The following is a 55,591-nucleotide window of genomic DNA, read 5'->3' as shown; positions in this document are numbered from 1 at the left end:
CAGCATGTTGTAGATGCGACCGCGATTCATGTCGCCGACGCTTTCCAGCATCGGCATCAGCGCTTCGACACCACGCAGGATGACCGCATAGTCATGCTGCGGGAATTCGGTCAGGATCAGTTCCTGCAGATTGATGGTTTGCTCGACGAGCGGATCACACATGCCACGCATATTCGTTTTCATTTCTCTCAGGGCGTTCAGCGCCTGTTGCACATCACCGGCAAAAAACAGACTCCAGACATAACTGACACTCAGGGCGGTATTGCCGTGCAGGTAGGCCGGCGGCAAGGTGCGGCACCAGTCGCTCACCTGCCGGAACTGCGCGCGGAACAGCAGGTTCTGCGTCAGTACGGGCAGCCACTGCATGGCCGCCTCCCAGGCACCGGCCGCAAGCAGATGCTCGACGGCAGTTTCGGTCTGTCCGTGCTCGATGAACCAGTCGGCGGCCTGCAGGCGCAGTTGCGCCAACGCCTGTGGCGACGGTGCTTCGGCAAGGCTGGCGGCATGCGCGGCCAGCACCGGATGGACCCGATAACCCCCTTCCCCGATCGCCTCGACCGGTAGCCCCTGCCGTACCAGCGCCGTCAGCCGCCGGGCGCAATCGCTTCGCTCGAACAGCCGATCGCACAGCACCGCCGGGACTTCGCCAAGTGGCGCGATGCCGGCGAGCAAAGCACGGTCGTCCGCACTGGCGGTCGCAAGTACCTCGTCGTCCAGATAGCGCGCAACGCGCTCGCGGTAGGCGACCGACTTCAGCACCGAATCCGGCTCGGCGTCCGGCTCGTTCAGGCTCAAACGCAGCAGGCCGACAATCGCCGGCCAGCCCGCCGTCGCCCGCTCCCAGATTGCGGCATCGGCATGGCGGGCAGCCGCCGCGCCCCGGCACAAGGCAGCAAGTTCGTCACCACGCATCCGCAAAGCCGGCGTTCCGAACTCGACGAGTCCGCCGCTGATGCGAAGCGGCTCGAGTCCGTGCGGTGCAAAGCGACGGGTCGCGATCACCAGTGTCAGCGCGGGCGGCAGCACATCGAGTACGGTCTGCAACCAGCGTCCTTCGCAGGCCGCCGGCACGCGTTCCAGCGCATCGATGAACACCGTGGTCGTGCGCTCGCCCGCCTGCACCAGCAACGATTGCGCCGCCTGCTGCGGAAGATGGTCCGTCGGCTCGAGCGCCAGCCAAAGGGCCGAGCCCGGCGCAAGCGAACTGAACAATTGCAGCAGTGCGCCGGTCTTGCCGAAACCGGCGGGCGCATGCAGCACAAGAACGCGGCACGATTGCAGCTGCGCAAGCAGACTCGCCTGCAGCACAGGCCGCGGCACAAGGACGGTTCGCGCCGGCGGCGGGTTGACGGCCAGCATGTCGGTGATCTCCAGTCATACCCCGGCCAAAAGGCCGGGTCGGGGGGTCAGACCTTGTAACGCGCCACGACGCCAAGCAGTTCCTGGCTGTAGTCGTGTAGCTGGCCACCGACTTCGGCGGTGCCCTGCGCGTTGGCGCTGGTCTGTTCGGTCATCTGTGCGACCTTTTCGATTTCCTGCGCCATGCTGTTGCTGGCCATGCTCTGCTCGCGCATCGCATCCGAGATGTCGTTGACGCTGGCCAGCACCGCTTGGGCGCTGCCCTTGATCTGCGCCACGACTTCGCCTGCCGAAGTCACGTGGCTCACACCGGCGGCAACCTCTTCCACGGTAAGCCGGATTGCCGTCACCGTGTGCTGCGCCTCGCCCTGCATCTGCTCGATGGTCCGGGCGATTTCCTGGGTCGACGTGCCGGTGCGTTCGGCCAGCTTGCGCACCTCGTCTGCGACCACGGCAAAGCCGCGCCCGACCTCGCCTGCCCGTGCTGCCTCGATTGCGGCGTTCAGTGCCAGCAGATTGGTCTGTTCGGCGATTTCCTTGATGGCCGTCACCACCGTACTGATGTTTTCGGCCTTCTGCGACAGCGCCTCGACCTGCTGCGCGGTCATGTTGGCGCGTTCGGCAATCCGGTCGACCTTGTCGATCGCCTCGGTGATCGCCATGCCGCCGGTTGCGGCCAGATCACCGGCCTGCTGCGCGAGCACACGTGTTTCCTGCGAGCGCTCGGCGACGTGCGCAATGCTGACCGTCACCTCTTCGACCGCCGCGGCCATCGCCGACGACGAGCTGCTGACCATATTGTTGGCGGCCGACAGCTCCTGCGTATTGGTCGCCAGTTCCGAGGCACGCATGCCGACGTTGCGACTGACATCGGCGATGGTGCCCAGGCTTTGCTGGACGATCGTCAACAGCTTGTTGAGCGCAACGGCGGTCGCACCGATCTCGTCGCGCGATCCGGCGGCAAAGCGCCGCGAGAAGTCGAGCGTGCTGCCGATGTCGGCCGTTTCGCGCTGCAGGCGGTTCAGCGATTGCGAAATGCTGCGGGAAATCACGAAACCGATCACCAGCAAGGCGATACAGCCGACGGCCCCGATCGTGGTCACGGCAACATACAGGGTGCGCAGGTCGGCGCCGACTTCGACACTGCGCCGCTTGCCCAGATCGACGTTGAACTTGACCAGATCACTCACGGCCACGAACACCTTGTCGGCCGCCGGCGAGGTGACCTTGCGCACGAACTCGACCTGCGCCTCATTGCCCTCGATGGTCATCAATCGATCACCGAGCGCGCTCCACTGCTTGGTGGTCTCCATCACGACGTTGAACAACTGCCGGTCCTGATCCTTGATCTCCGGCGAATCGAGTTCGATGGCCTTGTCATAGGCTTGCAGCGACTTGTCCAGCTTGGTCCGCGCGGCGAGGAAAGACTCCTTGACCGCATTTTCATCGGCCGGCCCTACCGACGCCCACAACAAGGCCTGACGGCGTGCCTCGGCAAAGTTCTGGTTGATGTCCGGCACGGTGGCGAGGGTCGGCACGATGTTTTCGGTGATGTCGTAGGCGTCCGCCTTCACCGCCGCCACATTCACGAAGATGGTGCCCAGCAGCAATGCGAACGTCGCGATACCGACGGTATTCAGCAACACCAGTTTGGTTGTGATTTTCATGACGGCACTCCCGTTCGGGCCGGCCATCGCAATGCCCGCTTGGCTCCAGATTCCATGCTTGTCTCCACACCCTGTATTTGTAAGGAAAAATGACATTCGATAAAAATGACGATTGCTTTTTTTGTATTAATTACATCGCCATGTCATTGGCCGGAGGATAGTGAAGGCGACATCACCCAACAACGCCGATCTGGGAAAACATTGACTTAAATCAAGGCGTGACAACGTCATTTGCGCTCTCCACCCGAACGGGTGGTGCCAGTACGGTTTTTTTGTGCAATTCGGCCTGATAACGACACGCTTCGCCTGGATTTCAGGCTGGAAATTATGATTTTTTATTCATAAAAATCAATTAGTTATTTTAAAATTCATGCGCATTATTTCATCGAACCGGATACACGAAAAACAAGCAGCCAATTGCTGAAAACCGGGTCGTTCCGGCAATTAGGCCGGGATTTCCCCGGGGCAGGCCTGTTGAGCAGCCATGCAATTGGCATGACAACCTGCGGACCGAATCGGGATTCGGGTCAAAATGAAAAAGCCGGCGCATTGCTGCGCCGGCTTTTATCCGGGTCATTCCACCCAACAAATATCGGTAAAAACTTTCAGCGAGTGAAACCGTAAACGTCCATCGCCAGAATGCGTTCGGTCACGCCGTCGTAATGGCGCAGCGCCTGCGTCTGCCCGCCGGCAGCGCCCAGCGCCACGTACAGCGGCAACAAATGTTCCTCGCTCGGATGAGCGCGCTCCGCGGCGGGTGCCTGATGCCGGTAATCGAGCAGCGCATCCAGATCGGCGGCCTGCAGCCTGTCGTGCATCCAGTCCTGGAATGCAGTGACATACGGCAGCGCTGGCGCACCGTCGAAGCCCGGTTCAAACTCGTACAGGTTGTGCGTCAGGCTGCCCGAGGCGATCAGCAGCACGTCGTCCGGCAACAGCGCTGCCAGCAGCTGCCCCAGCCGGTAGTGCCAGGCCGGGCTTTGCCGGGCGTTGATCGACAGCGGCACGACAGGAATATCGGCAGCCGGGTAGAACGATTTCAGCGGCACCCAGCCACCGTGGTCGAGTCCGCGCTGCGGGTCGAGTTGGACCGGCCAGCCGGCCGCTTCCAGTCCTTGCGCCAGTTGCTGTGCCAGCGCCGGGTCACCCTGCGTGTCGTAACGTTGCTGGTACAGCGCGGCCGGGAAGCCGTAGAAATCGTGGATCGTATCGTGCGCAGCTGCCGAACCGATCGTGGTGATCGTCGCGTTGTGGTGCGCCGAGACCATGACGATGGCACGCGGGCGCAGCAAGCCAGCTGCGATCCGGGTCCAGGCCTCACCGGTGTGGCCGGGGTCGAGCGCCAGCATCGGCGAACCGTGGGAAACATAGAAGGTAGGCAGTCGGGTCATCATCATTCTCCTGGCGCGACGCCGGACGGCCATCGGCCATCCGGGTTCGGGATTGTGGATTTACTTGGCAGCCGGGCTCTTCACGAGGGCCAGCTTGCCGTCGCCGAGCAGTGCCAGCACCGCCGCAGCCACGGTCAGGAACACCGGGTATTCCCAGCCGCCGTTCGGATTGCTGAACGACCAGCCGTTGCCGAAGTGGACCGTCGACGCGCCGGCCAGCAGCAGGGTCAGCGGCACGGCAACGAGGCGCGGCATCACGCCGAGGATCAGCAGTGCGCCGCCGCCGATTTCGGCAAACGTCGTCGGATACGCCAGCCAGCCGGGAAAGCCGACCGAGGCAAAGAACTGCGCGGTGCCCGGCAGGGTGAACACCAGCAGCTTGGTAAAGCCGTGGGCAAGGAACATCACGCCGAGTGCGAGGCGCAGCAGCAATGCGGCATAGGGGGCGGTACGTTGGTCGATCATCATGGGTCTCCGTTCGGGATAGTGGCTTGAGTGGCGGCCTGTCTGTTGCAGGCGGTTCGGCATGTGCCGTTGCAGTGGTGCCACTTTAGGCCGGCGCCGGATCAGGATAAATATGCGATCATGTGATTGATCATCCCGAAATTCGCAACAATCATTCTTCCCTAGTCAATCGGAGCGCCATCATCGACCGCTTTGCCGCCATGCAGGTGTTCACCGCCGTCGTCGACGCCGGCAGCTTCGTGCGCGCCGCCGAGCGGCTCGAACAGTCGACCACCGCCGTATCGCGCCAGCTGGCCGAACTGGAAGCGCATCTTGGCGTGCGGCTCCTGCAGCGCACGACGCGGACGATGTCGCTGACCGAGGTTGGCCGGGTCTATTACGCGCAGTGCGTCTCGCTGCTGGCCGAGCTGGCCGAGACCGAAGCGGCGGTCAGCTCCGTCAGCCAGATCGCCAGCGGCGTACTGCGCGTCAACGCCCCGGTGTCTTTCGCCATCCGCCACCTTGCGCCGCTGTTGCCCCGGTTCCGCACGCTGCAGCCGCAGGTCGGCATCGAGCTGGCGGTCAACGACCGCGTCGTCGATCTGGTTGACGAAGGCTACGATCTGGCGCTGCGCATCAGCCGCCAGCCGCTGGCGTCGACATTGATCGCCCGGCGGCTGGCGCCGATCCGCGTCGTCGTCTGCGCCTCGCCGGACTATCTGGCCCGCCACGGCACGCCGGCGGCGCCTCATGAGTTGGGCCGGCACCAGTGCCTCGGCTACAGCTACACCGATCGCGGCACCAGTTGGGAGTTCGCCGGCCCGCCGCCGCACAGCGTCGAGGTCAACGGCTTCCTGCGCGCAAACAACGGCGACGTGCTGGTCGAGGCGGCGATCGCCGGCGCCGGGCTGATCGCCCAGCCGACCTTCCTCGTCGGCGATGCGCTGCGCGACGGCCGACTGGTGCGCGTGCTGGCCGACCATGCCCTGCCCGACTACACCGCGTGGGCGGTCTACCCGAGCCGGCGCTTCCTGTCCGCCAAGGTGCGCAGCTTCGTCGATTTCCTCGCCGCCGCCTGGGGCGACACGCCGCCATGGGATGCCGGGCTTTGACCGTTCGTCGTTTCACGGCAAACAACACTAGACCGACCGGTCTACTCGAATTAAAGTGCACAGCATGAAACACGAACAACCCGACACCAAGCAGCACATTCTCGATACCGGCGAAGCCATCATCCTCGGCAAAGGCTTTGCCGCGGTCGGGCTGACCGAGATCCTGACCGCCGCCGGCGTACCCAAGGGCTCGTTCTACCACTACTTCAAATCCAAGGAGCAGTTCGGCAACGAGCTGTTCGAGCACTACTTCAGCAACTATCTGAAGGAGCTCGACGTGCTGTTTGCCGACGATGGCCGCAGCGCGCAAACGCGGCTGATGGCGTACTGGCACGGCTGGCTGTCGACGCAGGGCACCTGCCGCTGCGAGGAGCAGTGCCTCGTGGTCAAGCTCTCGGCCGAAGTCTCGGACCTGTCCGAACCGATCCGCGACACGATCAGAAGCGGTACCGACCGCGTCGTCGCCCGGCTGGCGAAGCTGGTCGAAGCCGGCCTCGCCGACGGTTCGCTGCCGGCGGCACTTGATCCTGAACATACCGCCGCAACTTTGTATCAACTCTGGCTCGGCGCCAGCCTGTTGACCAAAATCCGCCGCGACGACAGCGCATTGCAGACCGCGCTGGCCGCCACCCGCACCATGCTGAACGTGAACGATTGAGTTCACGAAACAAAACCACCCAACGACGGCACCACAAGTGCCGTTTCTTTGACCCGACAACTAGACGACCGGTCTAATCCAACGGAGCACACCATGCAATCGTTCGACTTCTACAATCCCGTCCACATCGTTTTCGGTCAGGGCCGCATTGCCGACCTGGCCACGCTGGTCCCCGCCAACGCCCGCGTGCTGGTGCTCTACGGCGGCGGCAGTATCAAGAAGAACGGCACCTATGACGAAGTGCTCGCCGCACTCAAGGGCCACACGGTGTTCGAGTTCGCCGGCATCGAGCCGAACCCGCGCTACGAGACGCTGCTGAAGGCCGTGGCGCAGGTCAAGGCCGAGAAGATCGACTTCCTGCTCGCCGTCGGCGGTGGCTCGGTCGTCGACGGCACCAAGTTCGTCGCCGCTGCCGCACAGTACGACGGCGACGCGTGGGACATCCTCACCAGCGGCGGCGCGGTTGTGAACAGCGCCCTGCCGCTCGGCGCGGTGCTGACACTGCCGGCCACCGGTTCGGAAATGAATCAGGGCGCCGTTGTCACCCGTGAAGCGACCAAGACCAAGCTGCCCTTCCACACTGCCAAGGTGTTCCCGAAGTTCGCCGTGCTCGACCCGACCAAGACCTACAGCCTGCCGCCGCGCCAGGTCGCCAATGGCGCCGTCGACGCCTTCGTCCACGTCGTCGAGCAGTACCTGACCTACCCGACCGACGCGCCGGTGCAGGACCGCTTTGCTGAAAGCCTGCTGCAGACGCTGATCGAGGTCGGCCCGAAGGCACTGGCGACACCTCATGATTACCAGGTACGCGCCAACCTGATGTGGGCGGCGACGATGGCGCTGAACGGCCTGATCGGCGCCGGCGTGCCGCAGGACTGGGCAACGCATCTGGTCGGCCACGAACTGACCGCGCTGTACGAACTCGACCACGCGCAAACGCTGGCGATCGTGCTGCCGGCCATGCTGCAAATCCGCCGTGCCGACAAACGCGCCAAGCTCGTCCAGTACGCCGAACGTGTCTGGGGGATTCGTGACGGCTCTGAGGACGAGCGCATCGACGCCGCCATTGCGAAAACCCGCGAGTTCTTCGAAGCCATGGGCGTCAAGACCACGCTGTCGGACTATGGTCTCGGCACCGAGGCAGTCGATGCGGTGGTCAGCCAGCTCGAAGCGCACGGCATGACCACCCTCGGCGAAAAGCAGGACGTCACGCCGGCCGTGAGCCGCCGCGTGCTCGAAGCCGCCCTCTGATCCTCCACGGAGCCCCCCCATGACGACCAACCACCGCATCGTACTGGCGTCCCGCCCCAAGGGCGCGCCGACGCCGGACAACTTCCGCCTTGAAACCGAAACGCTGCCGGCACCGGGCGCAGGCGAAGTCCTGCTGAAGACGCTCTACCTGTCGCTCGATCCGTACATGCGCGGCCGGATGAACGACGGGCCGTCATACGCGCCACCGGTCGCGATTGGCGAAACCATGGTCGGCGGCACCGTCAGCCGCGTCGAGCAATCGAACCACCCGGACTTCGCACCGGGCGATCTGGTGCTGTCGTTCAGCGGCTGGCAGGCATACGCGCTGTCGAACGGCGAAGGCCTGACCAGGCTCGATCCGGCGCTGACCCGGCCATCGCTGGCGCTGGGCGTGCTCGGCATGCCCGGCTTCACCGCCTATATGGGCCTGCTCGACATCGGCAACCCCAAGCCCGGTGAAACCGTCGTCGTCGCCGCCGCCAGCGGCGCGGTCGGCTCGGTCGTCGGCCAGGTCGCCAGACTCAAGGGTGCCCGTGTCGTCGGTATCGCCGGCGGTGCCGACAAGGTCCGCTATGTCGTCGACGAACTCGGTTTCGACGCCTGCATCGACCACCGCAGCCCGAGCTTCGAAGCCGACCTCGCGGCCGCGACACCCGACGGCATCGACGTGTATTACGAGAACGTCGGCGGCAAGGTGTTCGACGCGGTGCTGCCGCGCCTGAATGTCGGCGCCCGCGTGCCGGTATGCGGACTGATCTCGCACTACAACGCCGAATCGCTGCCGCCGGGACCGGACCGCATGTCGCTGCTGCTGGGCACGCTGCTGACCAAGAGCATCCGGATGCAGGGCTTCATCATCTGGCACGACTACGGCCACCGCTATCAGGAGTTCTTCGACGCCATGGCGCCGTGGGTGACCAGCGGCCAGGTGAAGTTCCGCGAAGACGTCGTCGACGGTCTGGCCAATGCGCCGGCCGCGCTGATCGGGCTTCTGGAAGGCAAAAACTTCGGCAAGGTCGTCGTCCGCATCGCCGACTGATCACGAAGACCCAAGCGTTTTGCAGTACCGCGTGCCGGCCCGGCCGGCACGCGCCCTTACCGCACCTTCATCCCCTACAGGACGGACATCATGTCGCTCGACAAACTGCTGACCCCGGTCACCATCGGCCACGCCACGCTCGCCAACCGCCTCGTCATGGCACCGCTGACGCGTTCGCGCGCCGCCCAGCCCGGCGATCTGCCGACGGCGCTCAACACCACCTATTACGCCCAGCGCGCGAGCGCCGGGCTGATCGTCACCGAGGCCACGCAGATCTCGCGTCAGGGTCAGGGTTACGCATGGACACCAGGCATCTACACCGATGCACAGGAAGCCGGCTGGAAGGACGTCGTCGACGCCGTACACGCCAAGGGCGGCAGGCTGTCGCTGCAGCTGTGGCACGTCGGGCGGATTTCGCACCATCTGCTGCAGGAAAACGGCCAGGCACCGGTCGCCCCGTCGGCGATCCGCGCCGAAGGCGCCAAGAGCTTTGTCGTGCAGGAAGACGGCACGCCGGCCAATGTGCAGACCGACACGCCGCGCGCGCTCGAGACCGACGAGCTGCCGGGCATCGTCGCCGCCTATGCGGCCGCCGCGGCACGCGCCAAGCGCGCCGGTTTCGATTTCGTCGAAGTCCATTCGGCAAACGGCTATCTGCTGCACCAGTTCCTGTCGACCAACAGCAACCAGCGCACCGACGCCTACGGCGGCAACCTTGAAAACCGTGCCCGGCTGCTGCTCGAAGTGATCGACGCCGTCGCCGCCGAAATCGGTGCCGACCACGTCGGCGTGCGACTGTCGCCGAACTTCGTCGCCCACGACATCCAGGACGCCGAATCCGAAGTGATGGCGACGTATCTGGCCGCCGAGTTCGCCAAGCGTGGCCTTGCCTACCTGCACATCGCCGAACCGGACTGGGCCGGTGGCGCGCCGCTGTCGGACGCCTTCCGCGCCGCGCTGCGCAGCCATTTCAACGGTGCGATCATCACGTGCGGCGGCTACAGCGCCGAATCCGGTGAAGCCCGCCTTGCCGGTGGCACGGCCGATGCGATCGGCTACGGCCGGCCCTTCATCGCCAACCCGGATCTGGTCGAGCGCTTCCGTCGTGGCGCGCCGCTGAACACGCCGGACCAGAGCACCTTCTACGGTGGCGCCGAGCACGGGTATACCGACTACCCGGCACTGGCCGACTGAGCAGCGTCACCCCGTCCAAAAGCCCGGCTGTTGCCGGGCTTTTTCATGCCCTACCTTTGACCTATGCCCCAAACGCCCGCGCTGTGTCACGATGCACCCACCCATTGATCACAAGGATGCCCCCATGCAGATTGCCAGCTTCGCCGACTTTCTGACCGCCGCCAGCCAGCAGCCCGAGCCGCAACGGCTGCTGTTCGTGTTCACCCGTGCCGAACTGCCCGCCGATGCAACGGCGGAGGAAAAAGCCCGGTTCGAGCGCGGCGAAGGCGGCACGCTGGAGCCGGTGATGTGCGTCGACAAGCTGCCGTCCGAGATCGCCGATTTCGCCCAGCTCAAGGCCGAATCGGCGCAAATCCCGCAGAGCTGGGACATCGGCTTTGTCGCCGCCCTGGGCGGTCGTGCCGGCCGCGCGCCGGGTAGCGACGAGGCCAGCGAGCCGCTGGAACGGATGGTCGGCATGATCAAGCAGGGCCACGTCGGCCAGTTCCTCGCCTTCGATCGCAACGGCGAAATGCTGCAGTTCGGCTGAGGCTGCAATCAGGCGCCGGACTCACGCCGGAGCCAGTTCGCCGTACCAGTAAGCAGCGGTGACGCCGCCGTCGACGAGGAAATCGCTGCCGGTGATGAAGGCGCCGTCCGGCCCCATCAACAGCGCGGCGATCGTGGCGATCTCGTCCGGCGTACCGGCGCGACCGGCCGGACTCAGCGCCAGCATGCGCCGGTAGCCGTCACCACGCAGGCCGTTCAGTTCGTCCCTGGCCAGCGGCGTGATGATGATGCCGGGGCTGATCGCATTGACCCGCGCACCACGCTTCCCCCACCTCACCGCCTCGGCGCGAACCCGCAAGGCATTGCCGCGCTTGGCAATCTGGTAGGCATTCAGCGGATCGGTCACCTGCTGCAACATCGGCAAGGCCAGCAGGTCGTCGACCGGTGTCGTCGCCAACGCGCGATCCTGCTCGGCCGTCAGCGCCGGCAGCCGGTGGCCCGACTGCGACGAGATGACGATGCCGGCCCCGCCCGGTGCGATGATCCCGCCGAACGCCTCGAGCACCAGCGCCGTGCCGTACAGATCGACCTTCAGGATCACGTCGGGCGGCGCCTGCGACGGCGAAACACCGGCAGCGTGGATGACGCCGGTCACGCTACCCAGCACGGCAGCAGCCTGCGCCAGCGCCTGCACCGATGCCCGCGACGCGACATCGACCACCGCAGTGCTGACCTCGAATCCGGCGTCGAGGAGTTCGCTGGCCGCGGCTGCCGCATTGTCCTCGCGCAGGTCGGCCACAAGGATGAGTTTGCCCGCGCCGACCCGGCGCGCGATGGCCACGCCGATGGCGCCTGCGCCGATCAGTACCGTGATGTTGTTCATCGTTGCCTTCCTTTTCAGTGAAGCGGTGGGTGCGGATTCAGGCCGAGTACTGGTCGGCGCCAACGTGTTCCATGAAATCGGCGGTCTTGCCGTCCTGCACTTCCTGAATGGCGATGTGCGACATCGCCGTCGCCGGTACTGCGCCGTGCCAATGCTTTTCGCCTTCGGGAATCCACGCCACATCGCCGGGGCGGATTTCCTCGATCGGGCCGCCCCATCGCTGCACCAGCCCGCGTCCGGCGGTCACGATCAGCGTCTGTCCGAGCGGATGGGTGTGCCAGGCGGTGCAGGCGCCCGGCTCGAAGGTGACGGTGACACCCAATGCGCGTGCCGGCGCCTTGGCCGGAAACAGCGGATCGACACGCACCGTGCCGGTGAAGTACTCGGCCGGGCCGCGTGCCGGTGAAGTACTCGGCCGGGCCGCGTGCCGAAGGCCGGGAACCGTTGCGGATGATGTCCATGGTGATCTCCTGTGAATGCCTTGCTGCCTGACTCGGCAGCCGATGGGGAGAATGTAGCCCTTCAGCTTCATGCAATTAAGTAGCCCAATCCGCATGTACTTATGAATTCAGATCATCAATTGGCCACCATCCTGCACAACCGCCACGCAGCAACGCCCGGAAACGACAACGCCCTCGCGCCGGCATCCGGCAGCGAGGGCGTTGTGTGGTCGTAGGACGGTCAGCCCTTGAGCGACGCCATGTCGATGACGAAGCGGTACTTCACGTCGCTTTTGAGCATGCGCTCGTAGGCGTCGTTGATCGTCTCCATGTCGATCAGCTCGATGTCCGAGGTAATGCCGTGCCGGCCGCAGAAATCGAGCATTTCCTGCGTTTCGGCAATGCCGCCGATCAGCGAACCAGCGACCGATTTGCGCCCCATGATCAGCGGCACCGTGTTCAGCACCGGATTCAGATCGCCGAGGTAGCCGACCAGCACCAGCGTCCCGTCGATCGCCAGCGTCGGCAGATAGGGGTTGAGGTCGTGGACGTAAGGCACGGTGTCGAGGATCAGGTCGAAGCGCCCGGCGGCGGCGGTCATCTGCGCGGCGTCGGTCGACAGCACGATGTGGTCGGCGCCCAGCCGGCGCGCATCGGCCTCCTTGCCCGGCGAGCGGGTGAACAGCGTCACCTCGGCACCGAGCGCGCTGGCAAGCTTCAGCGCCATGTGCCCGAGCCCGCCGAGGCCGACCACCGCCACCTTGCTGCCCTCGCCGACTTTCCAGTGCCGCAGCGGCGACCAGGTGGTGATGCCGGCACACAGCAGCGGCGCCGCACCGGCCGGATCCAGCCCCTCCGGCACGCGCAGCACGAAGGCTTCCGACACGACGATCTGTTCGGAATAGCCGCCGTAGGTCGGGCTGTGGTCGTGGCGGTCGCGGCCGTTGTAGGTGACCGCCGGAAACTCGACGCAGTACTGCTCCAGCCCACGCTGGCACGGATTGCACACCCGGCAAGAGTCGACCATGCAGCCGACGCCGACCCGATCACCCGGCTTGAAGCGGGTCACGCCGGCACCGACCCGGGTGACGCGACCGATGATTTCGTGGCCGGGCACGACCGGATAGACGCTGTTCTGCCAGTCGTTCCGCGCGGTATGCAGGTCGGAATGGCAGACGCCGCAGTACTCGATCCGGATTTCCACGTCGTCGGTACGCGGCTCGCGGCGGACGAAGCGGTAAGGCGCCAGCGGCGATTCGGGGGATTGGGCGGCATAGCCCAGCACTTCATGACTCATGGTCGGTCTCCAGATCGGCAATCGTTCGGGACATCGTTTGCCAAAGGGTCGGAGCGCGGCGGCGCCGTGCTCAAGATCTGAAATATAGAGGACGCGACGCGCCACGATTAGCTGCAATAATCGGTACAGGCTTATGAACCGGACTCATGAATGTCGCGCGCCAACCTCAACGACCTGCAGGCCTTCGTCTGTGTTGCCCGCACCGGCAGCTTCACCCGCGCCGCCGCGCAGCTCGGCGTCTCGCAATCGGCGCTGAGCCACACGATACGCGGGCTGGAAGCACGGCTGGGGATTCGTCTGCTGACGCGTACGACACGCAGCGTCGCACCGACCGAGGCCGGCGAACGGCTGCTGGCGACCGTCGCACCGCGCTTCGACGACATCGAGGCCGAGCTGGCCGCGCTGAGCGAGTTGCGCGACAAACCGGCCGGCACGATCCGCATCACCACGGCCGAGCACGCCGCCAACCAGGTGCTGTGGCCCAAGCTCTCGCCGCTGCTGCGCGACTATCCGGACGTGAGGATCGAAATCAGCGTCGACTACGGCCTGACCGACATCGTCGCCGACCGTTTCGACGCCGGCGTGCGGCTCGGCGATCAGGTCGCCAGGGACATGATCGCCGTGCGCATCGGCCCGGACCTGCGCATGACGGTGGTCGGCACCGCCGACTATTTCAGCCGCCGCCCGCCACCGCAGACGCCGCACGATCTGGCCGCGCACGACTGCATCAACCTGCGGCTGCCGACCTACGGCGGCCTGCTGCCGTGGGAATTCGAAAAGGACGGCCACCGCCTCAACGTCCGCGTCGAAGGCCAGTGGACGTTCAACGCGACGCAGCCACGGCTGCGCGCCGCGCTGGCCGGTTGCGGCCTCGCCTTCGTCCCCGAGGACATGGCGCAGCCGCACATCGACGAAGGCCGACTGATCCCGGTGCTGGCCGACTGGTGTCCGCGCTTCACCGGCTACCACCTGTACTACCCGAGCCGCCGGCAGACATCGCCGGCGTTCGCGCTGGTGGTCGAGGCGCTGCGGCACCGGGAATGCGGCCGCAGCGCGTCCCCCACTGTTACAGGTCGAACGACGCCTGCATGAAGTAGGTCCGCGGCTGGCCCACGTACTTGCCATAGTTGTTGTCGGTCGAGCGGGTGTAGTACTCGCGGTCGAACAGGTTCTTGATCCCGGCGGCGAGCTTCATGTTGTAGAACTGCGGGCCGAAGCTGTATTCGCCGCGGACGTTCCACGTCGCGTAGCCGGCGATGTCGCCATAGCGGCCGTCCGGCGTTTCACTGGTGATGTAGGTCGGACCGGCGCCGGGCGAGTGCTGCTTCGACTGCGCGAAGCCGTCGACATTGAACGTCCACTGCGCACGCTGGTAGCGCGCACCGAGCGTGGCGACATTGCGCGAGTAGAACGGTAGGTCCTTGCCGGCGAAATCGCCCTGCTCCGATGTCGCCCGCGTGTAGACGTAGGTCGCGTAGGCGGTCAGGCCCTTGAGCACCTCGTCGACATGGGCCAGATCGTAGTGGACCGCGGTTTCGATGCCCTGATGCTTGGTGGCGCCGAGGTTGGTCCACTGGTCGCTGCTGTTGGGCTGGCCGGGGATCTTGCCGACGTACTGCATCTCGTTGTCGAAGTCGATGTAGAACAGCGTGACCTCGCCGCCCCAGCGGCCGTCGTCGTAACGCGTGCCGACCTCGTAGGTGTGCGCCTTTTCAGCGGTCAGACCGTTCGCGCTCTGGTTGCCGTTGCCGCCCTGCGCGATCTGGAAATACTGCATCGGCCCGAACGAGGTATTGGCGTTGGCGAACACGTTCCAGACGTCGCTGAGGTGGTAGCTGGCGTTGATCGACGGCAGCGGCTCTTCGTAACGCTGCTCGCGGTGGTAGCCGAGCATCACGTCGCTCCACTGCGTGTCGATGATCTCGTAGCGCAGCCCCGGCACCACGGTCCAGCGGCCGTAACTGATCGTGTCGTCGATGTAGACCGCTTGCGCCTGCGTGCCGCCGTTGCGGTCCTGCGTCAGCACATAGTTGCCCTTGGGCACGCCGCCAACCTTGACCTTGTCGGTCAGCGCCTTCTCGCTCATTTTCTCCTCGAGATAGCGGTAGCCGACACCGACCTCGTGGCTGGCCTCGCCCCAAGCGAACAGCTGCGAGAAGCGCGGCTCGATCGCGAAGGTGCTGTAGTTGCGCGGATACGCGACCAGCTGGGTCATGTCGTAGTACGCGCCGTTGGCGATGTGGCTGCCGCGGAAGCTGTCGGTGTAATAGGTCAGCACCTCGAACTTGCGCGTCGCATCGACGTGGCTGTACTTCAGCGACGCATCCTTGCGGCGGCCGGCGAAGTCGTCGTACGGCCGGGTCGACTGGAACGGGTTCTGCGCGTACTCCTTCACCGACAGGCCGCCCGGCATGTCGGCACCGGCGTCGTAGTAATGCAGGCTGGCGGCAAGCGTGTCGCGCTCGGTGATCGCGTAGCTGGCCTTGAGCATCACGTCGTCGATATTGGTGTGATCGTTGTCGTCGCGATAGCCGTCGCCCTTGACGCCCGAATACAGCAGCACCGCGCCGAGGCCCTTGTCGTTGGTGCCGCCGATCGCCGTGCTGACCAGCTCCTTGACACCGCCATGCTCGGCACTCTGGATTTCGGTACTGACATTGGCGCCGAACTGCTTCGGAACCGAGCGGCTGACGAAGTTGATGATGCCGCCGACGTTCTGCGGGCCGAAGCGCACCGAACCGCCGCCGCGGACGACGTCGATCGCCTCGATGTTGCCGATCGACAGCGGCGCCATCGACAGTTGCGGCTGGCCGTACGGCGCGACCGCCAGCGGCACGCCGTCGAGCAGGATGGTCGAACGCGGCGACAGCCGCGACGTCAGCCCGCGCACGCCGACGTTGAGCGAAATGTCGCTGCCGCCGGTACCGTTGTTCTCCTGCACCTGAACGCCGGGCACGCGGCGCAGCACCTCGCGGACGTTGGTGGCGGCGCTTTCGGTCAGCACCTGCTGGCTGACATAGGTCCGCGCACCCGGATGGTTGAGCACGTCGACGCTGCTGGCATCGTCAAGCCAGTTGCCGACCACCGACACCGTCCCCAGCGTCGCCTCGCTGGCGGAGGCCGTCTCGGCGGCATGCACCTGCATCGCACCGGCCACACCCATGGCCATGCACGTCAGTCTGAAACCCTTGCTCACTTCACTTGCTCCCTCGCGATCGTCGAAACCGGTTTCATCGCCCGGCACTTCGACTGCATCGTCGTTTTGTTTTATTGATAATGAGAATTGATTATTAACCGCTTCGCCATGCCGACGGCATCGGGTAAAGCCCGACCCGGCACGGACACGCGTCGGTCAGCGTGGAAAATGCGGCTGCAGCACCACGTCGCTGGTCGCGGCACAACAGCAGGCCAGCACTTCGCCATCGGCGACGGCGCAATCGGGCTTCGTCAGCCAGCGCACCTCGCCTGCCTGCAACGTGCTGCGGCAACCGCCGCACTGGCCGGCGCGGCACTGCGCGGCAGCGAACGGCTGCAAGGGGTCCAGCGCGGCGAGCAGCGTTGCCGTTTCACCTCCGCGCACACTGCGGCCGTCGGCCAGCGCAATACGGACATCGCCCTGCGCCACACCGGCAGCCGGGCCGAACGATTCGCGGTGGATGCGTCCGGCGGCGACACCGGCCAGCGTCAGGCCGACCTGCACGGTGCCCGTGAGCCCGTCACCGGCGCAGAGCCAGACCGACGTGTTCACCGGATGGCCGACCAGCGCCTCCACGTCGCGTGGCGTCAGCCTGCCGCGCTCGTTTTGCCAGTCGGCATCCGGCCCGGTCAGCCGGGGCCGGTAATCGAACCAGCTATCCGACTCGGCCAGTGCGACCAGTTCGTCGTGCCACAGCAGCGCATCACGCGTCCGGGCCACGTGGACCAGCGTGACCCGGGCCGGCGGTGCGGCGCGCAAGCGGTCGAGCATCGCCATCAGCGGCGTGATGCCGATGCCGCCGGCGATCAGCAACACCTCGTCGCTGCGCTTTGGCCGGCAGGCAAAGTCGCCGCGCGGCTGCGAAGCCTGCAAGCGCGCGCCGACCGGCGTCGCCGCAATCGACGACGACGCACGGCCTTCGGGTTTGATCGCAATCCAGTAATGCGCCGGCCGGCGCTGCCAGCGCGCCAGCGAATAGCAGCGCGCACCGTCGTCACCGTGGACCAGCAGGTGCTGGCCGGCGCCGAACCGGGGCAGGCGCCCGCGCACCGGGGCCAGACGCAGACGGACATAACCGGCAATGACGTCGCGTTCGAGCACGTGCAGCGTCAGCGGGCGTGCCGCCGCGCGCCGGCGCCAGTCGCGCACCGTCGCGACCCAGCCGCACGCCTGCCACCACAGCAGGATTGCGAACAGGGCCGCCACGGCCGTGCCGATCGCCGCGAGCATCATGCGCCGGCCACCGCCAGACGCACGCGCCGCTGCCGGCCGCGCATCCACAGCCAGCTGCCCGACAGCGTCAGCATCAGCATCACCAGCGCGCAGGCATCGATCCACAGCCACTTGCCGTCCTGCCCGAGCAGCGCCTTGCCGGTGTGGATGTCGAACAGCAGCCGCGCCAGACTCAATGGCGGATCGACCTTGGGGAGGGAATCCAGCACGGCGGCGACGGTTGCGTCAGCCTGCCAGTGTTCGCCGTCGGTACTGCGCTGCAGCTTGCCCGCTTCGCCGGCGATCAGGGCACCGTCGGCCAGCACGGCAACGGTGGTCACGTTAGCGGTCAGCTGCTTCGTCCATGCCGACGCATCGCGCCGGTACAGGCCACTGCTGGTCGCGGCAAACACGCCCTGCGGCGCGTTGACGAGCTGGAATACTTCGATCCGCTTGCCGGTCAGTGCCGGCTCGGCTCGGCCGGCGCGGACTTCCCACAGCCCGTGCTTGCCGCCGACGATCAGTGTGCCGTCGGCCAGCTGCAGCAACGCTTTCGCCTCGACCCGCTCGGGTGCGTAGCCGGGCAGCCAGTGGCTCGATGCATCGATCTTCTTCAGTTCCAGCGACTTGCTGTGCGAGATCAGCAAGGCGGTGACGCAGATCGCCAGAAACGGCAGCGCCAGGATCACCCCGGCCCACATGTGCCAGCGCCGCCAGCGCGACGGCATGCCCTTGTCGTTCATCGTGTCTGCCCGGAACCGGAAAGCCGCGAATTTTAAATGAATTCAATTATCATTTATCAAATTGCTTACAAGCGGTTACCAAGCTTCCCGGCCTCCCCCGCCGCGCGAAAAAAAAACCGCAGCCGAAGCTGCGGTTTTCCGGGGCGAAGCGACGAGTGCTTACTTGTCGCTCAGTGCCACGACGCCCGGCAGTGCCTTGCCTTCGAGGAACTCGAGCGAGGCGCCGCCACCGGTGGACACGTGCGAGACCTTGTCTTCCAGACCGGCTTTCTCGACCGCGGCCACCGAGTCGCCACCGCCGACGACGGTGATCGCACCGGCGGCGGTTGCTTCGGCCAGTGCATGTGCAACGGCGAAAGTGCCCTGCGCGCTGGCGTCGATTTCGAACACGCCCATCGGGCCGTTCCACAGCACGGTCTTGGCCGACTTGATGATTTCGGCAAAGCGCTTGCGCGAAGCCTCGCCGACGTCGACGCCTTCCTGATCGGCCGGGATCGCGGTCGAATCGACCTGGACCAGGCCGTCAAGCGTACGGGCATCGAAGTCCAGATGCTTGGTAACCATGGTGTCGGACGGCAGTTCGAGCTTGTCGCCGGCTTGCGCCATCAGCTCGCGCGCCAGTTCGACACGGTCGTTTTCGCACAGCGAATTGCCGATCTCCAGACCCTTGGCCTTGAGGAAGGTGAACGCCATGCCGCCGCCGATGATCAGCTTGTCGACCTTGGGCAGCAGTGCCTGGATCACGTCGATCTTGCCCGAGATTTTCGAGCCGCCGATGATCGCCACGAACGGACGCACCGGACGATCGACCGCGTCACCGAGGAATTCGAGTTCCTTCTTCAGCAGGTAACCGGCCGCGCGCGGCAGGTTGACGCCGACGACCGACGAGTGCGCACGGTGCGCGGTGCCGAAGGCATCGTTGACGAACACGTCGCCGAGCTTGGACAGCGAGGCGCGGAACGCTTCGACCTTGGCCGGATCGGCCTTGACGCTGTTGCCGTCGGCATCCTTGGCCTTGCCTTCTTCCTCGATGTGGAAGCGGACGTTCTCGAGCAGTGCAACCTGACCGGCCTGCAGCTTGGCAACGGCAGCTTCGACTTCCGCGCCGACACAGTCGTTGAGGAACTGCACCGGCTTGCCGAGCAGTTCGGCCAGACGGGTGGCCACCGGTGCCAGTGTGTACTTCTCGACGCGCGCACCGTTCGGGCGGCCGAGGTGGCTCATCAGCACAACCGACGCGCCCTGCTCCAGTGCGTAGCGGATTGTCGGCAGCGCGGCGCGGATGCGCTTGTCGCTTTCGACCACACCGTTTTTGACCGGGACGTTGAAGTCGACACGGATCAGGACGCGCTTGCCGGCGAGGGCCAAGTCTTCGATGAACAGCTTGGTCATGCTTTAGCTCCATTGAGTGGATTGGAAATCGATTGCGATTCTACCGGTTCCGGTCGCAGTAGTTCCGGAACCGAACGACTACATTGCGGTCGCGCAATGCCTTCAGGGTAGCAAGGTCACCGGCACGATATCGGCATAATCACCCGGCGGCACCTGCTGGCTGCCGTAGAGCAGCGCCGTCGCGTAGGCCAGATTGGTGGCGCCACCGCCGGACGCGGTACCGGAAATCGGCTGGCCGGTGCTGCCGTCGCCGAAAATCGTCGAGCAGCTCACGTTGTTGACGCCGACGCACAGCTGGTAGTTCAGCCGTTCGGTCCCCCCGACGCGAAGCATGTAGCGGGAAGAGATGCTCTGGCTGTTCGTGCTCGGGCCGGCCTGGAGCGTGTACGAGGTCGACGTGTCGCAGCTGATGGACACGTAGAAATTGATCACGCTGGTGCTCGTCAGCTCCGGGTTGTACTGGCCGAACGACGGATCCTGCCCCGAACCGATCGTGCAGCCGGCGCTTGCCAGACGGGCGATCATCACGAGGAACACGGCGAAAAACAGGCGGTACATCACGACTCTCCCGTGCAGCGCACCGGCGCCAGCTGCTGGACGACCTCGTTGCCGGCAGGCAGCACCAGCGTGCCACGGCAACGCAGTGCCTCCGCGTCGGTGACGATGAAACGGTACTCCCCGGCCGCCAGATCGTCGACGTAGAAACTGCCGTCGAGCGCCGTCTGCAGCTTGCGCGTGCCCTCGGGCAGCGCCAGCCGGATCACGGTACTGGACAGCGGCTTGTCCTGTCCGTCGACGAGTACGCCAGCCCACGCGCGGATCGGCGTGGCCTCGAAGCGGACCACGCGGCCGCTGTTGTAGCCGGGCTGGACGTCGCGGCGCAGCTGCGGCACCGCGTAATCGAGCGGAAGGTCGTTCTGCACCAGCCCGATCTGCTGGGTGTTGTAGCTCGACAGGTCCGGCAGCACCACGCGGCCGTCGGCGCCGCTGCGGCCGACCACCTGACCGTTCTGCGTCACAGCGACACCGGACAGCGGCAGTTCGGCGATCGCGAAACTCTGGTTCACCTGCCGCGACAGTGCGGTCGCGCCGTCGGCGTAGACCAGTGCACCGGCCCAGCTCGCCCGCCATGCAGTCGACTGCCCCTCGTTGCGCGAAGCGCTGAGCGACAGTTGCCCCGGCGCGAAGCGCCCGTCGATCGAACCGTCGACCTCGTCGCCACTGTCGCCGTGCTGCGCGTTCACCCGGTAGCCCCAGCCTTCTCCGAACGGCGTCGAGCGTGCGAGTGCGACATTGCTCTGCCAGTTGCCGTCGTTGCTGCGCTGGCTGCTGACCGACGCCGTAGTCCGGCTGTCGAAGAACCACGCCAGATTCACGTAGCCGCCGAGCGAGGTGTTGTCACCGGTATCGGCCAGCGTCACATTCATCGACAGCGAGACCGAGCGCAGCGGCGCCACCGAATAACCGAGACGGTACTGGTTCTGCGTCGGCAAGGCGCCACCAACCTGACGCGACCAGTCCAGACTCCAGTTGCCCCAGGCCGGCGCCCCCCAGCTGCCACCGGCACCACCGCTCCAGCGCGGCGGCGCGAAACCGGTGCCGGCAGCGACGTAACCCGGATCGATATGCTGGGCAAAGCCGCGCAGACTCCAGCTGCGCTCGTCGAAGCGGTAGGCGAGGTACTGCGCGTCGCCCGCGTTGCCGTCATCGTGACGCGCCCACGAGAACGCGCCGGACAGCACGCCGGCACGGCCGAGGCGCGCTGTCACCAGCCCGCCGGCCGAGTCGTAATCGGGATTGCCTTCGGCGCGCGCACCGACGGTCAGTGCGTCGCTCACGCCGTAGCGGTGGTACAGCGAATACGCGAAGCCGCCGTAATCGTCGAAACCTTCGGGCCGACGCCAGACGCCGACGTTGTAGTTGAAATCATTCAGCCCGGCCTTGAGCAGGCTGTCGTCGAAGTAGTACGGCACGTTGATCGTCTGGCGGTTGCCGTATTCGTCGCGCAGTACGATCTGTACGTTCTGCAGGCCGGCGAAGTAGCGCAGGTCCTGGAACTGGTACATGCCGGGGCTGAGGCTCTCGGTGCGGATTCGCTCGCCGTTGAGGTAGACCTCAGCCGTCGACGGCGTGGTCACCGGTACCGTGGCCGACATCGACGGTGCGCTGTCGAAATCCTGCTGCATCGAAAACACGCGCGAAAAGCCGATCCCGGCCAGCTGCGGCGCGCTGCCGAGCGTGCCGGTCACCGGCGACAGATCGCCGAGCGTCAGCCTTGCCATGCTGTCCGGCCAGTCATGGGTCGCGGTGGTGGTGACGCGCTGCCAGCGCTCTTCCCGGCCGGACGACTGGTAGTTCTGGTCGCTGCGCAGGTTCCAGCCGCCGGCGGACAGATTGGCCAGCGGTGCAAAGCCGTAACCGTCGCTGCCGTCCGGGTTGCGGAACGTCGACACGGTGTAGTTGAGGTAGCCGGAAACGCCGCCGCGCCAGACCTCGGCCGGCTGGGACCGGCCGTACAGCGAGATCGTCTGCTCGCCGATCTGCGCCGGTGCAACGGTCAGCGACACCGTCAGCTGATCCGGATCGTAGTGGCTGCGGACGTCCTTGAACGACGACAGCTGCAGGTAACGCACGCCGTCGAATTCGGCCGACTGGCCGTCGAGCTTCAGTCCGAGCTGGCGCACATCGTCGCTGGCCAGCCAGAGCTGGCCGGCCTCGAGCCAGGCCCGCTGGGTGCCGCGATCGACATCGTTGACGCGCACGGCGACGAGCAGGGCTTCGGCACTCGCCGCACCGGTGATCAGGGCCAGAGCCAGTCCGAGGCAGCGCCGCAGCATCAGGGCTTGCAGTCTCCGGCCGACAGGTTCAGCGGGACTGCCAGTGTTTTCTGGTCGAAAACCAGCGTCAGGGTCGGTTTGGCCTGCTTGCACAGCGCCTCGGGCAATTTGAAACCGTAGTTGTGCGACACGCCCGGCAACAGGTACCAGGTGTCGAAGCGGTCGACCGACGTGCCGTCGGAGAACGTCGCCTGCTTGATCTTCAGCGTCATGTTGCCGTCGTTCTCGACCCTGACATCAAGCCGGCCTTTGGCCACACCCGGCGTCGCCTTGGCCGATGGCGCCGGTTGCTGCGGCTGCACGAACACCGGCACGCCGAAGCTCACCAGCATCGCAACCTGCCCCTGCCGGTTTGCACCGGCCACGGGCTGCTCGCTCACGTAGAGACGGAACGCCTGTTCCTGTGCGCCGCGCTCGCCCTTCGGACCGAGGCGGATCACCTTGCTGGTCTTGGGTGCAAGTTCGAGCTGACGCGGGAAATACACCAGCGCATCGGACGGCGTGTACTGGTCCTTGCCGGCCGCATCCTGCTGCCAGGCCTTCAACGACACGGCCACCCGCAGGATCGCATCACCGTTGTTGGTGACCGTGATCGCGCTGGCCCGATCCTGCGGGGAGAAATCGACACGCACCGGCGAAACGCCGAATCCGGCAGCGTTCGCGGTTGCGGTAAAAAACAAAAGGCCGGCAAAGCCGGCCTTGATCTTGGTTATGAGGTTCACGGTGCCAGATCAACGGTCAGAATCACCGTGTCATTGTAATCGCCGATCTTGGCATCCTGATAGTCGGTGCCCTTTACCCCGGCATCCAGTGTCAGCGAAATCGGCGTGCTCTGGCCGGTAGCGGTGCCGCTGGTCTTGTCCGGCGTCAGCGTATAGCCGATCACATCGGTCGCCGTTCCGCCCGACAGCAGCATCTGCCGCTTGCCGCCACCGTCCGGGGTCAGACCGTTGTCGAGCGACACGGTGTAGTCCACGCCGTTGGAACACCAGAAGCTGGTCGAAGCGGATTTCGTCTGGTCACCACCTCCCGGGGTCAGCGTCCCGAAGTCGATCACCACGTCGTTTGCATCGACAAAATCGCAGGTCCCGACCACCTTTGCCTTGATCTGCACGTTCTTGTCAGCGGCATACGCGCTGCCCATGGCCATCACTAACAAGGTGGTACCCATTACCAGGTTGAAGCTTTTGTTCATCATCAGCTCGCTCTTTCTCTCGAAAGAAAAGGTTGTCTCGATGAACCAAAGTTTAAGCAAATGGGATATTCAAATTATGTATTAAATTACCGCGACAATACGGTAAAACCCACATAACTCAATCAGGGCGAAACGGTCAGCACCACATTGTCGTTGTAACTGCCGATCGGGCTGTCGACGTAGGCGGCCGCCTCGACGCTGGCGGTCAGCACCAGCGAAATCGGCGTCAGCTCGCCCTGGCCGCTGCCGCTGGTGGGTGCCGCGCTCAGGGCATAGGGAATGTAGCCGCCGCTGTCGCCGCGCATCCGGCGCTGCTGGCCATCCGGATAGCGGCCCAGATCCATCGTCACCGTGTACTGCGTACCGGTACTGCAGGTGAACGCTACCGGCTGCGACACCTGCCGCACGCCCTGCCCCGGGACCAGCGTGCCGAAGTCGAGCACCACGTCGTCGGCATTGCTGAACTTGCAGCTGCCCGGCACGCTCGCCGTCACCGGCATGCCGCGGGTATCCGCACGCGCCGGGCCGACCAGTAGCAAGGCAAGACACAGCCAGATCCGCATCATTCGCTCACCCGCGACGGTTGCATGCAAGGCACGCGGACGCCTGCATCAGCGCGCGCCTTCAAGAAAAGGGAAATCCACGTCGGGCCGGCGCCCCGACATCAGTTCGGCGATCGCATGGGCCGACCCGCAGGATTCGGTCCAGCCCAGCGTACCGTGGCCGGTGTTCAGATAGAGATTCGCGATCGGGCTCTGGCCGATATAGGGCAGATTGCCCGGCGTCGCCGGCCGCAGCCCGCACCAGAATTCGGCATCGTCGTAACCGGCGATGTCAGGGAAGATTTCGCTCGTGCGCTGGATCAGCGCCTTGCAGCGCACCTCGTTCAGTTCGAGGTCGTAGCCGTTGAATTCAGCGGTGCCCGCCACCCGCAAGCGGTCGCCAAGGCGCGAGAACACCAGCTTGTAGCCGTCGTCGGTCAGGCTCACCGTCGGCGCCAGATCGGCGTCACCCACCGGAATCGTCGCCGAGTAGCCCTTGGCCGGATAGATGTCGAGCGTGATGCCGACCTGTTTCATCAGCAAGGGACTGTAGCTGCCGAGACAGACCAGATACGCATCGGCGTGCAAGGTTTCGGTCACCGTCTCGCCGTCGTCATCGAACTCGACGTCGACTCCGTCGATCCTGCCACCGGCCTGCCGCAGGCGGGTGATCCGCGTCTGGTAGCGGAACACCACGCCGCGCGCGGCGGCCAGCTGGGCCAGCTCCTGCGTGAACTTGCGTGCATCGCCCGATTCGTCGGTCGATGTATAAGTGCCGCCGACGATGGGAAGCCGGCTGTGCGCCAGCGCCGGTTCGATCGCAAGGCACTCGGCGGCATTCTTCACTTCACGGTCGAGGCCGATCTCGCGCATCGCCGCCGCCGCCGGAATCGCCGACGCGAAATCGGCCTCGTCGGTGTAGTAATGCAGGATGCCGCGCGACAGTTCGTCGTAGTGCAACCCGGTATCGGCGCGAACCTGCTGCAGCTGTGCGCGGCTGTACAACCCGAGCCGGACCAGATTCTGCAGATTGCTGCGCGCGCGGGCCGGCGTGCACTCCTGCAGGAAACGCAGTCCCCAGCGCCATTGCGCCGGGTCCATTTTCAGCCGGAACAGCAGCGGCGCGTCTTCCTCGCCCAGCCACTGCAGGGTTTTCCACGGCGCCTTCGGGTTGGCCCACGGTTCGGCATGACAGACCGAAATCTGTCCGCCGTTGGCATAGCTGGTTTCCAGCCCGGCTTCCGGCTCGCGGTCGATCACCGTCACCTCGTGCCCGGCCTGCGCCAAAAACCACGCCGACGTCACACCAACCACCCCAGCCCCCAGCACGATCACCCGCATCCAGCTTCCCTCCCGCAAGAGACGGCATTATGCCGCGTGCAAATTGCCACCGCCCACCGAGTTGGACCTGCTTTGATCTGGGTAAATCTGTCGCACTTGCAAATCACCGCCTTTCCCCTGCTGTTGCCCGGTAACAATCCCGATCGATGATCTTTTATTCGTAGAACAATTGTTCTACAATCGGCACCAAGACAAACGACACCCCGGACTGACGGACATGGACGACAACAAGAGCAAGGCGCTCGCCGCGGCACTGGCGCAGATCGAACGACAGTTCGGCAAGGGCTCCATCATGAAGATGGGCGAAAACCAGATCGAGAACGACCTGCAGGTCGTGTCGACCGGTTCGCTCGGCCTTGACCTCGCCCTCGGCGTGGGTGGCCTGCCGCGTGGTCGTATCGTTGAAATCTTCGGGCCGGAATCGTCGGGCAAGACGACGCTGTGTCTGCACGTCGTCGCCGAAATTCAGAAGCTCGGCGGTACCGCGGCCTACATCGATGCCGAAAACGCACTCGACCCGATCTACGCTGCGCGCCTTGGCGTCAACGTGCCGGAAATGCTGATTTCGCAGCCGGACACCGGCGAGCAGGCGCTGGAAATCGCCGATATGCTGGTCCGCTCGGGCGGTGTCGACATCATCGTCGTCGACTCGGTCGCCGCACTGGTGCCGAAGGCCGAAATCGAAGGTGAAATGGGCGACGTGCACGTCGGCCTGCAGGCGCGACTGATGAGCCAGGCGCTGCGCAAGCTGACCGGCAACATCAAGCGCACCAACACGCTGGTGATCTTCATCAACCAGCTGCGGATGAAGATCGGCGTGATGATGCCGGGACAGAGCCCGGAAACCACCACCGGCGGCAACGCGCTCAAGTTCTACGCCTCGGTCCGTCTCGACATCCGCCGCATCGGCGCGGTCAAGAAGGGCGACGAGATCATCGGCAACCAGACCAAGGTCAAAATCGCCAAGAACAAGGTCGCCCCGCCGTTCCGCATCGTCACCTTCGACATCCTTTACGGCGAAGGCATCTCGCGCGAAGGCGAGATTATCGAACAGGGCGTGGCGCAGAAGATCGTCGAGAAGTCGGGCGCCTGGTACAGCTACAACGGCAACAAGATCGGCCAGGGCATGGAGAATTCGCGCCAGTACCTGAAGGACAATCCGGAAGTGGCCGCCGAGATCGTCGCCAAGGTGCGCGAAAAGATCGGCCCGGTGCTGCCGCTGGATACCGGTGCTGCTGCCATCGACGACGACGCCGAAGCACTGGCCGAATAAGCCACCATCGCCAAACAGACGGCCGGTTTACCGGCCGTTTTTCATTGCGAGCCCTTATGGCCCCGACCACACCGACGCTACGCAACCGCGCCCTCGCCCACCTCGCCCGGCGTGAGTACGCACGCCTCGAACTGCGCCAGAAGCTGTTGCCGCACGCCGACGGCGACGAGGCTGCGCTCGACGCCATCCTTGACGACCTCGTTGCCCGAGGCTGGCTGTCGGACGAACGCTTTGCCGAGCAATGGGCGCACTTCCGCTCGCAGCGCTACGGCCCGCAGCGACTGCGCGCCGAGCTGCGGCAGAAGGGCGTCGACGATGCGCTGATCGATACCGCGCTCGAAGGCGTCGCCGACGACGAATTCGCGCAGGCCCGTGCGCAGTGGCAGAAAAAATTCGGTGCACCGCCGCAGGATGCGAAAGAACGCGCAAAACAGGCACGCTTTCTCGCCGGCCGCGGCTTCTCGCTCGACGTCGTCTACCGGGTCATCGGCGGCGAGGACGACGACAGCTGTTAAGGCACGGCCACCAGCGCGTCGCGCACGTGGTCGATGAATGCCCTGACCTTGGCCGGCACATGCCGGCCATCCGGATAGACCGCGTAGATGCCGGCCCTCGGTAAGGCGTAGCCACCGAGCACCCGCGTCAGCTGGCCGATCCTGACCTGTTCGGCCACCATGAAATCCGGCAGTGTCGACAACCCGGCCCCGGCAGTCACCAGCCCCTGCAGCCCGGCGGTCGAGTTGACCTTCAGCGCTGCCTTCACCCTGACCGCCTCGTCCCCGCCGGCCGGCGTGGCAAACGTCCATTGCAGCGGTGATCGCAGCAGCGTCAGCGCCACCCAGCGATGCGCCGCCAGTTCGGCCGGCGTCTGCGGCGTGCCGTGGCGCCGCAGATAATCCGGCGCCGCGACAACCCACTGGCCGAAATCCCCGAGCGGCACCGCCCGCAGGCTCGAATCCTTCAGCCAGCCCATTCGGATCGCCAGATCCAGCCGCGCATCGACCAGATCGACCTGCTCGCTGGCGGTGACCACGTCGATTTCCATCTTCGGATAGCGTTCGATGAAGCTGACGATCAGCGGTGCCAGCACGGTCGCCGCGTACTCGGCCGACACTGTCAGCCGCAGCAGGCCGCGCGGTTCGCGCCGGTCGACGTCGAGCCGTTCAAGCGCCGCCGCCATCTCGCACAGCAGCGGCGCGCAATCGTCGAACAGGGCGCTGCCGGCTTCGGTCAGGCTGACCTTGCGCGTCGTCCGCGTGAACAGCCGCACACCCAGCTCGGCTTCGAGACGGCTGATCTGCACACTGAGCTGCGACTTCGGCTTGCCGATGCGCTCGGCGGCAGCGGTGAAACTGCCGGTTTCGGCGACGGCAGCAAACACTGCCAGCCGGTTCAGGTCGTGGACCATCGCCATTGTTTCCATATCGATAACAATCAATTATCAACCGGGCGATTTATCCATTCAATTCCGAAGCGCATCATCACCCCATCGATTGAACGGATGCCAGCATGTCCACCGAACTGATCCTGCTGTTCGACCCCAGCTGCGGCTGGTGCTACGGCGCCCATCCCGCACTCGCCGCCTTGCGCGATGCCAGCCCCCTGCCCTGGCGCCTGCTGCCGACCGGCCTGTTTGCCGGCGCTGCCGACGTGCCCGCCGCCGAGGCCTACTTCTGGCAGAGCGACCTGCAGATTCGCGAACGCACCGGCGTCGCCTTCAGCGAGACCTACCGCGAGCAGGTGCTCGGCGGAGACCGGATCGTGCTCGACTCGACCTCGGCCACGCTGGCATGGCACCTGATTGCCAGCCAGCACCCCGAACGGGCGCTGGACGTTCTACAACGGGTGCAGGCGCTGCGCTACGTCGACGGCGTGCTGGTCGATGCGCCGCAGCTTGCAACCCTCGCAGCCGACTTCGGGCTCGATGCCACCGCGCTGCAGGCGGACTTTGCCGCCGGCTGGTCCGAAGCGCTGCACCACGACGTTGCCCAAGCCCGGATGCTGATGCGCCAGCTGAACCTGCGCGGCGTTCCGGTCCTACTGCTGCGCCGTGGCGACGACGTCGTCATCGTGCCCAATAGCCTGCTTTTCCAGAACCCGGCCGCGCTGGTCGAGTTCGTTGCCAACCACGCCTGATCCCAAGGAGCTTTCCATGAACATCGCCCTCATCGGTGCTACCGGCTACGTCGGTTCCAAACTGCTCGCCGAAGCCCTCGCCCGCGGCCACCGCGTCACCGCGCTGGTCCAGCACCCCGAGAAGCTGCAGGCACACGCCAATCTGACCGGCGTTGCCGTCAAGGTTCAGGACACCGACGCGCTGGCAGCGCAGCTCAAGGGCCACGACGCCGTGATCAGCGCCTTCAGCGGTCATGCCCAGAACGACGTGCTCGGCTACTTCGTCGACGGCTTCAAGTCCATCGTCGCCGCGACCAAGGCCGCCAATGTCGCCCGCCTGCTGGTCGTCGGCGGCGCCGGCAGTCTCGAAGTCGCGCCGGGCGTGCAGCTCGTCGACACGCCCGAGTTCCCCGATCAGTGGAAAGCATCGGCGCTTGGCGCCCGCGAAGCGCTGAACCTGCTGCGTGCCGAAGCCGCGCTCGACTGGACCCTGCTGAGCCCGTCGGCGATGTTGCAACCGGGCGAACGCACCGGCCGCTTCCGTCTCGGCGGTGACCAGCTGATCGTCGACGCCGACGGCAACAGCGTGATTTCGGTCGAAGACTACGCCGTGGCGATGATCGACGAACTGGAAACACCGAAGCACAGCCGCGCACGCTTTACCGTCGGCTACTGAGCTTCAACCGAAGCAACACGCGGGCGGTAGCTTCCCCAGAGCACTTACCACAACCGCCCGCGTAACCGTTGGTGCCAAGCCGGCCTGTCCGGCGTCATCACCAGCTCGGCCAGCACCGTGCCCGGCTTGGCCATTTGATTTCTTTCGGGATTATTTTCGAGGTAACAATTCCCGTTTGCTGGCAGCATATCGGCATGACTTCCACTCCGCGTTTCCACATCCCCGGCTGGATGCTGCTGCTCGGCACCCTGACCGCGATCGGCTCGGTGTCGATCGACATGTACCTGCCAGCATTCCCGGCCATCCAGCACAGCCTCAACGCCGGCAGCGGCGCGGTGCAGCTGACGCTGACGACCTTTTTCGTCGGCCTGCTCTGCGGCCAGTTGGTCTACGGCCCGGCCAGCGACCGCTTCGGCCGCAAGAAACCGCTGGTCGCCGGTCTGGTCCTGTATTCGCTTGCCTCGATCGGCTGCATGCTGGCGCAAAGTATCGAAGCGCTGATGGTCTGGCGTTTCATCCAGGCCTTCGGCGCGTGTTCGGGCATCGTGCTTGCGCGCGCCATCGTCCGTGACCGTTGCGATCCGCGCGAAGCCGCGCGGTCGTTCTCGATGCTGATGCTGATCATGGGCGTCTCGCCGATCCTTGCACCGCTGCTGGGCGGCTACATCCTGCAGGTGTCGAGCTGGCGGGTGATCTTCGGCCTCAACGTCGCCTTCGGCCTTGCCTGCCTGACCGCCGTGATCGCCACGCTCAAGGAAACGCGGCAGCCCGATCCGGGCACGTCGCTCAATCCGTTCAGCGTATTCCGCGGTTACGTCGAGATCCTGCGCGACCGCGACTTCAGCACCAATGCCATCGCCGGCGGTTTTGCCCAGGCCGGGCTGTATGCCTACCTCGCCGGCTCGCCCTTCGTGCTGATCGAGCTGTTCCACCTCAGCCCGAGCGCTTATGGCTGGGTGTTCTGCGCCAACTCGGTCGGCCTGATTGCCGCATCGCAGATCAATGCCGCGCTGCTCAAGCGCAACAGCATCTACACCTTGCTGCGCGCCGGACTGGTGGCCGTGCTTGCCGCTTCGGTGCTGCTGGCCGTTGCCGGCGTCGCCGGCGTTGCGACCATGCCGCTGCTGCTGGCCGGCATCTTCTGCTTCATGACGAGCCTCGGCTTCGTCAACCCGAACGCCGCGGCGGCGTCGCTGGCCAACCATCCGGAACGCGCCGGCAGCGCATCGTCGCTGCTCGGTACACTGCAGTACGGACTGGCCACACTGGCGACCTTCGCCATGGGGATGATCCACGACGGCACGGCCAGACCGCTCGCCTGGTCGATGGCACTGTTCGGCCTGATCGGCTGGGCAATCAATCGTCGCTTTTCCCGCCGTTAGCCCCTCGCATCGTTGCTTCCGCCGGGGTCGGGTTCGCCTGATCCCGGACCGACGTCCTTTGCCGTTTCAGGGCGACTGCCTCACGATCTGCCCCTGAACGACACCGCATCCGGAACCGCAACGGCGACACGCAAGCCGCGCCGCAAGCCCGCCGCTATCCTCCCCGGCGGGCTTTCCTTTAGAATCCAAGGTTTGCAATTTGCACGCCTTTCCGAGCCCAGCGCCCATGAAAACCGCCGAGATTCGCCAGAAGTTCCTCGACTTCTTCGCCAGCAAGCACCACCAGGTCGTCGCCTCCAGCCCGCTGGTCCCGAACAACGACCCGACCATCATGTTCACCGTGGCGGGCATGGTGCAGTTCAAGGACTGCTTCCTCGGCTTCGACAAGCGCGCCTATACCCGCGCCACGACCAGCCAGAAATGCCTGCGTGCCGGCGGCAAGCACAACGACCTCGAAAACGTCGGCTACACCGCGCGCCACCATACCTTTTTCGAAATGCTGGGCAACTTCAGCTTCGGCGACTACTTCAAGCACGACGCGATCACCTTTGCCTGGGAATTCCTGACCAGCCCGCAATGGCTGAATCTGCCGAAAGACAAGCTGATGGTCACCGTCTACGCTAGCGACGACGAAGCCTTCGACATCTGGAACAAGACCGTCGGCGTACCGGCCGAGAAGATCGTCCGCATCGGCGACAACAAGGGCGCGCCGTACGCGTCGGACAACTTCTGGACCATGGGCGACACCGGCCCCTGCGGCCCGTGTACCGAGATCTTCTACGACCACGGCCCGTCGGTCGCCGGCGGCCCGCCGGGATCGCCGGACGAAGACGGCGACCGCTACATGGAGATCTGGAACAACGTCTTCATGCAGTTCAACCGTGACGAAACCGGCACGCTGCACCCGCTGCCGAAGCCTTCGGTCGACACCGGCATGGGCCTCGAGCGCCTGTCGACGGTGCTTCAGGGCGTGAAGTCCAACTACGAGACCGACATCCTCGCCGACCTCGTCCGCGCTGCTGCACGCGAAACCGGCGTTGCCTACAGCCAGGACGTACCGTCGCTGAAGGTCATTGCAGACCACATCCGCGCCTGCGCCTTCCTCGTGGCCGACGGCGTGCTGCCGAGCAACGAAGGCCGCGGCTACGTGCTGCGCCGCATCGTCCGTCGCGCCGTGCGCCACGGTTACAAGCTCGGCCAGAAGAACGTGTTCTTCCACAAGCTGGTCGACGACCTCGCCCGCGTGATGGGTGACGCCTACCCGCAATTGCGCGAAGGCCAGGCGAAGGTCGAGGACGCACTGCGTGCCGAGGAAGAACAGTTCGCCCGCACGCTCGATATCGGCATGGCGCTGCTGGAAAAGTCGCTCGAAGGCGGCAAGACCGTGCTCGACGGCAAGACCGCGTTCACGCTGCACAGCACCTACGGCTTCCCGATCGACCTGACCGCCGACATCTGCCGCGAACGCAATCTCGAACTCGACATGGCCGGCTACGAGCGTGAACTGAAGGAAGAACAGGAGCGCGGCCGCGCCGCCGGCAGCTTCAAGATGACCGCCGGCCTCGCCTACGACGGCAACGCGTCGACCTTCCACGGCTACACCGAAGTCAGCACCGAAGCGACGGTGATCGCACTCTACAAGGGCAGCGAGCAGGTCCAGCAGCTCGACGCCGGCGATGACGGCGTCGTCGTGCTCGACAACACGCCGTTCTACGCCGAATCGGGCGGTCAGGCCGGCGACGTAGGCGAGATCTCGGTCGCTGGCGGCCTGAATGCGCTGTTCGACGTGACCGACACCCAGAAGGTCAAGGCCGACGTGTTCGGCCATCAGGGCAAGCTCGCGCGCGGCAGCCTCAAGGTCGGCGACAGCGTCACCGCCACCATCGACCTGCACAAGCGCCACGCGACCCAGCGCAACCACAGCGCCACCCACCTGCTGCACGCCGCGCTGCGCGATGTGCTCGGCCCCCATGTCGAACAGAAGGGTTCGCTGGTCACGTTCGAGCGCACCCGCTTCGACTTCAGCCACCCGAAGGCGCTGACCGCCGAGGAAATCGCCAAGATCGAAGCGCTGGTCAACCACGTCGTGATGGCCAACCATGCGGTCGACGTCGGCCTGATGAGCTACGACGACGCGATCAAGGCCGGCGCCATGGCGCTGTTCGGCGAGAAGTACGGCGACGAAGTGCGCGTGCTGAAGATGGGCGAATTTTCGACCGAACTGTGCGGCGGTACCCACGTCCATCGCACCGGTGACATCGGCTTCTTCAAGATCGTCGCCGAATCGGGCGTCGCCGCCGGCATCCGCCGCGTCGAAGCCGTCACCGGCGAAGGCGCACTGGCCACGGTGCAGGCGCTTGAATCCGAACTGAAGGCCGCCACCGGCGTGGCCGGCGCGCAGCCGGGCGAACTGGTCAACAAGCTCGAGAAGCTGCAGGCCGAACTGAAGGCCGCGCAGAAGGAAGCGCAGCAGCTCAAGAGCCAGATGGCGTTCGGCCAGCTTGACCAGCTGGTCGGCCTGGGCATGCTGACGATCAAGGACGTCAAGGTCGTCGTGTCCAACGTCGACGGCGTCGATGGCGGCACGCTGCGCGAGATGAGCGACAAGCTGATGGATCGCATCGGCTCCGGCATTGCGGTGCTGGCCAGCGCGTACGACGGCAAGGTCAGCATCATCGCCCGCGTCTCCAAGGATCTGACCGGCAAGGTCAAGGCCGGCGAGATCGCCAACCATGTCGCATCGCAAGTCGGCGGCAAGGGTGGCGGCCGGCCGGACATGGCGCAGGCCGGCGGCACCCAGCCGGAAAACCTGCCCGACGCACTGAAGAGCGTCGGCGCCTGGGTTGACGCCAAGCTCTGATCATCGCACGACGCGAAACAACGGCTGGTCACCCCGCGTGCCAGCCGTTTTTACATCGAGAGAACACATGACACCCCGCCCGCCGCTGCAAACCGGCCGCTACCGCCACTACAAGAACCTGAACTACGAAGTGATCGACGTCGTCCGGCATTCGGAAACCACCGAGTGGATGGTGCTGTACCGTGCCCAGTACGGTGACTTCGGCCTGTGGGTACGGCCGTACGCGATGTTTTTCGAACAAGTCGTGGTCAACGGCGAATCGGTACCGCGCTTTGCCTGGGTCGGCCCGGTCGAATGACATCTCGCCGGTCCGATCCGCAGGAAGCCCCGCTCAGTCTTGAAGACCGGGGCGTTTATGCGCTCATCGGCTGCTTTTTCGGCACCGTGTACGGTCTGTTTTTTGCCTTCCTGCTCGTCTGGCTGGTTGACAGCATCACGCCCCTGACCACCACCGTGACAGTCTCGGCGCTGATGTTTGCCGTTCTGGGCTTTTGCCGTGGCCCGCTGATCGCCGATCTGATCGCAGCGCTGGCGTGGTTCTGCTACGGCGTACTCCATGCCTTTGCCGACTGGAATCCGCCAACACCACTTGGCGATACTGCGCGACTGATGCGCACGCTTTTCTGGTTCGGCGTCGCCACCGGCGTGCTGGTCTGGCTGGCCATCTAGCGCACAACAAAAAACCCCGCATTGCGGGGTTTTTTTTCAGAAACCATCAGTGCCGCTGCGCGCTACCCTGCTGAGTGCCATGCCCGGCGAACAGCTGTTCGACATCGACCAGATCGAAGTGGTAACCCTTGCCGCAGAACTCGCAAGTCACATCGACCGAGCCTTTTTCGGCCAGCACGTGATCGACTTCCTCGCGACCGACCATTTCGAGCATGCCGCCGACACGTTCACGCGAACAGGTGCAGGCAAAACGCGGGGTGGCCGGATCGAATACGCGGACCTGTTCTTCGTTGAACAGCCGGTACAGCACGTCGCGCACCGGCAGACCGAGCATTTCCTCGTCGGTAATCGTCTGCGCCAGCATCTGGATGCGTTCCCACGCGTCCGGATCGCCGTGTCCGGCCGGCATCTTCTGCACCATCAGACCGGCCGACAGGCCGTCGCCACACGCCAGCCACAGCCGGGTTTCGAGCTGCTCGGAGTGCTTCATGTAGTGCTCGATGATCTCGGCCACGCTCTGTTCCGGCTCGAGGCCGACGATGCCCTGATAGGCCTCGCCCTCGTCCGGATCGAGCGTCAGCATGAAGCGGCGATCGTTGCCCAGCAGCTCGGCCAGCGACACGTCGGGGAGGTCGCCTTCCCAGCGCGCCATCGCACGGATGGTGTTGTCACTGGTCACTTCGACCACCAGCAGTCGGACCGCACCGGTGCCGTGCAGCTGCATCACCAGCGTGCCTTCGAACTTCAGGGTGGCGGACAACAAGGTACCGGCAGCCATCAGTTCGCCGATGAAGCGCGCCAGTACCGGCGGGTAATCGTGACGGGCCAGCACTTCGCGGTAGCTGGCATCGAGCTTGACGATCTCGCCGCGCACCGGCGCATCGTCGAAAAGGAAACGTTCAAGCGTGTCTTGGGTCATGGTTCTCTGCCGGCCTCGGCCGGGTACTCTCGATGTAAGTCAATGAAGGGCCGGCAACATCCGGCACAACGATGCTGGCCGCACTACAGGCCGAGCAGGGTGCGGTCGATCTTCACCACCACCTTGCGGATCGGCATCGACTCGGCCACGCAGCGGCCGGGCCGGTGCAGCTCGCCCGGATAAAAAACGACAAAGTCGCCGGGCAGCAGATTGATGCGTTGTTCGTTCACTGGCGTTGCATAAAAGCCGATGTCGCGGCCTTCGAAAAAATCATCCAGCACCGGTAGCGCCGGATCAGGCGGGGCAATGCCGTAGCCTTCCTCGCCGCTCAGCAACAGCTGGATGTCGGCATAGCGGCGATGCGCCTCTGGGCGGCCAGCCTCGAAGGGCTGGGTGATCATTTCCTGGATCATGAAATACAGGCGATCGCCGTCGATTTCGTAGCGCCCCGCCGGCATGCCGGCCAGATCAAGCTGCGCGAGCGCATCGAGCGCACGATTCACCGCGTCAGGCAGCACCGCGCGCTGTTGGGGCCATTGGGTCAGCTTACCGATATACATATGTCGTTCCCGTGTCAGTCGTCATCCTGACCGAGATCGAGCAGATATTCGGTCATCGGCAGGCTGGAGCTGATATCGAAGGTGCAACCGACTTCGACCCCGATGCGGGCGATATCGAGTGCGCTCAGATCATCGCGGTCATACACCGCCTGCATCGCGCCCAGTGCATAGTCGTGGCCGCTGCCGATCGCCCAGAAGCGGGCGTATTCGTAGACTTCGCGCAGGCTGTAGACGCCGAAGATACCGTGCTTGTTGGCGATCAGCGCGGTCAGCTGGCTCGATTCGTAGGGATCGTCCTCTTCCTCGTCGGGCTTGAGGAAGAACTCCTCCTTGAGCTTCGGGTGCAGCTTGCGGAAGCTCTCGAAGATCGCCACGCGGCTGGAGAAATCCAGCGTCTTGGACTTTTTCAGCGCGGCCTGGATCACCAGATCGTGTGCGGCGCTGCCCGAAATCGAGAAATAGCTGCCGTGCGACTTGAAGATCTTGTTCCACTGCGCATCGAACCCCGCGCCCAGCGCGGTATCGCCAAACGTGGACTGGCTGTCGGCCGCAATCGCGACCTGATTGTTTTTTCTGACGACGACGACGGTGGTCATCGGGTTTCCTTGATCAATTGCACGAGTCGATCGAGACCGTGCGCAACGGTCTGGTGGCGCACTGCGGCACGATCACCATCGAACACGCAGCGTTCGGTGACGATGCCGGCCGGTGTCCCCAAGCCGAACCAGACGGTCCCGACCGGTTTGTCGGCGCTGCCGCCACCGGGACCGGCCACGCCCGACACCGCGATACCCCACTCGGCGCTCGCCGCGGCCATCGCCCCCTGCACCATCGCCGCGACCACCGGCTCGCTCACCGCGCCGAGGCCCTGGATGAAGGCCGGCGGCACGTCGAGCATGTCGACCTTGGCGCTGTTGCTGTAGGTGATGAAACCGCGGTTGAACCAGTTGCTCGAACCGGCGATGTCGGTGATCGCACCGGCGATCAGTCCACCAGTGCACGATTCGGCCGTGGTCACGCTCTGTCCACGCGCCAGCAGCAGCCGGCCCAGTTCGGCCGCCAGCGCTTCGGTATTCAACATGGGGGCGTTCATCGCATCCACAAGCTCAGTCGACCAGCAGCGGCGCGACAGGCGCCTTGAGGAAGTGCTCGCGGTAGAACTTGAGTTCGTCGATCGACTCGTAGATGTCGGCCAGCGCCTCGTGACGGGCCTTCTTCTTGAACTGGCGATGCACGTCCGGCTGCCAGCGCTTGCACAGCTCCTTCAGCGTCGAGACGTCGAGGTTGCGGTAGTGGAACCAGACTTCGAGCTTGGGCATCCAGCGCGCCATGAAGCGGCGGTCCTGACAGATCGAATTGCCGCACATCGGGCTGGTGCGTTGCGGCACATATTGCTGGATGAAGGCCAGCGCTTCGGCCTCGACCGCCTCGACGCTCAGCGTCGATGCCTTGATCCGGTCGATCAGGCCCGAGCGGCCGTGGGTCGACTTGTTCCAGTCATCCATCGCGTCGAGCACGCTGTCCGGCTGGTGCACCGCCCACGCCGGCGATTCGGCCACGGTGTTGAGCTGGCTGTCGGTGATCACGATCGCCAGTTCGATGATCTTGTCGTTCTGCGGATCAAGACCGGTCATTTCCATGTCCAGCCAGATCAGGTGGTTCTGATCGACCATAGCAAATCCTTTTTTTCAGTGGCTTGTGTAGGCCGGAGCGGCAGTCGCATCGCGTTCTCGCGCGTCGAGCTGCTTCAGGCCGGAATCTGACTCCGATTTTAGCATCGAAGCCCGTCCGGCCTTTTGCCGCGGGCATATTCACCGCCAGGATTTGCCGTTTTCTTCGCTTGCGCCCCGACCGTTCGGCAGGCGCCCGGTGACGCGGATTGATTTGCTGCGATGCAGCATTACACTGCAAAGCGGAGTGCCGCCCTGCCATGTGGCCTCTTGTCCCCCTTCCCCAGCGCACGCGCTGGGGATTTTTTTGGGCGCGCTACAGGCGTGGCGTCGGTCCGGTTCGTGGCATTGCGCCATCGGTGATCACCCGTCCACGCCCCGCCTGCAATCGGTTCAGCGCCCGAGTGTCGCCCCGCCATCGACGACGATGTCCTGCAGCGTCACATGGTTGGCGGCATCGGACAGCAGGAACAGCACGACACCGGCCACATCGTCCGGCGTGGCAATCTTTTTCAGCGGAATGCCGAGGCGGTAGCCGTCGAGCGAACCGGCAATCACGCGCGCCGGGCCGCTGTCGTCGGTCCACAGCTGGCGCTGCATCTCGGTATCGGTCGAGCCGGGCGAGACGATGTTGCAGCGGATGCCGAATTCGGCGAGCTCCAGACCCAGACAACGGGTGAACTGTGCCGACGCGGCCTTGGATGCGCAGTACGCGCCCATGAGCGTGCGCGGCGTCGCAGCGGCATTCGAGCCGACCGTAACGATAGCGCCATGCCCCCGCGCCTTCATCCGCCGCGCCACTGCCGTGCTCAGGTGGAAGACGCCGTGGGTGTTCACCGCAAATGTCGCCAGCCAGTCCGCCACGGGAGCGTCCAGCAGGCTCCCCATGCGCAGGATGCCGGCCACATTGGCCAGCGCACCGATCGGCCCGATCTCGGTTTCGATCTGCGCCACCGCGCGCTCGACCGCCGCTGCGTCGCAGACATCCAGTGCCAGCGGGGTAACCCCGCCCACGCCTGCATAGCGCCGCACCAGTGCATCGGCATTGACGTCGAGCGCGACCACCTGAACCTGCCGCGCCAGCAGCGCGTCGACCACCGCGGCGCCGATGCCCTGCGCCGCACCACTGACGACGGTGATTCCGGATTCGAATTTCATGCCCGACCTCAAAATGAAAATGATTCTCGACATTATCACCGTGGCGTGATCGGCCCGTTTCGATCGGCTCCGGATTTTCTTTGCCGGAACGATTTTCTCTGCCGCAACGCGAATTCGCTGCGAAAAGCACCGAATCGGAAGCTGGCAACACCCGCCACCGCGAGTAAGATCGCAGCATGATTTCCAGCCTTCCTTCCTTCACCCAGCTTCCAGATGGCGTGGTTCTGTCGGCGCAGCACTTCGACATCGACGACGCCACGCTGCAGCGCCTTGATCCCGAATTGCTGCCGGCGGCGCTCGCCAGTGCCGTGCTCAAACGCCGGATCGAGTTCCTCGCAGGCCGCCACTGCGCACGCACGACATTGCGGCAGGCCGGCTACGACGGCGATATGCCACTGGCAATCGGCGACAATCGGGCGCCGCAGTGGCCGGCAGGCTGGATCGGCGCCATCACCCACAGTCACGGCGCCGCACTCGCTGCGGTTGCCCCGGGCACGCTTTATGCGGGGCTGGGTATCGATATCGAGCCGTGGGTCGACGCCGCGCGTGCCGAACGGTTGTCGCCCCAGGTCGGGATCGATGCCGAATGGGCGCTGCGCCCCGCCAGTCTGGGTGTCGCCGAGTGGTTCACGGCAGTGTTCTCGATGAAGGAGAGTCTGTTCAAGGCTTTGTACCCGCAAGTACGCCGCTATTTCGGCTTCCACGATGCCGAAATCGTCGCCGCCAGCGTAGACACTGCAACGCTGCGCCTGACGACGACACTGTCGGACGCCTGCCCGCAAGGCGCCGAATATGCGCTGCGGCTGGCACGCAGTGATGGCTTCGTGCTTTCACTGTGTGCCGTTCCGGCCAGTGATCACCGCTGATCCCGCTACATTGATGAATACCGCACCGCCCCCAACCCGGATGACCGCATGACGCTGACCGCCCAGATCGCCCTCTTCCTTGCCGCCGCCGTTGCACTGGTCCCGCTGTTCCGGCTTTCGGGTCTTGGCGCCGTCCTCGGCTACATGACCGCCGGCGTACTGATCGGGCCATGGGGGCTCGGTCTCGTCAGCCAGGTCGACAGCATCCTGCACTTTGCCGAACTCGGCGTGGTGCTGCTGCTGTTCATCATCGGCCTAGAGCTGCAGCCCAGCCGGCTGTGGGTACTGCGCCGCTCGGTCTTCGGCCTCGGCGGTGCACAAGTGCTGCTGACCGGTGCCCTGCTTGCCGGCGCCGCACTGGTCTTCGGGCTGACGGTGCAATCGGCCATCGTCGCCGGCTTCGGGCTGGCGCTCTCCTCCACAGCCTTCGTGCTGCAGATGCTGGCCGAGAAGAAGGAACTGACGACACGCTACGGCCGCGACGGTTTTGCGGTGCTGCTGTTCCAGGATCTGGCCGTCATCCCGTTTCTGGCGATCCTGCCGCTGCTCGGCGTGGCGGCGGTCAAGAGCTCCGAGCCCGGCTGGCTGGGCGCGCTGCGGGTCACCGGCGTCGTCGGCGGCGTCATCATCGGTGGCCGGCTGCTGCTGCGGCCTGCGCTGCGGCTGATCGCCCGCTCGGGAAATCCGGAGGTCTTCACCGCGGCAACGCTGCTGGTCGCACTCGGCACCGCCATCCTGATGGAGCACGCCGGGTTGTCGATGTCGCTCGGTGCCTTTCTTGCCGGCGTGCTGCTCGCCGACTCTGAATACCGCCACGAACTCGAAGCCAATATCGAACCGTTCAAGGGCCTGCTGCTCGGGCTGTTCTTCATCGCAGTCGGCATGTCGACCAATCTGGGCCTGCTCGGCACCGACTTCCTGCTCATCGTCGGGCTGATCACCGGGCTGGTCGCGGTCAAGTTCGCCGTGCTCTACCTGATCGGCCGGATCACCAAGGCCGGCGACAATCAGGCGCGGCGTCTCGGCATCGCGCTGGCACAGGGCGGCGAGTTCGCCTTCGTGCTGTTCAACCTCGCGGTACAACAAAAGGTGATGAACCAGCCGCTCGCCGATCTGCTGGTCATCGTCGTCACGCTGTCGATGGTCGCCACGCCGCTGCTGGTGCTGGTGCACGAGCGCTGGCTGGCGCCCAAGCTCGACCGCAAGCCCAAGCGCGAATTCGACACCATCGCCCCCGAACACGCGACGCCGGTGATCATCGCCGGCTTCGGCCGCTTCGGCCAGATCGTCGGCCGGGTGCTGAGGCTGAAGAAAATCGGCTTTACCGCGCTCGAAGTCAGCGCCGATCAGGTCGACTTCGTCCGGCGTTTCGGCAACAAGGTGTTCTATGGCGATGCCTCGCGACTCGACCTGCTGCGCGCCGCGCGTGCCGACGAAGCCAAGGTCTTCGTACTGGCGATCGACAATATCGAGGCCTCGCTAAAGACCGCGCAGATGGTGCGCGAACACTTTCCGGACCTGAAAATCTACGCCCGCGCGCGCAACCGTTTCCATGCCTACCGGCTGATGGACCTCGGCGTGACCGCGCTGCAGCGTGAAACCTTCCTCGACAGCCTCGAACTCGCCGGTCAGGTGCTGACCGGACTGGGACTGAGCGATGCGCGACGCGATCGCACGCTGGCGTTGTTCCGCGCCAACGACGAATCGTTGCTGCAGCGTCAGCACGCGGTGTCGCATGACGAACAGCAGATGATCCAGGCGACGAAGGACGCGATGCGCGAACTCGAAAGCCTGTTCGAGTCCGACAGCAGCGCCGTGGACAAGGAGGACAACGCGTGAACGACGAAAGGGAAAACCGCTGGTTGCTGTGGCTGGTGGCCATCGGCTTCTTCATGCAGACGCTCGACTCGACCATCGTCAACACCGCGCTGCCGTCGATGGCGGCCAACCTCGGCGAAAGCCCGCTACGGATGCAGTCGGTGGTGATCAGCTACATGCTCACCGTCGCCCTGCTGATGCCGGCGTCGGGCTGGCTGGCCGACCGCTTCGGCACCAAACGCGTCTATCTGGCGGCGATCATCCTGTTCACGATCGGCTCGTTCGCGTGTGCACAGGCCCATGCACTGTGGCAGCTGGTCATCGCCCGGGTCATTCAGGGTGTCGGTGGCGCCATGCTGTTGCCGATCGGCCGGCTGGCGGTGCTGCGCGCCTTTCCTCGCGCGCAGTTCCTCGCGGCGATGAGCTTCGTCACCATCCCGGGGCTGATCGGTCCGCTGATCGGCCCGACGCTGGGGGGCTGGCTGGTCGTCTACGCCTCGTGGCACTGGATCTTCCTGATCAACATTCCGATCGGCATCCTCGGCGCTATTGCGACGGCCCGCTTCATGCCGGCCTTCTTCGGCACCGAGCAGCAGCGGTTCGACACCGCGGGCTACCTGCTGCTGGCGTTCGCGATGGTGACGATCTCGGTCTCGCTCGACGGCCTCGCCGAACTGGGTCTGAAAACGGTGGTGGTGACGCTGCTGCTGATCGCCGGGCTGGCAGCAATCTGCGTCTACGTGCTGCACGCCGGCCGGCACGACAAGCCACTGTTCAGCCTGACGCTGTTCCATGTCCGCACCTACACGATCGGCGTCTGGGGCAACCTGTTCGCGCGGATCGGCGCCGGCGCAGTGCCCTTCCTGATTCCGCTGATGCTGCAGGTCAGCCTCGGCTTCTCGCCGCTCGAAGCCGGGCTGATGATGCTGCCGACCGCCATCGCCGGCCTCGCGGCCAAGCGCTGGGTCACGCCGCTGATCCAGCGCTTCGGCTATCGGCGCGTACTGGTGTCGAACACCTTCCTGACCGGGCTGATGATCATGAGCTTCGCGCTGTTCTCGGCCAACGAACCGCTGTGGCTGCGCATCGTCCAGCTGGCACTGTTCGGCGGCGTCAACTCGATCCAGTTCACCGCGATGAACACCCTGGCGCTGAAGGATCTGGAAACCTCGCAGGCGTCGGAGGGCAACGGCTTGCTGTCGATGATCATGACGCTGTCGATGAGCCTCGGCGTCGCCGCTGCCGGTGCGATGCTCGGTGCTTTCAGCGACTACTTCGGGCATGCCGAAGCCGGCACGGCGCTGCAGGCCTTTCAGGTGACGTTCGCCTGCGTCGGTGTCATCACTGCGATCAGCGCGTGGATTTTCTGGCAGCTCGACCCGAACGACCGCGAGTGCAGCGAAGCTGGTCATGTCGAGCTGGAATGAACAACAGGAAAAATGTAAGCTTTAAGAAATAAATTATAGAGAAACGCATCATGCGGGTTGTACCGTGGGATTGGTCGGGTATTTTCCCTCGCAATCGCTGGGTCAACGCGGCGGTGCTCTGTCTGTGCCTGCCGGTACCCAGCCAGCTGTTCAAGCTGCACTTTGCCGGAGGCAACCGCTGGATCGTGCCCTTCTTCCATTTGGCCGCCATCCTCTTGGTCGGGGTGGCACTGCGCTGGTGCGAGGCGCGTTGCAACCATGCCAGCCAGCCCGTTCGCGACGCAGCGACCGCCGCGCTGCTGATGGCGTGCATGAGCAGCCTGATCCTGATGTTCACGCTCTGACGCCATTTCGATAAGGAAACCGGTTTGTCCACCTTCATCCTGCTGCTCGAACTCGCCGGCACGCTCGCGCTGATGGCCGCTGCGTACTACTACATGGTCTACAACCCCGGCGCGCAAAAGGCGTGGGAACGCCTGCCGACAGAGGCCGAATACCGCGCCCGCACCGGCCAAAACGGCGCACTCGCATGCAGCCATTGCGGCAATGCCGAGACGCTGGATGTCGGCCTGCTGCGCGTGACCGACTACCGCCGCCAGCATCTGTGCACCCGATGCAGAAACACGCTTTGGCGCAGCCGGATCTGAACAGGCTGCGAAATCGGCGCTGACCGACCGGATGTCACCATGAAAAACGCCGCCCTCGGGCGGCGTTGTCGTTTGCGGCCGGCGTGATCACGACACGACGTTGCGCGGTTCGCCTCGCAGGAAGGCGTCGACGTTGTCGATCAACTGGTCGGCCAGGCGCTGCATCGTCTCCGCGCCCGCCCATGCAATGTGCGGCGTGATGATCAGGTTGGGCAGGTCGACGTCGAGCAGCGGGTTGTCGTTGCGCGGCGGCTCCTCGATCAGCACGTCGAGTCCGGCGCCGCCGATGCGGCCGGCCTTGAGTGCGTCGAGCAGTGCCGCCTCGTCGATCAGCCCGCCACGGGCGGTGTTGATCAGCACCGCGTCCGGTTTCATCAGGCCGAGTTCACGCGCAGCGATCATGTTGCGGGTCCGCTCGTTCAGCGGGCAGTGCAAGCTGATGACGTCGGCCTGCGTGATCGCCTGATCGAACGGCACGTAACCGGGGCGCAGGCTGGTGGCCTCTTTCTTCTCGGCAAAGATCACGTGCATGCCGAGCGCGCGCGCCAGCTTGCCGAGCGCCTGACCGAGCGCACCGCTGCCGACGATGGTCAGCGTGCCGCCGGCCAGATCGTGCAACGGTGCACCGAAATGGCAGAAACCCGGTGCGCGCTGCCATGCGCCACCGGCCAGATCGCGCCGGTACGACAGCAGCTGGCGTTTCAGCGCCAGCATCAGCATCAGCGCGTGTTCCGGCACGCCGGCTGTCGCGTAATCGCGGATGTTCGATACGACGATGCCGCGGTCCCGACAGGCGGCCAGATCCACGATGTTGTAACCGGTCGCCGCGACGGCGATGCACTTGAGCTCCGGCGCACCGTAGATCAGCTCGGCGGTCAGCGGCACCTTGTTGCTGATCGCCACCGTCGCCGTCCTCAAACGCTCCCTCGCCTCCTCGACGCCGGATTGGGCATATTCGACCCAGCGGTGCGGCGCCTCGGGCCGGCGCACCGTTGCGGGCAGGGTTTCGCGATCGAGGAAGACGATTTCGGGGCTCATGATGGCTCTCCGGGCAAGGGGTTGAAATGGCCTGCTGCGAATTCGACCAGCGCCGCGCCGATTTGCTCCGCAACCGGTGATTGTTTTGTCCAGTGGTGCCAGAAAAGCGGCACCGTCAGTGTGGTTGCGCCCAGTCCGACCAGACGGCCGGCACGCAAGGCCGCGGCCGCCTGTGCCTTCGGCACCACCGCATAGGCGATGCCGGCGAGCGCGGCGGCGTAGAGCGCGTTCGACTCGGGGATCACGTGTGCCGGATAGCTGCCTTCGGCCAGACCATGCGCTTCACGCAACCAGCGCCGGTGCAGGCTGTCGCGATGGGCGAACACCGCCGCCGGCGCAGCGGCCAGCGCAGCGGCGTTCAGGCCGGCCTTGAAGTAGCGTTCGGCAAAATCGGGCGTCGCGACCGGCAAATAGTCGAGGCCACCGAGAGGACGCACCGCGCAACCGGGCACCGGTGCCGACTCGCTGGCGATGCAGCCGACGACGGCGCCGCGCCGCAACGATTCGAGCGTGTACGCCTCGTCGTCGATCACGCAGTCGAGCAGGATGTGCTGCGCCGCCAGCGCCGGCGCCAGCGCGGCGATCAGGCCGACGGCAAGGCTGTCGGCGTTGACGCCGATCGCGACGCTGCGCCAGGCGTCGGCCGCGCCGGCGTCGCGCGCCAGTTCGGCCTCGAGCTGCTGCACCCGCCGCACGTGCGCCAGCAACCGTTCGCCCTCGGGTGTCGGCGCGACCGGATCACGCGACAGCAGCACGCAGCCGTGTTTTTCCTCGAGCTGGCGGATCCGCTGCGACACCGCCGACTGGGTCAGGTGCAGCCGGCGCGCGGCACCGTCGAAGCTGCCGGCGCGGGCAACCATATCGAGCGCTTCGAGGAGCTTGTAGTCGAGCATTAGCGGCGCTGATCGGCAATTAGAAAAGAATGTTTTACCACGCCGCGCCGGGCTGGTTGAATACGCGGCGACAATCAATCCCGCAATCCATCCAGATTCCCGAAGAGATACCCCGATGAAACCGGTCAACGGCCCGCAGCTTGTTTCCCTCGCCCGCCAGTACGGCACCCCGCTCTGGACTTATGACGCGGCGGTGATCCGCGAACGCATCGCCCAGCTGCAGCAGTTCGACGTGATCCGTTTCGCACAGAAAGCCTGCTCGAACACGCACATCCTCAGGCTGATGCGTGCACAGGGCGTCAAGGTCGATTCGGTCTCGCTCGGCGAGATCGAGCGCGCGCTGGCCGCCGGTTACGACGCCAGGGGCGATCACCCGGGTATCGTCTTCACCGCCGATCTGCTCGACGAGGCGACGCTGGCCAAGGTCGTCGAACACGGCATCCCGGTCAACGCCGGCAGTCCGCAGATGCTGGAACAGCTCGGCCGCGTCAGCCCGGGTCACCGCGTCTGGCTGCGCATCAACCCGGGCTTCGGCCACGGCCACAGCCAGAAGACCAACACCGGCGGCGAAACCAGCAAGCACGGCATCTGGTTCGAACATCTGGCCGAAGCGTACGCGCTGATCGACCAGTACGGCCTCGATCTGGTCGGCCTGCACATGCACATCGGTTCGGGCGTCGATTACGAACACCTCGGCAACGTCTGCGGTGCAATGATCAAGGAAGTTAAGGCTTCGGGACGCGACCTGAAGGCGATCTCGGCCGGCGGCGGCCTGTCGATTCCGTACAAGGTCGATGGCGAGCGCATCGACACCGCCCACTACTTCAGCCTGTGGGACGCGGCACGCAAGGAAATCGAGGCGCATCTCGGCCACCCGGTCACGCTGGAAATCGAACCGGGCCGCTTCCTCGTTGCCGAATCGGGCAAGCTCGTTGCCGAAGTGCGCGCGATGAAGGACGTCGGCAGCAACCACTTCGTGTTCTGCGACGCCGGCTTCAACGACCTGATGCGCCCGGCCATGTATGGCAGCCACCACGAAGTGTCGTTGCTGGCCGCCGACGGAACGCCCAAGCAGGGTGGCGAACGCGCCAGCGTGATCGCCGGGCCGCTGTGCGAGTCGGGCGACGTGTTCACGCAGGGCGAAGGCGGCACGGTGATCCCGCGCGACCTGCCGGCAGCCGAGGTCGGCGACTGGATCGTCTTTCACGATGGTGGTGCCTACGGCGCCAGCATGTCGAGCAACTACAACACCCGGCCACTGATTCCCGAAGTCCTGATCGACGGCGGTGAAACCCGACTGATCCGCCGCCGCCAGACGGTGGCCGAGCTGCTCGCGCTCGAATCGGTGTGATTGAAAAGGGAATTTTGTAACAAAGGGTACATTTCCCGCTGCTGTTAAAATGCCAATGGCCTCGTGTTCCGGGGCCATTTTCATTCAGACAACAGGAGAGGCGATGCTCGCACTCGATACTTACGGCACGCTCGTTGCCGCCTCGCTCGTGCTGCTGTTCGGGCGCAAGATCGTCGCCGTCACCCCGCCGCTGCGCGCCTACAGCATCCCCGAGCCGGTGGCCGGCGGCCTGCTCGTGGCGCTCGGCCTGCTGCTCGCCCGCGTGACCGCCGACGTCCAGGTGCAGTTCGACACCAGCATCCAGACACCGCTGATGCTGGCCTTTTTCGCCAGTCTTGGCCTCGGTGCCGATCTGGCCAGTCTGAAAAAAGGCGGCAAGACCGTCGCGATCTTCCTGTTCGTCGTACTCGGACTGCTGCTGATGCAGAACGCCATCGGCATCGCCATTGCCAGCGCACTCGGCCTGAATCCGCTGATGGGCCTCCTGGCCGGTTCGATCACGCTGTCGGGCGGTCACGGCACCGGCGCGGCGTGGAGCAGCGTCTTCACGCAGACCTACGGACTCGAATCGGCGACCGAAGTCGCCATCGCCTGCGCCACCTTCGGTCTGGTCCTCGGCGGGCTGATCGGGGGTCCGGTTGCACGGCATCTGGTCAAGAAGGTCTCGCTGCCGACCGGCGAAGCCGCCGATACCTCGCATCCGATGGCGTTCGAGCAGCCGAAGGCGGTCCGTCTGATCACCGCGCAGGCCTTCATCGAAACGCTGGCGCTGATCGTTACCTGCCTCGCCGGAGGCCAGGCCATCGCAAGCTGGCTGAACGGCACCTGGCTGGAACTGCCGACCTTCGTCTGCGTGCTCTTCGTCGGCGTAGTGCTGCGCAACGGTCTCGGCAAGCTCGGCTGGTATCACGTGTTCGACCGCGCAGTGTCGGTCCTCGGCAATGTCAGCCTGTCGCTGTTCCTCGCCATGGCGCTGATGAGCCTGAAGCTGTGGGAACTGGCCTCGCTGGCCTTGCCGATGCTGCTCATCCTGACCGTGCAGACCCTGGCGATGGCGCTGTACGCGATGTTCGTCACCTTCCGCGTCATGGGCAGGAACTACGACGCAGCCGTCCTTGCCGCCGGCCATTGCGGCTTCGGCCTCGGCGCGACGCCGACGGCGATCGCCAACATGCAGGCGATCACCGACCGTTTCGGCCCGTCGCATCTCGCCTTCCTCGTCGTACCGATGGTCGGTGCATTCTTCATCGACATCACCAACGCGATCGTCATTAAACTGTTCCTGTTCCTGCCGATCTACGGATAACGCCATGGCCACCGCGCACGTCTACCTTGCCCCGGGTTTCGAAGAGGTCGAGTTCGTCAGCATCGTCGACGTGCTGCGTCGTGGCGGCGTCTTCGTCTCGACCATCGCGCTCGACGAAACGCTGGCCGTGGAGGGTGCGCACGGCATCGTCATCCAGGCCGACCTGCCGTTTTCAGCGGTCGATGGCGAACTGGCCGACGCCGTCATTTTGCCCGGCGGCGGCCCCGGTACGCAGGCACTGGCAGCCAGCACCGCACTTGCGGAACGGCTGCGCGCGCATCTGGTCGGCGGCCACCGCGTTGCCGCGGTCTGCGCGGCACCCACCGTCCTCGCGCGGGCCGGCATTCTCGATGGCAAGGCGGCCACCTGCTATCCGGGCTGCGAACCCGTCCTGACCGAGCACGGCGCCACGCTCAGCCACTATCCGGTCGTCACCGACGGACTGGTGACGACCTCCCGCGCCGCCGGCACCAGCGGCGTGTTCGCACTCGAACTGCTGCGCCTGCTGGTCGACGACGCCAAGGCCCGCGAAATCGGCCGGGCGATGTGCTACCTCTGAACCGCTACTGCTGGACCCGCAGCCCGTTGAAGATCATGCCGCGGTCGCGATTGCCCTCGAGGCCCACCGTGTACAGCGTCGTTCCCGCCGCATCCAGATAGGCGATGCCTTTCAGGTCGACACTGCCACCGCCGCCGATGCACCCGGTGCCGGTCAGCGTCAGCACCATGTCGTACAGGTTTGCGGTTGAACGGGGGCTGAATTTGCCCGAGAACGTACAGCTGGTGCTGGTGCCGACCACGGTGCCACTGGCGTTGATGCTGAACGACACGCTGTCCGACATCGTCCGTGTTGCGTAGTCCCCCTTGAACACCCCGGCCAGCTTGGCGAGACTCGGCGTTCCCTCGTACTGCGCCGAATAACTGGTGTTGAAAGTACCGCCGCCGGCGCCGTTCAGTGTCAGCGTCTTCTTGGTCTGGTAGCTGCCCGCCACCGATGGCTCGGTGCGGCTGTTGCCCAAGGCGTTCAGGTCAACCGTGCTCGCGGTGCTCAGGACACCGCTTGCAGCAGTGAACTTGCCCTGCAACACACCAGCCAAGGTGGCCGAGGTATTCGGCAGCGAGTACAGGAACCAGTAGGTGCCGTCGTCGAGCACGAAACCGGTGACCGTCCGGTTGCTGCTGGTCGATCCGACCCACATGCCCTCTGCCGCGCTGCGTGTGCCGGTTGCCGCTCCCGCTCCGCCGGACAGATCGGTACCGCCGGTTCCTCCCTGGGTGCCGGTACCGCCCGTGCCATCCGTGCCGGCCGCCGTACCGCCACCACTCGTGCCGGTGCCGTCACCACCACCGGATCCGGTGCTGCCACCGCCACCGCCTCCCCCACCGCCGCCCCCGCAGGACGCCAGCAGGAAACACACGACCAGCCACCGAAAACCTGATCCCGAGACACGTGATTTGCTCATCATCGCCACCCTTTGGGGTTGTATGCCTGCCTTACCAAGCTATACAAACCACCAAAGGGGACCCAAGCGAGCGTGCGGCCTTCCGTCGGATTCAGCGGAACTTGTCAGGATGCACTGGCCAGCTGATAAATGGTCTTGCCGCGCAGCTTGAACAGGTCGGCCGAGTGGTAGAGGTTTTCCGAGTGGCCCACGAACAGCAGCCCTTCGCGCTTCAGTAGCGGCGCGAAGCGTTGCAGGATGCGCGCCTGCGTCGGCTTGTCGAAATAGATCATCACGTTGCGGCAGAAGATCGCGTCGAACGGGCCGCGTACATGCCAGCTCGGAGCGATCAGGTTCAACTGGCGGAACGTCACCAGTGATTTCAGCTCGGAACGAATCTGATACTTGCCATCCGGCTGGCGGACGAAGAACCGCCGTACCCGCGCCGGATCGAGCTTTTCAACGTCGTCGGCGCTGTAGATGCCGGTACGTCCGGTTTCGAGCACGTTGGTATCGAGGTCGGTCGCGACGATCTGCACCGGCGGCGTCAGGGTGTCGAAGGCCTCGCAGGCGCTGATCGCCATGCTCCATGCCTCTTCGCCGGTACTGCTGGCCGAACACCACAGCTGCAGGGTACCGCTACGTTCGCGCTGTGCGCGCAGCTGGTCGATCAAAGCCGGAAAATGGTGGGCCTCGCGGAAAAACGACGTCAGATTGGTCGTCAGCGAATTGGTGAACAGCTCGAACTCGCGCGTGTCCCCCGACTCGATCCGGTGCAGGTAATCACCAAAGCTGCTGAGCCCTAGCGCACGCAGGCGCCGCGCCAGCCGGCCGTAGACCATGTCCTCCTTGCCCGGCGCCAGCGCGATGCCGGCGTAGTCGTAGATCATCTTGCGGATCTTGTCGAAATCCTGCGTGGAAAACGGAAACTCGCGGGACGGTGAAGTAAACATGGTGATCCTTGAATCCGGTGTTCAGTGACGGGCCAGATGCGTGGCCAGCCGTGATGCATAGTCGAGCGGCACAACCAGCTGGCGCTGCCCGGTCTCGGCCAGCAACAGGTTAAGCCGGCCCAGCCGATCGGCCAATACGGCCTTTTGCGCATCGTCGCTGATGTCGGCCAGCTGCAACGCCAGCTCGACCGCTTCCTTGTGCATCTCCAGCTCGGGCGGCAGGTAGCCGGCGTTCTTCAGCACGCGATAGGCAATGCGCTGGTGCTCGGGGACGAGCGGGTCGATGTCGTCGGGCAAGGGCTGGCCGGCACCGGGCAGGTTGTCGAGTTCGCCAGCATCGCGCGCCTGCGCAATCCGCCGTTCGGCCAGTTCGGTCAGAAACCACATGCCCGGTCCCTCCTACAACCCCAGCTCGGCCCAGATCGCGTCGACACGGGCGACGACGTCGGGCTGTCGCTCGATCACCCTGCCCCATTCGCGATTCGTCTCGCCGGGCCACTTGTTGGTCGCGTCGAGCCCCATCTTGCCGCCGAGGCCCGAAATCGGACTGGCGAAATCGAGGTAGTCGATCGGCGTGTTCTCGACCAGCACCGTGTCGCGCACTGGGTCCATCCGCGTGGTGATCGCCCAGATGACTTCCTTCCAGTCACGCGTATCGACATCGTCATCAACGACGACGATGTACTTGGTGTACATGAACTGGCGGAGGAAGGACCAGACGCCGAACAGCACGCGCTTGGCATGGCCCGGATACTGTTTCCTGATCGAGACGATCGCCATCCGGTAGCTGCAGCCTTCGGCCGGCAGATAAAAGTCGACGATCTCGGGAAACTGCTTCTGCAGGATCGGCACGAAGACTTCGTTCAGTGCCACGCCGAGCATTGCCGGCTCGTCCGGCGGCTTGCCGGTGTAGGTGCTGTGGTAGACCGGATTGTCGCGATGGGTGATCCGGTCGACCTCGAACACCGGGAACCAGTCCTGCTCGTTGTAGTAACCGGTATGGTCGCCATACGGGCCTTCCAGCGCGTGCAGGTAGCCGTCGATTTCCTTGACCGGCACGCCATGCTCGGACACGCCCTCGAATCCCGGCGCGCACGGCTTGATCGCGCCCTCGAGCACGATCTCGGCCGTCGCGGGCACTTGCAGATCACTGCCGACGCATTGCGTCAGCTCGGTCTTGCTGCCGCGCAGCAGGCCGGCAAACTGGTACTCGGACAGCGTATCGGGCACCGGCGTCACGGCGCCGAGGATGGTCGCCGGGTCGCAGCCGAGCACCACGGCGATCGGGAACGGCGTGCCCGGATGCTGCTTGGCGTGCTCGCGAAAATCCAGCGCACCGCCGCGATGCGCCAGCCAGCGCATGATGACCTGATTCTTGCCGATGACCTGCTGGCGATAGATGCCGAGATTCTGCCGTTTCTTGTTCGGCCCGCGCGTGACCACCAGCCCCCAGGTGATCAGCGGCGCCACATCACCGGGCCAGCAATGCTGGACCGGAATCGTCGCCAGATCGACGTCGGGGCCTTCGACCACGTTCTGCTGCACGGCGCCCTTGCGGACTTCCTTCGGCGCCATCGACAGCACCTGCTTCAACAGAGGCAGCTTGTCCCACGCGTCCTTGAATCCCTTGGGCGGCTCGGGCTCTTTCAGGTAGGCCAGCGTCTTGCCGATCTCGCGCAATGCGCTGACCTCCTGCGCCCCCATGCCGAGCGCGACACGGCGCGGCGTGCCGAACAGGTTGCCCAGCACCGGCATCGTGTAACCGGGCACGTTCTCGAACAGAATGGCCGGGCCTTGCGCGCGCAGCGTGCGATCACAGATTTCGGTCATTTCCAGCTTGGGCGAAACCGGCACCGCAACACGTTTTGCCTCACCGAGGACTTCAAGCTGGGAGAAAAAATCGCGCAGATCGTGGTATTTCATCGCAGCAAAATCGGTCTGAAATCAAAGCGGTATTGAACCACAAAACAACACCGCCCGGCTGGGCCGGGCGGTGTTGTTTGATCTGCTGCGAATCAGTCCAGCGACAGCGTCATGGCCACCCGGTAGGTCGCCCCCGGCGCCAGCTCGATGGCGTTGTCGAACACGTCGCCACGCTCGACACACAGGTATTCCCGCCATGCATCGCCGACGTCAGCCATCTTCGCCGCGCTCTCTGCCCACGGGTTCCAGACCACGGCACTGCGTGTATCGCTGGCGATGCGTATCGTCCGGCCGGCGGTCGCGATCGTCTGCACTTCGGGGACATTCACGTAAACGCGGTCCGTCGCTTCGCCAAGCTGCAAGCTACCGGCTTGCAGGTTGCGGGTATTGGCGCCGCCCACGGTATTGATGAAGGTCGTGCCGTCCAGCCCGGAGATCGTAGCTTGCGCTACGTCGCCAACGGCGAAGTAGGTGTGGAAGGCCTGGCTGAACGTGACCGGCGAAGCTCCGAGGTGGGTGAAGCTCAGCGCCAGTGTCACCGCGTGACCGACAGTCACCACGAGTTCGGCACGGAAATCGTCACCCCACAGGGTGCTGGACAGCGCATTCGGCGTCAGTACCAGCGTGACGCGGGTCGTGCCGTCGGCCAGCAGTTCGGCCGCTTCGAGCTGCCATTCGCTGATCCGCGCAAAACCGTGTGCCGGCTTGCCGCCCGGATGACCGCCGAACCACGGCAGGCACAGCGGAATGCCACCACGAATCGCCTTGCCTTCGGTAAACACGACCTTGGGCGACAGCCACAGCAGATCCTCGCCACCAGCAGGAACGAAGGACACCAGATGCGCGCCTTGCAGTGCGATCAGCGCCTTGCCCTGGGCGTTTTCCACCGACAGCAACGGCAGACCGGTCTCTCCGCCGTAAACCGACGACGACGGAAGGATGGAGACGCCGGCTACATCGGTCAGGCGCGAATCGAAGGCGGAAAGCGAAGTCATGATGTCATCCTGAGTAAAACGCCGATTCTAGACCAAAGCGGCAACGACCGGACCGGATGCGGCCCATTCCGCAAATCAGGCCAAATCCTCTTACAAGGCTGTTAATCCTGGCGTCGTGGCACCCAGACCAGCGCATCACCGTCGATCACCGTTTCACCGCGTACGGTGCAGCGCGTGATCAGTCGTGCACGCTGCTTGTCGGGCATCAGCTCGCTCACTGTCGCCATTGCAGTCACGGTGTCGCCGATCTTCACCGGCTTCAGGAAACGCAGGTTTTGCGCCATGTAGATCACGCCCGGTCCGGGCATCCGCGTACCGATCACCGTCGACAGCAGTGAGGCGGTGAGCATGCCGTGGATGATCCGGCCGCCGAAACGGGTTTCGCGGGCGAACTCCTCGTCGATGTGCATCGGATTGTTGTCGCCGGACAGGCCGGCAAACAGCACGACATCGGTTTCGGTGACCGTTTTGCGCTACTCGGCGGTCAGGCCGATCGACAGGTCTTCAAAGCCGTATTGCATATGCACCCCGGCGCAGCCGTTAGAATTGGGACAACATATGCATACGCCGTGACAAAACGATGTTCAAGGTTCTGGTTCCGGTCAAGCGGGTCGTCGACGCCGCAATCCGTGTTTCGCCCCGCAGCGACGGTCTCGATGTCGATCTCGCCAACGCGCACATGGCGATGAATCCGTTCGACGCGATCGCGCTCGAGGAAGCGCTCCGACTTCGGGAAGCCGGCCATGCAGGCGAAATCATCGCGGTCAGCATCGGCCCGGCCGAGGTCGAGGAAACCTTGCGGCAGGCGCTGGCGCTCGGCGCCGATCGCGCACTGCACATCACGATCCCGATCGCCCCCGAGCCGCTGCAGGTCGCCCGTCTTCTGGTGGCGCTGGCGCGCAGCGAACAGGTCGACTTGCTGCTGCTCGGCAAGCAGGCCATCGACAACGACGCCAATCAGGTTGCACAGATGTGCGCCGGCCTGCTGGCTTGGCCGCAAGCCTGCTTTGCGTCGGCGATCCGCGTCGGCAAGCCGGGCTGGCAGGTCGACCGGGAGGTCGACGGCGGGATCGAGACGGTCGAACTGACGCTTCCCGCGGTCATCAGCGCCGACCTGCGCCTCAACACCCCCCGCTATGCCAGGCTGCCGGCGTTGATGGCCGCCAAGCGCAAGCCCATCGAGACACTGACACCGGCAGCATTGGGCATCACCGTCGAAGTACTGAGCCAGCGGCAATCGGTTGCCCGTCCACCGGCACGCGCTGCAGGCGTCCGCGTCGGTTCGGCCAGCGAATGCGTCGCGGCGCTGGTCGCACGCAGCGGCCTTGGCCACGCCTCGGCAGCGCCCGGACTCCGACCGGCGCCCTTCGAGCCAGCCTCGCGGGCCCTGGTCGTCGCGCTCGGTATACAGCCCGGAGAAATCCCCGGGCTGATCGCCGCGGCTGCGCGACTGACCGGCGAAATCGATGTGATCGACGATGGCACAGCCCCCGAGGCGCTGCTGCTCGGGGCCACGCGGCGGCTGCATTGCGAAGTGGCTCCTGCCGATCTCGCTGCGCTGGCAGCCTGGATAGCCGATCTGGCCCGCAGCTATCGTAGTGTGATCACCGCCGCCGACAGCCACGGCAAGGACTGGCTGCCCCGCGCAGCGGCCCTTGATGGCGCCCAGCCATTCAGCGAGGTGATCGCGCTGATCGACGCGAACACGCTGCGTCGGGCGATCTATGCCGGCGACGTGATCGAAACGGTCCGGAGCGATCAGCCCCGTTTGTGGATGACGGTACGCGCGGCAGCGTTTGCGCCGTTGGCAGGCCATCCTCCTGTCCGATCGCCCTTGCCCGCGCCAGCGGAGGCCTCCGCATCAAGACAGCGCATTCTCGCCAGACAAACCCAAGGCAGCTTGTCGCTCAAGGATGCCCGCGCCCTTGTCGCCGGAGGGCGCGCGCTCGCATCGGCCGAGCAGTTCAT

The 55,591-nt window shown here is 65.0% G+C and carries 55 protein-coding genes and 2 pseudogenes (2 of these 57 only partly in view); 25 read left to right on the top strand and 32 right to left on the bottom strand.

Features of this window, described 5'->3' with window-relative positions; translation table 11 throughout:
* From JMJ54_RS05960 to JMJ54_RS05945, 4 genes are all read right to left on the bottom strand, one after another.
* Positions 1-1,359, bottom strand: partial view of a LuxR C-terminal-related transcriptional regulator gene (locus JMJ54_RS05960; protein ID WP_203537035.1) — the 5' portion only. It extends 1,179 nt beyond the left edge of the window; only the first 1,359 of its 2,538 coding nucleotides appear in the window; the start codon lies at positions 1,357-1,359; the stop codon falls past the left edge of the window.
* Between the two features lie 47 nt (positions 1,360-1,406).
* Positions 1,407-3,026, bottom strand: coding sequence for a methyl-accepting chemotaxis protein (locus JMJ54_RS05955; protein WP_203537034.1), 1,620 nt, complete (start codon positions 3,024-3,026; stop codon positions 1,407-1,409).
* Between the two features lie 605 nt (positions 3,027-3,631).
* Positions 3,632-4,417, bottom strand: coding sequence for a dioxygenase family protein (locus tag JMJ54_RS05950; protein WP_203537033.1), 786 nt, complete (start codon positions 4,415-4,417; stop codon positions 3,632-3,634).
* A gap of 60 nt (positions 4,418-4,477) precedes the next feature.
* Positions 4,478-4,885 carry a DoxX family protein gene (locus tag JMJ54_RS05945; protein ID WP_308437980.1) on the bottom strand — a complete coding sequence of 136 codons (408 nt, stop codon included), beginning with the start codon at positions 4,883-4,885 and terminating at the stop codon, positions 4,478-4,480.
* A 119-nt stretch (positions 4,886-5,004) separates the two neighbouring features.
* Between JMJ54_RS05945 and JMJ54_RS05940 the strand changes: the two genes are divergently transcribed.
* The 6 genes from JMJ54_RS05940 (at position 5,005) to JMJ54_RS05915 (ending at position 10,644) form a co-directional block, all read left to right on the top strand.
* On the top strand, positions 5,005-5,973 hold the full coding sequence (locus tag JMJ54_RS05940) for a LysR family transcriptional regulator (protein ID WP_308437979.1): 969 nt from the start codon (positions 5,005-5,007) through the stop codon (positions 5,971-5,973).
* A gap of 64 nt (positions 5,974-6,037) precedes the next feature.
* Positions 6,038-6,631, top strand: coding sequence for a TetR/AcrR family transcriptional regulator (locus JMJ54_RS05935; protein ID WP_203537032.1), 594 nt, complete (start codon positions 6,038-6,040; stop codon positions 6,629-6,631).
* A gap of 93 nt (positions 6,632-6,724) precedes the next feature.
* Positions 6,725-7,882 carry an iron-containing alcohol dehydrogenase gene (locus JMJ54_RS05930; RefSeq protein ID WP_203537031.1) on the top strand — a complete coding sequence of 386 codons (1,158 nt, stop codon included), beginning with the start codon at positions 6,725-6,727 and terminating at the stop codon, positions 7,880-7,882.
* A 19-nt stretch (positions 7,883-7,901) separates the two neighbouring features.
* Positions 7,902-8,921 carry an NADPH-dependent curcumin/dihydrocurcumin reductase gene (gene curA / locus JMJ54_RS05925; RefSeq protein ID WP_203537030.1) on the top strand — a complete coding sequence of 340 codons (1,020 nt, stop codon included), beginning with the start codon at positions 7,902-7,904 and terminating at the stop codon, positions 8,919-8,921.
* Between the two features lie 90 nt (positions 8,922-9,011).
* The gene (locus JMJ54_RS05920; RefSeq protein WP_203537029.1) at positions 9,012-10,115 is read left to right on the top strand and encodes an alkene reductase; all 1,104 of its coding nucleotides are present in this window, start codon (positions 9,012-9,014) and stop codon (positions 10,113-10,115) included.
* Positions 10,116-10,239: 124 nt separating this feature from the next.
* Entirely contained in the window at positions 10,240-10,644 is a 405-nt protein-coding gene (locus JMJ54_RS05915; protein ID WP_203537028.1) for a ribonucleotide reductase subunit alpha, read from the top strand.
* A 21-nt stretch (positions 10,645-10,665) separates the two neighbouring features.
* On the opposite strand, the gene JMJ54_RS05910 is transcribed toward JMJ54_RS05915, so the two are convergent.
* The 3 genes from JMJ54_RS05910 to JMJ54_RS05900 form a co-directional block, all read right to left on the bottom strand.
* Complete coding sequence (locus JMJ54_RS05910; protein ID WP_203537027.1) at positions 10,666-11,487, bottom strand: SDR family oxidoreductase; 822 nt, start codon at positions 11,485-11,487, stop codon at positions 10,666-10,668.
* Positions 11,488-11,524: 37 nt separating this feature from the next.
* Positions 11,525-12,019 carry a (R)-mandelonitrile lyase gene (locus JMJ54_RS05905; protein ID WP_203537026.1) on the bottom strand — a complete coding sequence of 165 codons (495 nt, stop codon included), beginning with the start codon at positions 12,017-12,019 and terminating at the stop codon, positions 11,525-11,527.
* 149 nt (positions 12,020-12,168) lie between these two features.
* Positions 12,169-13,224 (bottom strand): NAD(P)-dependent alcohol dehydrogenase, encoded by a 1,056-nt coding sequence (locus tag JMJ54_RS05900; RefSeq protein ID WP_203537025.1) that lies wholly within the window; start codon positions 13,222-13,224, stop codon positions 12,169-12,171.
* A gap of 150 nt (positions 13,225-13,374) precedes the next feature.
* Between JMJ54_RS05900 and JMJ54_RS05895 the strand changes: the two genes are divergently transcribed.
* Complete coding sequence (locus tag JMJ54_RS05895) at positions 13,375-14,316, top strand: LysR family transcriptional regulator (RefSeq protein WP_203537024.1); 942 nt, start codon at positions 13,375-13,377, stop codon at positions 14,314-14,316.
* Here JMJ54_RS05895 and JMJ54_RS05890 read toward each other — a convergent pair.
* The 10 genes from JMJ54_RS05890 to JMJ54_RS05845 form a co-directional block, all read right to left on the bottom strand.
* Entirely contained in the window at positions 14,291-16,420 is a 2,130-nt protein-coding gene (locus JMJ54_RS05890; RefSeq protein ID WP_203537023.1) for a TonB-dependent receptor family protein, read from the bottom strand. The genes JMJ54_RS05895 and JMJ54_RS05890 overlap by 26 nt on opposite strands.
* Before the next feature lie 156 nt (positions 16,421-16,576).
* On the bottom strand, positions 16,577-17,653 hold the full coding sequence (locus JMJ54_RS05885; RefSeq protein WP_203537022.1) for a 2Fe-2S iron-sulfur cluster-binding protein: 1,077 nt from the start codon (positions 17,651-17,653) through the stop codon (positions 16,577-16,579).
* Positions 17,650-18,375 (bottom strand): PepSY domain-containing protein, encoded by a 726-nt coding sequence (locus tag JMJ54_RS05880; RefSeq protein ID WP_203537021.1) that lies wholly within the window; start codon positions 18,373-18,375, stop codon positions 17,650-17,652. The genes JMJ54_RS05885 and JMJ54_RS05880 overlap by 4 nt, the downstream gene beginning before the upstream one ends.
* A 159-nt stretch (positions 18,376-18,534) precedes the next feature.
* Positions 18,535-19,767, bottom strand: coding sequence for a phosphoglycerate kinase (locus JMJ54_RS05875; RefSeq protein WP_203537020.1), 1,233 nt, complete (start codon positions 19,765-19,767; stop codon positions 18,535-18,537).
* Positions 19,768-19,869: 102 nt separating this feature from the next.
* On the bottom strand, positions 19,870-20,325 hold the full coding sequence (locus JMJ54_RS05870; RefSeq protein WP_203537019.1) for a Csu type fimbrial protein: 456 nt from the start codon (positions 20,323-20,325) through the stop codon (positions 19,870-19,872).
* On the bottom strand, positions 20,325-22,604 hold the full coding sequence (locus JMJ54_RS05865; protein ID WP_203537018.1) for a fimbria/pilus outer membrane usher protein: 2,280 nt from the start codon (positions 22,602-22,604) through the stop codon (positions 20,325-20,327). Before JMJ54_RS05865 ends, JMJ54_RS05870 begins: the two co-directional genes overlap by 1 nt.
* Positions 22,604-23,326, bottom strand: coding sequence for a fimbrial biogenesis chaperone (locus tag JMJ54_RS05860; protein ID WP_203537017.1), 723 nt, complete (start codon positions 23,324-23,326; stop codon positions 22,604-22,606). Before JMJ54_RS05860 ends, JMJ54_RS05865 begins: the two co-directional genes overlap by 1 nt.
* Positions 23,323-23,802 carry a spore coat protein U domain-containing protein gene (locus JMJ54_RS05855; protein ID WP_203537016.1) on the bottom strand — a complete coding sequence of 160 codons (480 nt, stop codon included), beginning with the start codon at positions 23,800-23,802 and terminating at the stop codon, positions 23,323-23,325. The genes JMJ54_RS05860 and JMJ54_RS05855 overlap by 4 nt, the downstream gene beginning before the upstream one ends.
* Positions 23,803-23,921: 119 nt before the next feature.
* Entirely contained in the window at positions 23,922-24,365 is a 444-nt protein-coding gene (locus tag JMJ54_RS05850) for a spore coat protein U domain-containing protein (protein WP_203537015.1), read from the bottom strand.
* Positions 24,366-24,410: 45 nt separating this feature from the next.
* Positions 24,411-25,682: a D-amino acid dehydrogenase gene (locus JMJ54_RS05845; protein ID WP_203537014.1), complete on the bottom strand. Its 1,272-nt coding sequence runs from the start codon at positions 25,680-25,682 to the stop codon at positions 24,411-24,413.
* Positions 25,683-25,899: 217 nt separating this feature from the next.
* On the opposite strand from JMJ54_RS05845, the gene recA reads away from it, so the two are divergent.
* A complete protein-coding gene (gene recA / locus JMJ54_RS05840; protein ID WP_203537013.1) occupies positions 25,900-26,955 on the top strand; it encodes a recombinase RecA in 1,056 nt (351 codons plus the stop codon).
* A gap of 56 nt (positions 26,956-27,011) precedes the next feature.
* Entirely contained in the window at positions 27,012-27,470 is a 459-nt protein-coding gene (gene recX / locus JMJ54_RS05835) for a recombination regulator RecX (protein WP_203537012.1), read from the top strand.
* Here recX and JMJ54_RS05830 read toward each other — a convergent pair.
* Positions 27,467-28,369, bottom strand: coding sequence for a LysR family transcriptional regulator (locus tag JMJ54_RS05830; protein ID WP_238999920.1), 903 nt, complete (start codon positions 28,367-28,369; stop codon positions 27,467-27,469). The genes recX and JMJ54_RS05830 overlap by 4 nt on opposite strands.
* 95 nt (positions 28,370-28,464) lie before the next feature.
* Here JMJ54_RS05830 and JMJ54_RS05825 point away from each other — a divergent pair, with 95 nt between their 5' ends.
* The 6 genes from JMJ54_RS05825 to JMJ54_RS05800 all read left to right on the top strand — a co-directional run bounded on the left by JMJ54_RS05825 (position 28,465) and on the right by JMJ54_RS05800 (position 34,657).
* Positions 28,465-29,091, top strand: a complete 627-nt coding sequence (locus JMJ54_RS05825; protein ID WP_203537011.1) for a DsbA family protein — start codon at positions 28,465-28,467, stop codon at positions 29,089-29,091.
* 16 nt (positions 29,092-29,107) lie between these two features.
* Positions 29,108-29,746 (top strand): NAD(P)-dependent oxidoreductase, encoded by a 639-nt coding sequence (locus tag JMJ54_RS05820; RefSeq protein ID WP_203537010.1) that lies wholly within the window; start codon positions 29,108-29,110, stop codon positions 29,744-29,746.
* Between the two features lie 194 nt (positions 29,747-29,940).
* Entirely contained in the window at positions 29,941-31,128 is a 1,188-nt protein-coding gene (locus tag JMJ54_RS05815) for a multidrug effflux MFS transporter (RefSeq protein WP_238999919.1), read from the top strand.
* Positions 31,129-31,354: 226 nt separating this feature from the next.
* On the top strand, positions 31,355-33,988 hold the full coding sequence (gene alaS / locus JMJ54_RS05810; RefSeq protein WP_203537009.1) for an alanine--tRNA ligase: 2,634 nt from the start codon (positions 31,355-31,357) through the stop codon (positions 33,986-33,988).
* 67 nt (positions 33,989-34,055) lie between these two features.
* Entirely contained in the window at positions 34,056-34,286 is a 231-nt protein-coding gene (locus tag JMJ54_RS05805; protein WP_203537008.1) for a DUF1653 domain-containing protein, read from the top strand.
* Positions 34,283-34,657 carry a hypothetical protein gene (locus JMJ54_RS05800; protein WP_203537007.1) on the top strand — a complete coding sequence of 125 codons (375 nt, stop codon included), beginning with the start codon at positions 34,283-34,285 and terminating at the stop codon, positions 34,655-34,657. The genes JMJ54_RS05805 and JMJ54_RS05800 overlap by 4 nt, the downstream gene beginning before the upstream one ends.
* Positions 34,658-34,703: 46 nt before the next feature.
* Here the strand turns inward: JMJ54_RS05800 and hslO are convergent, their stop codons facing one another.
* The 6 genes from hslO to JMJ54_RS05770 all read right to left on the bottom strand — a co-directional run bounded on the left by hslO (position 34,704) and on the right by JMJ54_RS05770 (position 38,964).
* Entirely contained in the window at positions 34,704-35,576 is an 873-nt protein-coding gene (gene hslO / locus JMJ54_RS05795) for an Hsp33 family molecular chaperone HslO (RefSeq protein ID WP_203537006.1), read from the bottom strand.
* 83 nt (positions 35,577-35,659) lie between these two features.
* Positions 35,660-36,136, bottom strand: coding sequence for a NanQ anomerase/TabA/YiaL family protein (locus JMJ54_RS05790; protein ID WP_203537005.1), 477 nt, complete (start codon positions 36,134-36,136; stop codon positions 35,660-35,662).
* Between the two features lie 14 nt (positions 36,137-36,150).
* Positions 36,151-36,732 (bottom strand): MFS transporter, encoded by a 582-nt coding sequence (locus tag JMJ54_RS05785; RefSeq protein WP_203537004.1) that lies wholly within the window; start codon positions 36,730-36,732, stop codon positions 36,151-36,153.
* A complete protein-coding gene (locus tag JMJ54_RS05780) occupies positions 36,729-37,217 on the bottom strand; it encodes a CinA family protein (protein WP_203537003.1) in 489 nt (162 codons plus the stop codon). The genes JMJ54_RS05785 and JMJ54_RS05780 overlap by 4 nt, the downstream gene beginning before the upstream one ends.
* Positions 37,218-37,242: 25 nt before the next feature.
* Positions 37,243-37,809: an oligoribonuclease gene (gene orn, locus JMJ54_RS05775; protein WP_203537002.1), complete on the bottom strand. Its 567-nt coding sequence runs from the start codon at positions 37,807-37,809 to the stop codon at positions 37,243-37,245.
* 390 nt (positions 37,810-38,199) lie between these two features.
* Complete coding sequence (locus JMJ54_RS05770) at positions 38,200-38,964, bottom strand: 2,3-dihydro-2,3-dihydroxybenzoate dehydrogenase (protein ID WP_203537001.1); 765 nt, start codon at positions 38,962-38,964, stop codon at positions 38,200-38,202.
* Positions 38,965-39,140: 176 nt separating this feature from the next.
* On the opposite strand from JMJ54_RS05770, the gene JMJ54_RS05765 reads away from it, so the two are divergent.
* Genes JMJ54_RS05765 through JMJ54_RS05745 form a run of 5 tightly spaced genes read left to right on the top strand, consistent with a single transcriptional unit; the run spans position 39,141 to position 43,722 of the window.
* The gene (locus JMJ54_RS05765; protein WP_203537000.1) at positions 39,141-39,830 is read left to right on the top strand and encodes a 4'-phosphopantetheinyl transferase family protein; all 690 of its coding nucleotides are present in this window, start codon (positions 39,141-39,143) and stop codon (positions 39,828-39,830) included.
* 48 nt (positions 39,831-39,878) lie between these two features.
* A complete protein-coding gene (locus tag JMJ54_RS05760) occupies positions 39,879-41,669 on the top strand; it encodes a monovalent cation:proton antiporter-2 (CPA2) family protein (protein ID WP_203536999.1) in 1,791 nt (596 codons plus the stop codon).
* Entirely contained in the window at positions 41,666-43,075 is a 1,410-nt protein-coding gene (mdtD, locus tag JMJ54_RS05755; protein WP_203536998.1) for a multidrug transporter subunit MdtD, read from the top strand. Before JMJ54_RS05760 ends, mdtD begins: the two co-directional genes overlap by 4 nt.
* A 50-nt stretch (positions 43,076-43,125) precedes the next feature.
* On the top strand, positions 43,126-43,419 hold the full coding sequence (locus tag JMJ54_RS05750) for a hypothetical protein (RefSeq protein WP_203536997.1): 294 nt from the start codon (positions 43,126-43,128) through the stop codon (positions 43,417-43,419).
* A gap of 24 nt (positions 43,420-43,443) precedes the next feature.
* Entirely contained in the window at positions 43,444-43,722 is a 279-nt protein-coding gene (locus tag JMJ54_RS05745; protein ID WP_203536996.1) for a hypothetical protein, read from the top strand.
* An 87-nt stretch (positions 43,723-43,809) separates the two neighbouring features.
* Here the strand turns inward: JMJ54_RS05745 and JMJ54_RS05740 are convergent, their stop codons facing one another.
* Both JMJ54_RS05740 and JMJ54_RS05735 read right to left on the bottom strand, forming a co-directional pair.
* Positions 43,810-44,760 (bottom strand): D-2-hydroxyacid dehydrogenase, encoded by a 951-nt coding sequence (locus JMJ54_RS05740; RefSeq protein ID WP_238999918.1) that lies wholly within the window; start codon positions 44,758-44,760, stop codon positions 43,810-43,812.
* Positions 44,757-45,653 carry an ArgP/LysG family DNA-binding transcriptional regulator gene (locus JMJ54_RS05735; protein WP_203536995.1) on the bottom strand — a complete coding sequence of 299 codons (897 nt, stop codon included), beginning with the start codon at positions 45,651-45,653 and terminating at the stop codon, positions 44,757-44,759. The genes JMJ54_RS05740 and JMJ54_RS05735 overlap by 4 nt, the downstream gene beginning before the upstream one ends.
* A 115-nt stretch (positions 45,654-45,768) precedes the next feature.
* Here JMJ54_RS05735 and lysA point away from each other — a divergent pair, with 115 nt between their 5' ends.
* The 3 genes from lysA (at position 45,769) to JMJ54_RS05720 (ending at position 48,869) form a co-directional block, all read left to right on the top strand.
* On the top strand, positions 45,769-47,004 hold the full coding sequence (lysA, locus tag JMJ54_RS05730; protein WP_203536994.1) for a diaminopimelate decarboxylase: 1,236 nt from the start codon (positions 45,769-45,771) through the stop codon (positions 47,002-47,004).
* Positions 47,005-47,107: 103 nt separating this feature from the next.
* Positions 47,108-48,310 carry a sodium/glutamate symporter gene (gltS, locus tag JMJ54_RS05725; protein WP_203536993.1) on the top strand — a complete coding sequence of 401 codons (1,203 nt, stop codon included), beginning with the start codon at positions 47,108-47,110 and terminating at the stop codon, positions 48,308-48,310.
* A gap of 4 nt (positions 48,311-48,314) precedes the next feature.
* Positions 48,315-48,869, top strand: coding sequence for a DJ-1 family glyoxalase III (locus JMJ54_RS05720; RefSeq protein WP_203536992.1), 555 nt, complete (start codon positions 48,315-48,317; stop codon positions 48,867-48,869).
* Positions 48,870-48,873: 4 nt separating this feature from the next.
* On the opposite strand, the gene JMJ54_RS05715 is transcribed toward JMJ54_RS05720, so the two are convergent.
* The 6 genes and pseudogenes from JMJ54_RS05715 to JMJ54_RS05690 form a co-directional block, all read right to left on the bottom strand.
* Positions 48,874-49,728, bottom strand: a complete 855-nt coding sequence (locus tag JMJ54_RS05715; protein WP_203536991.1) for a hypothetical protein — start codon at positions 49,726-49,728, stop codon at positions 48,874-48,876.
* 149 nt (positions 49,729-49,877) lie between these two features.
* Positions 49,878-50,705 (bottom strand): CheR family methyltransferase, encoded by an 828-nt coding sequence (locus JMJ54_RS05710; RefSeq protein ID WP_203536990.1) that lies wholly within the window; start codon positions 50,703-50,705, stop codon positions 49,878-49,880.
* A 21-nt stretch (positions 50,706-50,726) separates the two neighbouring features.
* Complete coding sequence (locus tag JMJ54_RS05705; protein ID WP_189458646.1) at positions 50,727-51,092, bottom strand: DnaJ family domain-containing protein; 366 nt, start codon at positions 51,090-51,092, stop codon at positions 50,727-50,729.
* Between the two features lie 12 nt (positions 51,093-51,104).
* Positions 51,105-52,628 carry a 4-hydroxy-3-polyprenylbenzoate decarboxylase gene (gene ubiD, locus JMJ54_RS05700; protein WP_203536989.1) on the bottom strand — a complete coding sequence of 508 codons (1,524 nt, stop codon included), beginning with the start codon at positions 52,626-52,628 and terminating at the stop codon, positions 51,105-51,107.
* A 92-nt stretch (positions 52,629-52,720) separates the two neighbouring features.
* Positions 52,721-53,623 (bottom strand): D-hexose-6-phosphate mutarotase, encoded by a 903-nt coding sequence (locus JMJ54_RS05695; RefSeq protein ID WP_203536988.1) that lies wholly within the window; start codon positions 53,621-53,623, stop codon positions 52,721-52,723.
* Positions 53,624-53,724: 101 nt separating this feature from the next.
* Positions 53,725-54,081 (bottom strand): annotated as a pseudogene (locus tag JMJ54_RS05690) (MaoC family dehydratase); the annotation flags it as partial.
* Between the two features lie 122 nt (positions 54,082-54,203).
* Here JMJ54_RS05690 and JMJ54_RS19615 point away from each other — a divergent pair.
* Positions 54,204-54,932: pseudogene (locus tag JMJ54_RS19615) on the top strand (electron transfer flavoprotein subunit beta/FixA family protein); the annotation flags it as partial.
* Positions 54,930-55,591, top strand: the 5' portion of a protein-coding gene (locus JMJ54_RS19610; protein WP_238999950.1) for an electron transfer flavoprotein subunit alpha/FixB family protein. It continues 331 nt past the right edge of the window; only the first 662 of its 993 coding nucleotides appear in the window; the start codon lies at positions 54,930-54,932; its stop codon lies off the right edge, out of view. The pseudogene JMJ54_RS19615 and the gene JMJ54_RS19610, both read left to right, overlap by 3 nt.

Origin of the sequence: Jeongeupia naejangsanensis, assembly GCF_016865585.1 — a bacterium.
GTDB classification, from domain to species: Bacteria; Pseudomonadota; Gammaproteobacteria; order Burkholderiales; family Chitinibacteraceae; genus Jeongeupia; species Jeongeupia naejangsanensis.
Note: the sequence above shows the minus strand (reverse complement) of the source record. Positions and strands in the feature narration are given on the sequence as shown.

Excerpts from the sequence above, each read along its gene's own strand:
- JMJ54_RS05695 (WP_203536988.1), bottom strand. The coding sequence starts at position 53,623 with ATGACTTCGCTTTCCGCCTTCGATTCGCGCCTGACCGATGTAGCCGGC.
- JMJ54_RS05900 (WP_203537025.1), bottom strand. The coding sequence starts at position 13,224 with ATGAGTCATGAAGTGCTGGGCTATGCCGCCCAATCCCCCGAATCGCCG.
- JMJ54_RS05710 (WP_203536990.1), bottom strand. The coding sequence starts at position 50,705 with ATGTTTACTTCACCGTCCCGCGAGTTTCCGTTTTCCACGCAGGATTTC.
- JMJ54_RS05945 (WP_308437980.1), bottom strand. The coding sequence starts at position 4,885 with ATGATGATCGACCAACGTACCGCCCCCTATGCCGCATTGCTGCTGCGC.
- JMJ54_RS05915 (WP_203537028.1), top strand. The coding sequence starts at position 10,240 with ATGCAGATTGCCAGCTTCGCCGACTTTCTGACCGCCGCCAGCCAGCAG.
- recX (WP_203537012.1), top strand. The coding sequence starts at position 27,012 with ATGGCCCCGACCACACCGACGCTACGCAACCGCGCCCTCGCCCACCTC.
- JMJ54_RS05765 (WP_203537000.1), top strand. The coding sequence starts at position 39,141 with ATGATTTCCAGCCTTCCTTCCTTCACCCAGCTTCCAGATGGCGTGGTT.
- JMJ54_RS05935 (WP_203537032.1), top strand. The coding sequence starts at position 6,038 with ATGAAACACGAACAACCCGACACCAAGCAGCACATTCTCGATACCGGC.
- JMJ54_RS05805 (WP_203537008.1), top strand. The coding sequence starts at position 34,056 with ATGACACCCCGCCCGCCGCTGCAAACCGGCCGCTACCGCCACTACAAG.
- JMJ54_RS05955 (WP_203537034.1), bottom strand. The coding sequence starts at position 3,026 with ATGAAAATCACAACCAAACTGGTGTTGCTGAATACCGTCGGTATCGCG.
- JMJ54_RS05855 (WP_203537016.1), bottom strand. The coding sequence starts at position 23,802 with ATGATGAACAAAAGCTTCAACCTGGTAATGGGTACCACCTTGTTAGTG.
- JMJ54_RS05785 (WP_203537004.1), bottom strand. The coding sequence starts at position 36,732 with ATGACCACCGTCGTCGTCGTCAGAAAAAACAATCAGGTCGCGATTGCG.
- curA (WP_203537030.1), top strand. The coding sequence starts at position 7,902 with ATGACGACCAACCACCGCATCGTACTGGCGTCCCGCCCCAAGGGCGCG.
- JMJ54_RS05950 (WP_203537033.1), bottom strand. The coding sequence starts at position 4,417 with ATGACCCGACTGCCTACCTTCTATGTTTCCCACGGTTCGCCGATGCTG.
- ubiD (WP_203536989.1), bottom strand. The coding sequence starts at position 52,628 with ATGAAATACCACGATCTGCGCGATTTTTTCTCCCAGCTTGAAGTCCTC.
- JMJ54_RS05750 (WP_203536997.1), top strand. The coding sequence starts at position 43,126 with ATGCGGGTTGTACCGTGGGATTGGTCGGGTATTTTCCCTCGCAATCGC.
- JMJ54_RS05905 (WP_203537026.1), bottom strand. The coding sequence starts at position 12,019 with ATGAAGCTGAAGGGCTACATTCTCCCCATCGGCTGCCGAGTCAGGCAG.
- JMJ54_RS05845 (WP_203537014.1), bottom strand. The coding sequence starts at position 25,682 with ATGCGGGTGATCGTGCTGGGGGCTGGGGTGGTTGGTGTGACGTCGGCG.
- lysA (WP_203536994.1), top strand. The coding sequence starts at position 45,769 with ATGAAACCGGTCAACGGCCCGCAGCTTGTTTCCCTCGCCCGCCAGTAC.
- JMJ54_RS05760 (WP_203536999.1), top strand. The coding sequence starts at position 39,879 with ATGACGCTGACCGCCCAGATCGCCCTCTTCCTTGCCGCCGCCGTTGCA.
- JMJ54_RS05830 (WP_238999920.1), bottom strand. The coding sequence starts at position 28,369 with ATGGCGATGGTCCACGACCTGAACCGGCTGGCAGTGTTTGCTGCCGTC.
- JMJ54_RS05875 (WP_203537020.1), bottom strand. The coding sequence starts at position 19,767 with ATGACCAAGCTGTTCATCGAAGACTTGGCCCTCGCCGGCAAGCGCGTC.
- JMJ54_RS05790 (WP_203537005.1), bottom strand. The coding sequence starts at position 36,136 with ATGTATATCGGTAAGCTGACCCAATGGCCCCAACAGCGCGCGGTGCTG.
- JMJ54_RS05870 (WP_203537019.1), bottom strand. The coding sequence starts at position 20,325 with ATGTACCGCCTGTTTTTCGCCGTGTTCCTCGTGATGATCGCCCGTCTG.
- JMJ54_RS05740 (WP_238999918.1), bottom strand. The coding sequence starts at position 44,760 with ATGAGCCCCGAAATCGTCTTCCTCGATCGCGAAACCCTGCCCGCAACG.
- JMJ54_RS05920 (WP_203537029.1), top strand. The coding sequence starts at position 9,012 with ATGTCGCTCGACAAACTGCTGACCCCGGTCACCATCGGCCACGCCACG.
- recA (WP_203537013.1), top strand. The coding sequence starts at position 25,900 with ATGGACGACAACAAGAGCAAGGCGCTCGCCGCGGCACTGGCGCAGATC.
- JMJ54_RS05770 (WP_203537001.1), bottom strand. The coding sequence starts at position 38,964 with ATGAAATTCGAATCCGGAATCACCGTCGTCAGTGGTGCGGCGCAGGGC.
- JMJ54_RS05930 (WP_203537031.1), top strand. The coding sequence starts at position 6,725 with ATGCAATCGTTCGACTTCTACAATCCCGTCCACATCGTTTTCGGTCAG.
- JMJ54_RS05880 (WP_203537021.1), bottom strand. The coding sequence starts at position 18,375 with ATGAACGACAAGGGCATGCCGTCGCGCTGGCGGCGCTGGCACATGTGG.
- JMJ54_RS05910 (WP_203537027.1), bottom strand. The coding sequence starts at position 11,487 with ATGAACAACATCACGGTACTGATCGGCGCAGGCGCCATCGGCGTGGCC.
- JMJ54_RS05865 (WP_203537018.1), bottom strand. The coding sequence starts at position 22,604 with ATGCTGCGGCGCTGCCTCGGACTGGCTCTGGCCCTGATCACCGGTGCG.
- JMJ54_RS05735 (WP_203536995.1), bottom strand. The coding sequence starts at position 45,653 with ATGCTCGACTACAAGCTCCTCGAAGCGCTCGATATGGTTGCCCGCGCC.
- JMJ54_RS05780 (WP_203537003.1), bottom strand. The coding sequence starts at position 37,217 with ATGTTGAATACCGAAGCGCTGGCGGCCGAACTGGGCCGGCTGCTGCTG.
- JMJ54_RS05825 (WP_203537011.1), top strand. The coding sequence starts at position 28,465 with ATGTCCACCGAACTGATCCTGCTGTTCGACCCCAGCTGCGGCTGGTGC.
- JMJ54_RS05800 (WP_203537007.1), top strand. The coding sequence starts at position 34,283 with ATGACATCTCGCCGGTCCGATCCGCAGGAAGCCCCGCTCAGTCTTGAA.
- gltS (WP_203536993.1), top strand. The coding sequence starts at position 47,108 with ATGCTCGCACTCGATACTTACGGCACGCTCGTTGCCGCCTCGCTCGTG.
- JMJ54_RS05705 (WP_189458646.1), bottom strand. The coding sequence starts at position 51,092 with ATGTGGTTTCTGACCGAACTGGCCGAACGGCGGATTGCGCAGGCGCGC.
- JMJ54_RS05720 (WP_203536992.1), top strand. The coding sequence starts at position 48,315 with ATGGCCACCGCGCACGTCTACCTTGCCCCGGGTTTCGAAGAGGTCGAG.
- JMJ54_RS05895 (WP_203537024.1), top strand. The coding sequence starts at position 13,375 with ATGTCGCGCGCCAACCTCAACGACCTGCAGGCCTTCGTCTGTGTTGCC.
- hslO (WP_203537006.1), bottom strand. The coding sequence starts at position 35,576 with ATGACCCAAGACACGCTTGAACGTTTCCTTTTCGACGATGCGCCGGTG.
- alaS (WP_203537009.1), top strand. The coding sequence starts at position 31,355 with ATGAAAACCGCCGAGATTCGCCAGAAGTTCCTCGACTTCTTCGCCAGC.
- JMJ54_RS05815 (WP_238999919.1), top strand. The coding sequence starts at position 29,941 with ATGACTTCCACTCCGCGTTTCCACATCCCCGGCTGGATGCTGCTGCTC.
- JMJ54_RS05885 (WP_203537022.1), bottom strand. The coding sequence starts at position 17,653 with ATGATGCTCGCGGCGATCGGCACGGCCGTGGCGGCCCTGTTCGCAATC.
- orn (WP_203537002.1), bottom strand. The coding sequence starts at position 37,809 with ATGGTCGATCAGAACCACCTGATCTGGCTGGACATGGAAATGACCGGT.
- JMJ54_RS05820 (WP_203537010.1), top strand. The coding sequence starts at position 29,108 with ATGAACATCGCCCTCATCGGTGCTACCGGCTACGTCGGTTCCAAACTG.
- JMJ54_RS05850 (WP_203537015.1), bottom strand. The coding sequence starts at position 24,365 with ATGATGCGGATCTGGCTGTGTCTTGCCTTGCTACTGGTCGGCCCGGCG.